This is a genomic window from Subtercola boreus (assembly GCF_003399625.1).
Lineage (GTDB): Bacteria > Actinomycetota > Actinomycetes > Actinomycetales > Microbacteriaceae > Subtercola > Subtercola boreus_C.
Genome location: NZ_NBXA01000020.1, coordinates 1 through 55,360, shown reverse-complemented (window position 1 = coordinate 55,360; position 55,360 = coordinate 1). Strand labels below are relative to the sequence as shown.

Genomic DNA, 55,360 nt, shown 5'->3' with positions numbered 1-55,360 from the left:
GCCGGGTCTCCGGCATCGTCGCTCTGGTGCTCTTCACGCTGACTGTCATGCTCGGCATCGTGACCCGGTCGGGACGCCCCCTCCCGGGCCTGCCGCGGTTCTCGATCGTGCTCGTGCACCGGAACATCACTCTGATCGGTTGCGTCTTCCTGGTGCTGCACATCGGATCTCTGCTTCTGGACTCCTACGCGCACCTGAATGTGGTCGACGTTCTGGTTCCATTCCTCGGGTCGTTCAAGCCGTTCTGGCAGGGTCTGGGCACCGTCGCCGTCGACCTCCTCGTCGCGATTGTGGCCACGAGCCTGTTGCGCCGGCGTGTCGGCGTGCGGGTGTTCCGGTTCGTGCACTGGTTCGCGTACGCCATGTGGCCGATTGCGCTCGCCCATTCGATCGGCAATGGGACCGACGGTCTGAGCGGCTGGTTCCTGCTTGTCGCCGGGGTGTCGGTGGTGCTCGTCGGCGCCTGTCTCCTCTGGCGTCTCTCCGCGCGCTTCATCGAATCCACCCGGCTCCGACAGGGACGACTGACATGACCCTCGCCGAACCCACACCGAATCTCGCTTCCGTGATCGTGCCCCCGGCCGGTGTGAACCGACTGTTCGTAGCCGGCACCCATGCCGGGTACCGCCAGCATGCGGCGACATTCGGCCCACTGCCCCTCGCCCGAATCGGCACACCTTTCATCACGACCCTCGAGGCCTCCGGTCTCACCGGGCGCGGCGGTGCCGGGTTTCCCGCGTGGCGGAAGCTCGCTGCCACCGAGGCCGCACGGGCGGCGAGCCCGTGGCGCGGCTCCGCCGTCGTCATCGCGAACGGAGCAGAGGGTGAACCCCGCAGCCTGAAGGACGAGACCCTGCTGCAGAACGCCCCGCACCTCGTCATCGACGGCCTGCTGGTGATGGCTGCGGTGGTCTCCGCGTCGAAGGTCTACCTCTACACGACGGCGGGCTCACTCCCGTTCGTGAGGGCGGCTCTCGATGAGCGAGCGGATGCCCGGCACATCCTGCTGCGCGAGGCCCCCGAGACGTTCATCTCCGGCGAGGCGAGCGCGGTGGCGAACGCGATCGAGAACGGGGTGGCGCTGCCCACAGACCGGATCGTGCGCCTGAGCGAATCCGGCGTGAAGAAGCGGCCCACGCTCGTGCAGAACGTCGAGACGCTGGCCCACGTTGCGCTGATCGCGCGTTTCGGAGCCCGCTGGTTCGGCGGAGTGGGTTCCGACCGCGACCCGGGCACTCGGCTCGTCACCGTCTCAGGAGATGTGCAGAACGAACAGGTTCTGGAGGTGGCGGGCGACACAAGCGTCCGGGAGATCCTCGCCGCCTGCGGAACCGTCCCTGCCGACGTGTCAGCAGTTCTCGTGAGCGGTTACCACGGTGCATGGGTTCCTGCCGAGCAGCTCGATTTGAGACTTTCGGATGCCGGACTCTCAGGGCTCGGCGCGCAACCCGGGGCGGGCATCCTGTTCGTTCTCGGCTCGAAGCGGTGCGGAATCGTGGCGACGGCCGAGATCGTCGAGTACCTCGCCTCGCAGTCCGCCGGGCAGTGCGGGCCGTGCATGTTCGGGCTCCCCGCCATCGCCGACCTGTTCGTGCAGGTCGCCCGGGGCCGCGCCTCTCGTCGCGCCGTCACCGAGCTGCAGCGGTTGACCAAATCGGTCGTCGGGCGCGGGTCGTGCCACCACCCAGACGGCACGTCCCGGCTCGTGCTCAGCGCTCTGTCGGTGTTCTCGGCGGACCTGCAGCGGCATCAGTCCGGGCAGTGTATTGCCGGTCGAACGACGAATCGAGCATCATGAGCGAAACCGACACCCGACCACGCCTGCACATCGACTGGACCCGGTGCGACGGGCGGGGCCTCTGCACAGAGCTTCTCTCCGGCGTGCTCTCCCGAGACGACTGGGGGTACCCGATCGCGACAGGCACGGCACCCCGGTCCCGCAGCAACGTGCCGATCGCCCCTCACGACGAAGAGGCGGCACTCGACGCTGTCGCCCTCTGCCCAACCCTGGCGCTCCGCCTTCTGAGCCCGCCCGTGCCGTGAGCAGTTTCACGCAGAACCTCCACGATGCCACCAACCCAGATCGAAAGGCACCACCGTGCAGCAACGAACCATCGGTACTCACTCCGTCAGCGCGATCGGACTCGGCGGGATGCCGATGTCGATCGAGGGCCGGCCCGACCACGCCCTGAGCAGATCCTTGAAATGACTCCGTCGCGGGGACTTTCGACTCTACGTCACGATCCACAGGAAGGGCACAGTGAAGGCATGGACATCACCGAAAGCACTCACCCTCTCATCGTCGTCGGTATCGACGGCTCGCGACCTTCTGTCTCTGCACTCGCATTCGCGAAGGAGTACGCAGAAAGACGGCAGGGGCGCCTTCGAGCAGTGTCGGTATGGAGCTACCCCATCTCCTACAACCCACTGCCCGTGACCTGGTCCCCGGAGAAGGACGCAGAGTTCCAGCTCCGGATGGCCTCCAAGGAGGTCTTCGGGCACACCCTTCCCGAATGGTACGAGCAGACCGTGAGGGAAGGCTCAGCCGCCCGGAACCTCCTCGACGAGAGTCGCACAGCGGATGTTCTCATCGTCGGCAGTCGGGGCCACGGCGGTTTCACGGGCCTGCTTCTGGGCTCTGTGAGCGCGCAGTGCGCCGCCCACTCGCGCTGCCCGGCAATCGTCATACACGCCGACCACGACGCTTCAGGCGCAAGGGATGCCGCCGATCAGACGGAGCGCTCACTCTCTGCACGGGGCCGCGCGCTGGTTGTCGGTTACGACGGTTCCGCGAACGCCTACGACGCTCTGGCGTGGGCGCTGGCCGCGGCGGAGGACCTCGGCGCCCCCGTCACGGTCATCCGCACGTGGAGCATCGACCGCATCCCCCGAGAGTCCACCGACGAATTCGGTCATGCCCACTCCTTCGATGACGTGACAGCGCACGTGCGCCGCGATCTCGTCTCCGAAACGCAGACCCTCATCGAGAAGCATCCGCGGGTCGCTGTCACTCTGCAGGCAGTCCTGGCACAGCCTGCGGAGGAGTTGATCAAGAGATCGAAGCACGCCCTGATGGTGGTCGTCGGGTCACGCGGCCGTGGGGGATTCGTCGGGCTTCTCCTTGGTTCGGTCAGCGCCGAGTGCGCCTCTCATGGGATGTGCCCCGTTGTCGTCGTGCCCGCTGGTTCACGCACGGGGAGTCGGGCGCCGCTGGACGTGACCGCCGTACATGGATGACGCGCCAGGGCCACCGCGCCCTCTGGTTCTCCGCTACCCGATTGTGGCGCTGACCGTCGTTGTCGGCGTTCTGGGCGCCGGTGCATGGGTGGCCGGTTTCGGTGTCGCGGTGCAGTGGGGCTTCGCGGTGTTCGCCCTCGTGATCGCTGGAATCCAGGCTGTTCGGATGATCGGGGAGCTGCGCCGGAGACGGTTCGGTATCGACATCCTCGCCATCATCGCGATCGTCGCGACAGTCGCGGTTGGTGAGGTCATCGCGAGCATGATCATCGTTCTGATGGTCTCCGGAGGCAAAGCTCTCGAAGACTTCGCTCAGGGACGCGCCCAGCAGGAATTGACAGCTCTCCTCGACCGGGAGCCCCGCACCGCGCATCGCCTCGATGCTGGCTCGATCGACGCGGGCTCGATCGATGCCGTGGATATTCCCGCCGGCGATGTGGTGGTCGGGGACAGGATTCTGGTTCGCTCAGGCGAAGCAGTGCCGGTCGACGGCATCCTGACGACGGCGACGGCCGCGTTCGACGAGTCGTCCCTCACCGGCGAGAGCCTGCCTCGCACCCGGGTGCAGGGCGAGCAGGTTCTGAGCGGCTCGGTCAACGGCAACACGTCGGCGACCATCCGGGCGACGGCACGAGCCGAAGACAGCCAGTACCAGGCGATCGTCGCCCTGGTGAAGCAGGCGTCGTCGAACCGCGCACCCGTCGTGCGGCTGGCGGACCGGTACGCGGTGCCGTTCACGGCCGTGTCGCTTCTCCTTGCCGGTGTGGCGTGGTGGCTCTCGGGCGATCCGGTGCGGTTCGCTGAGGTGCTCGTCTTGGCAACACCGTGCCCGCTGGTGCTGGCAGCTCCCGTCGCGTTGATGGGAGGCATGAGCCGCGCCGCCCGCAACGGCATCATCGTGAAGGGCGGGGGAGTGCTCGAGCTTCTCGCGGGGGTGCGCACCGCCGTCTTCGACAAGACCGGTACCCTCACGCGCGGCACGCCGGAGATCGTGCACATCGACGTGCTTCCGCCGTGGGACGAGACCACTCTGCTCACTCTTGTGGCATCAGCGGAACAGTCGTCTTCACATGTGCTCGCCGCGTCGATCGTGGAATCCGCCCGAGCCCGAGGGCTCACCCCCCGCCGCGTGCTGCGGTCGACGGAGGTTGCCGCGCAGGGCGTCACGGCCACCCTCGACGACCACCTCGTTTCTGTCGGCACGCTCCAATTCGCCCAGACGATCGCCCCGGGAACCGTTGCCGCACCGCTCATCGGAGGGGAGATGGCGATCTACGTCGTCATCGATGGATGCGCTGCCGGCACGATCATCGCAACCGACGCTGTGAGACAGAACGCGTCAGCGACCATCGCGGGACTGCGGAACGCGGGAGTGGAGCGCATCCTGATGCTGACCGGTGACGCGCAGGCGACTGCCGATCATGTCGCGCACGAAGTCGGTATCACTGAAGTGCAGGCAGACTGCCTCCCCATCGACAAGGTGCACGCCCTTCACAGCATCACCTCGCGGCCCGTGCTGATGATCGGCGACGGAGTCAACGACTCACCCGTCCTCGCCTCCGCTGACATCGGAATAGCGATGGGCGCACGCGGCGCAACAGCCGCGAGCGAGGCCGCATCGGCCGTGATCCTCCTCGACGACATCTCTGTCGTGCTCCGAGCCGTGCAGATCGGCCACGACACCGTGCGGATCGCAATGCAGAGCATCTGGCTCGGGATCGCCCTCAGCCTTGCTCTGATGCTCATCGCAGCTTTCGGTCTGATCCCAGCGACGCTCGGTGCCGGCATCCAGGAGATCGTCGACCTCGCAACCATCCTCAACGCCCTCCGAGCCCTCCGCGACAGAACACAGACCGCTCCACCGACGACACCCGCCATCGAACCGAAAGCTCCGGCCCTCCTGACCCAGCACTGATCATCCACATCCCCAGCAGACCCCCTCTTCCGATTCTCACTCACCCTCAGGGAGCTTTCATGTTCGACACCTTCTTCGGTCTTCCCCTTCACCCGTTCATCGTGCACGCCACAGAGGTGACGGTTCCGCTGTCCGCTGTTCTGGTTCTGCTCACCGCGGCCTGGCCGCGATTCCGGCGCTGGTCCGGATACCTCACCCTCGCCGTTTCGCTGGTCGCGCTCGTGCTCGTGCCCATCTCGACCCAGTCCGGTGAGAAGCTGCAGGCCAGGGTCGGTGAGAGCGACCTGATCGAGACACACGCCGAACTCGCAGACGGGCTGCTGCCCTGGGTCATCGGGCTCGTGGTCGTCGCGGCGGCACTGCTGTGGTGGAACATCCGGGAACGTCGCGCTCGGCGTGCAGTGTCCACGGACGACGCCTCCTCGCCGGCGAAACCAGCGGGAAGAAGCCTGCGCTGGGTGCCGATCACCCTGCTCGCGCTGGCCCTCGTCGCCTCGAGTGGAACGACCGTGCAGGCCATCCTCGTGGGGCACAGCGGCGCGACAGCCGTCTGGTCCGAGGACATGGGAACATCTGCACCGTCCGGTGACTCGAAGTGATCGGACCGAGCTGATGACAAACCCGCTTCGCTGTCTGCCGTGGGCGCGGAGCGGCGGATGAGGCCAGGCGGCTGGGGGAGAGTCGCGTGACAGCGCCGGAGGTTCAGGCGGGGTCTTCGTCGTGCATGACGAGGACGGGGCAGTGGGCGTGCTCGGCGCACGCGGTGCTCACGGAGCCGAGGAGGAGGCCGGCGAATCCGCCATGACCGCGGCTGCCGACGACGAGCATCTCCGCGCCCCGGCTCTGCTCGATGAGCAGCTCGGCGGGGTTGCCCTGGCGGACCAGGGGGGTGAACCAGTCCGGAGGTGGGCCGTCGAACGCTTCCTCCATCGTGTCGTCCATGATCCGCAGAGCGTCGGCCTGGGGGGACCAGTCGGTGAAGTTGTAGCCGCCGTACACGTTGGGGTTCTGCCATGCGACAACTCCCTGTACGGCCGCGTGCGACCCGGTCGCGAGGGCGATCGCCTTCCGAAGGGCGGTGATGGATGCCTTCGAGCCGTCGAGCCCGACGACGATCCGGGTGGTGCGGGGGCGGAGGGGGAGTCTGGCGTCTTCGTCGAACGTGAGAGCAGTGTTGTATTCGTCGGTCGCTATCCCGGTGCCATCGACACCGAACCGGGAGACACGCCCGTCGCATGTCTCCTCACCGATCGGGGGGACGGTGCGGTCGTTCACTTCAGATGCCATTGGGAAGGTCATGGTGCCAGATTCGCAGTATCCGTGCCGCTGGCACAGGGTCTTTGGTCACAACTCAGGGGACCTGTTCGGCGACGGGGGCTGTGGGACCAACGGCCCTGTTCACGGCCCGGTCCGGCGCGGGATAGTCGTTCAGTCGGGGCAGCTGCCCTGTTCGAGAACGAGGAGACCCTGATGGACCGCGTAGCTGGAAAAGTCGCCCTGACCGCCGGGATCCCGCACTCCTGATGAGGAATTCCTTCGTCGTCATCGCCGATCGACTCGTCACCGTCAGCCCCCAGACGACCACTGACCTGGACCGCATCGCCGACTGCACGCGCATCGCGGAGCAGTTCTACCGCGCTGCGGAGTGCCAGCAGCACACCCGGCCGGCGTTCTTCACCAGGTCGGGTGCGGAGGTGGTGATCCGCGGAATGAGTCCGTTGGGCAGCACAATGATCGTATGCGCTCCCACCTGCAGTACGGCGGTCGTCGCGAAACACGTCGCGGCGTGTCTCGCTGCCGGAAACACCGTGGAGCTTGCCCTGTTCGAGCCTCCCTGCGCGTTACTGCTTGTTCTCCTGATGATCCTGGAAGACGTGCTGCCTGAGACCCGGTTCCGGGTCGTCTCCGAACGCACAGGGTGGCAGATCAGCGCCGCCAACCCGACGGTCGTTGTGCTCACCGAAACGGACGCGTTCCTGAACGACGAACCCCGCGTCAGGTTTCGCGGCCCGACGTGCAATTCGACCACCGCAGACTTGGTGGACTTCTACTCTCATTCTGGTTGATGATACCAACACCGTGGGCGCTGATAATGCACATTATGTCAAGTAACGTAATGGCGCTGCGCTTCATGGCATAATCTGCGTATAGATGCAGATAACCAGCTTTGCGGGCGGAACCCGGAGAGCCCCTACGTCGAACTCGCCGTGGAGATCTTCAGCATGCTCGCCGACGCCACCCGGGTGCGCATCATCCTCGCGCTTCGAGACGGCGAACTCTCGGTCAACACTCTCGCCGACAGCGTCGACAAGACTCCCGCCGCCGTCTCACAGCACCTCGCGAAGCTCCGGCTCGCCCGGGTCGTCAAGGCCCGGCAGGATGGCACCCGGGTGTTCTACCGGCTGGCCAACGAGCACGCCGGTCGTCTGGTGACCGACGCGATCTTCCAAGCCGAACACGCTGTGACGAACGCGCCGAGTCACCACCAGGTCACCGACGCGCGGGCATCCGACTGATGCTCCGGGCACTTCGGAACACGGGCGTCAGGGCCGCCCTCCTCTCGGCGATCCTCTTCGGCGCCAGCACTCCCCTGGCGAAGATCCTCCTCGACGACGACGTCAGCCCGTGGCTGCTCGCCGGACTCCTCTACTGCGGATCGGGTCTCGGCCTCGGCCTCTATCGGCTCATCCGCCGGGCGCCGCGCGTGCGCCTCGCCAGGGGTGAGATCCTCCCCCTCGTCGGGGCGATCTTCTTCGGCGGCATCGCCGGCCCGGTACTCCTCCTGCTCGGATTGTCGAACGTGCCCGCATCCGGAGCATCCCTCCTGCTGAACGCCGAGGGCGTCTTCACCGCAGCGCTGGCCTGGTTCGTTTTCAAGGAGAACTTCGATCGCCGTATCGCCCTCGGCATGCTTGCGATCGTCGCCGGCGCAATCATCCTGAGCATCCCGTCGGGTGCGAACTTCGGCAACCCCTGGCCCTCCCTCGCCATTCTCGGAGCCTGCCTCAGCTGGGGCCTCGACAACAACCTCACCCGCAAGATCGCCCTCACCGACGCAACCTGGCTCGCCGCCGTCAAAGGCGCGGTCGCAGGTCCTGTGAACCTCGCTCTCGCCTTCGCGCTCGGGGCCCAGCTCCCCGGCATCCTCACCGTCACTTCCGCGATGGCCATCGGACTCGTCGCTTACGGCATCAGCCTCGTGCTCTTCATCGTGGCGATGCGCCACGTGGGCACCGCGCGGGCCGGCGCCTACTACTCCATCGCCCCGTTCTTCGGGGCTGTCCTCGCGATCTCGCTCGGCGACCCCCTCACGTGGCCCGTCGTCGTCGCCGGTCTCCTCATGGCCGTCGGCGTCTGGCTACACCTCACCGAGCGCCACGAACACGAGCACACCCACGAACCGATCACCCACGACCACTGGCACACCCACGACGAGCACCACCAGCACGACCATGCACCGGGCCAGGATGTCGGACCGACCGGTTGGCACAAGCACGAACACACCCATACTGCACTGACGCACACGCACGAGCACTACCCGGACAGCCACCACCGCCACAGCCACGACAGCCACGACAGCCACAGCCACAGCCACGAACACAGCCACTGACCTCGCGACACCCGTCCGGGCTCAGCGGCTCGCGCCCTGCCCCACTCTCAGCGAACGCGTTGCAGGAACCGGTCGATGACCTGCCAGGTCGCCTCCGGCGCCTCGAGGTGCGGGAGGTGCCCGGCTGCGGGAACCTCAGCGAACAGCGCGCCGGGGATCGCCTCAGCCACGGAGCGGCCATAGGCCGGGGTGACGATACGATCGCTTGCACCGAAGACCACCAGGGTCGGGGCGGTCACAGCGCCGAGCCGGCCGAGAAGGGTGGCATCGCTCATCCCGCGGCCTGCGATGGCAGCCATGGTCTGCCCATTGGACTGCTGGATGGCGCGCTGCTCGCCCGTGAAGCCGGCAGGGTCGAGGTACCCACGCTCAGGATCGTGCCACGCGGCCTCGGCCAGCCCGCGCGCGTCGAGAGCGAAGAAGTCCGCGATCGGCTCCCCCTCGACGACAGCACCGACTCCGTCGATGTCGATCACTGCCCCGATGAGGCCGGCATACCGCGCGTCGGCCGCCGACTGGATCGCCATCTCGAGCGCGACCCACCCACCGATCGAGGAGCCGATCACGACGACGTCGCTCTCGCCACTGTCGAGGAGCCGTTCGAGGTAGGCAGAGGCGAGATCGGCGACGGAGGCGATCCCCTCAGGCCGGAGGGTTCCGTTCCACCCCGGATGGGTCGGCGCGATGACGCGCATGGTCTCGGCGAGGTGACCGACGATCGATGCGACAGTCTGCGGTCCACCCCCACCATGCAGCACCAGCGCAGGGCGCATGCTCGGGTCCCCGGCGTGCACGATGGGAAGGTCAGGGGGAAGGGAGGGAATCATCAGGCACCTATCTAAGTATGTTTATTTACTGATGTTGATAAGCTAGCACGATGATGACGGAACTGGAGACCCTGGGGCAGGCGATCAAGAGCGCGCAATACCGCAACCACCGCACGATGGATGCTGCGCTTCACGAGATCGGCGTGAGCCTGGTGCAGTGGGACGCCCTGCGGGCTGTCGACCGGATGCCCGGCGCCTCCGGTCACGATCTGGCGGTCGCCACGTTCCAGAGCGACCAGGCATTCGGTACGCTCGCGAATCGTCTCCTCGATCGCGGATTGATTCTCCGCGCCTCAGGGCACGGTCGCCGGCTCGAGCACACCCTCACCCCCGCGGGGCGGGCGGCACTCGACGAGGGCCACCGCATCGCCGCCGGCGTGCTCGAGGACCTCTTCGCCCCGCTCAAACGGGAGCAGCGCACCGCGCTCGCAGAGATGCTTGCCCTCCTCCACCACTGAGGACCGTGCACTGAGCACCGCGTCGGAGCACCGCGTCGGAGAGCCGCAGTGCCGCTCAGCGCGACCGCCGGACAACAGAAAGGGAGGGTGCGTGCAACTGTCTGCACGCACCCTCCCACCGGTCACTCCGAGCGCTCAGACGCTGATCGTCCTCTGCTCGTCATTGTGCTCAGCGGAGCCGATCCGGATCTTCCGCGGCTTGGCCTTCTCGCTGACAGGCATCAGCACGGAGAGCACGCCGTTGTCGTAGCTCGCCGAGATCTTCTCTGAATCGACGCCCTCACCGAGACTGAACTGGCGAAGGTACGTACCGTGCGGTCGCTCTTCGGCGAGCCATTTCACGCCGTCCTGGGCTGCCGCGGTGCGCTGGGCGCGGATGGTGAGCAGCTGACCGTCGACGTCGACATCGACCGAACCGGGATCGACTCCCGGGAGGTCGGCGTTCAACACATACTGGTCGCCGTCGCGGTAGAGGTCCACCGGCATGAACCGGGGGCCCGGGCGGAACTGGAGAAGGTTGCCGGTGAGGCGGTCCAGCTCACTGAAAGGATCGAAAGACATTGCCATAATGAGGATTCCCCTTCCTTGTGTCGAGTCCCTGTGACTCGATTCATGCAGAAGACTTTAGCACCGGATACGGGCTTCCGCAAAGAGCTGGGCGCGCTCAGCGAGCGAAGGTGACGTGGATGACGCCGCTCTCCGCGACCTCGGATGTGAGGGTGTAGTCGCGGTCGAAGTGCCGCAGGTCATCCCACAGCCGGAGTCCACGGCCGAGCACGACCGGGCTGATCGCAACGTGCAGGCGATCCACCAGCTCGGCGGCGAGGAAGTCCCGGGCGACACCCGCTCCCCCGCCGATCCGAATGTCCCCACCCTCCGCCAGCTCCTCGGCCCGCGCGAGGGCCACCTCGGGCATTGCGGAGACGAACTCGAAGCGGGTGCCGTTGGCGAAGTCGATCGGCGCGCGTTCCCGGTGCGTCAGCACGATCACCGGCGAGTGGAACGGCGGCTCGTCACCCCACCACCCCAGCCAGGCTGCGTCGTCGGGAAACGAGTGGAATCCGAACATCCCGGCCCCCATGATCTCTGCGCCGATGCCCCCGAAGTATGCCGCAGCGTACCGGTCGTCGACGCCCGTGGTCCCCTCCCCCGTCGTCTCGTGCATCACGCGTTCGCGGAACGTCTTCGTGGCGGCGTAGTGCTCGACGATCCGCCCCCAGTCCTCCCCCATCGGGTTCTCGGGGGTCGGATCCGACGGCATCACGATACCGTCGAGTGAGAGGTTGAGGTCGACGCGAACAGTCATGGCCTCACTCTAGAACCCGGCCCGCCCTGAAAACGAGGCGGGACGCGCGCACGGAGCTCACCCGTGCGCCGCGAGGATCGCCTCGGCCGCGGCGACCAGCAGCTGCCCCTGGTCGGGAGAGAAACCGTCGCCGGAGCCGAGCTGCAACCACGAGTCATCCGTCAGCACGTTCAGCCAGCACTGTTCAACACCTTCGGCGCTCTGGCATTCGAGCCCGGCATCCTGGGCGCCGTCCACCGCGAGGGGTTCGATGCCCGCTCCGGATGTCGCGGGGTAGGCCCACCGGGCACCGGGAGCCAGCTGCACGGTCAGTGCAGAGACCTCGCCGTCAGCCGGTGTCTCGCCGTCGGGTACCGACCATCGGCAGGCGTAGGAATCGGGTTGTGTCCGCTGGATGCCGTTCTTCGAACCGGGGTTGAGCGGAGCCGGGCCGACGACCAGCGGTGACTGCAGGATCGTCGCCATCGGAACCGAGGTCTCGAGCGCACTGCACTCGGTGACGGGCGACCAGGTCGTCGGCGGCATCGTCCAGGGCTGCAACGGAATCGGCTGCTCGCCCAGCGCATCGATCAGTGACCGGCCGGTACCCTGCAGCAGGGCGGGAGCGGTCTCCGAGGCTACGTTCGCACCCTGGTAGTGGATGTTCATCCAGTACGATCCCGAGACGATCGAGGCCGAGCATCCTGCCGAGAGCTGCTCGCAGCTGACCATCGAGGCATCTCCGACGTCGAGCGGCGTCGCACCGTTCGCCAGACCGTCTGCCACATCGGCGAGGCCGGCGGAAGGATCGGTCGCGACGTCGAGCTGGAGCAGCGAGAATTCGGCGCTGCTCCACCAGCAGCTCTCCACACCGGCCTGCCGGAGTGCGGCATCCTCCGGCGTGAACAGGGTCGGGGATCCTTCGACGGGGTCTGACATGAGCGCCGTCAGATCGATGGCCGCACCGAGCTCCGCGCAGCTGAGAGGTACCGTCGGGGTCGGCGCACTGAAGACCGGCGCGGCCGTCGTCGGCGTGGGCGGGGTGGCTGTCGGCGAGACCGTCGGAGCCGGAACGCTCGGCGTCGGAGTCGGGCTCGGCGAGAGAGTCGGCACCGGATCCGCACGGAACGGACTCGGAACGATACCGAGCGCGAACGCCCCTCCCGTGCCGATTCCGAGCAGCGCGATGACCGTGACGACGGCGACGAGCGCGCGGTGTCGCCTGCGAGGAGGCGTGCTCGCGCGGGTCTCGCGAAGCACCGATTCCTTCATCCTGACCATCATGCGGGCGAGGTCATCACCTGCGGGGGGCTCATTTCTCATTCTCGGTCACCGCCTTCCGTAGTCGGGCCCGGGCGCGGGCCACCCGTTGTCGCACAGCGCCGACGCTCACGCCGAGGTGCTCCGCGGCATCCGCGTACGACCAGCCTTCGATCAGGCACAGCTCGCAGACCCGCCGGTCGAGGGGCTGCAGCCGGTCGATCTCGTCCCGCACCCAGGCCAGACGATCCCTGGCCTCTTCAGGGGAGTCGACCGCCGCCAGTTCAGCCGGGAGCTCATCCGCACTGTTCCGAAAGTGTCGTCGCCGCGCGTTCAACGCGTGGTTGCGAGCGGTCACGAGCAGCCAGGGCAGGAGCGAGGCATCCGGGAGCTCGATCACGGCCGCCTTCTGCCAGACCGTCACGAACGTATCCTGCACGATCTCCTCGGCGTCGGACGGGGTCGCCGCGAGCGCCCACGCATACCGGGTCACCGATGCGGCGTACCGGTCGAAGACCATTCCCATTGCAGCCTCGTCCCTCCGGGCGAGCCGCGCCAGGAGGTCACGGTCCGTCATGTCTCGATCGAGCATCCCCCACACCCCTCACCTCACTACAGAAGTGTCGCTGTAGTGCCGATCGTCACACATCCGGAGAAGAAGTTCTCACCGACCCGTCGGAACGGAGGATGAGCGTGCCGGGAGCGACGCTGTCGTCACTTCCCTCGAGGCTCAGGTCACGGTCGAAGACACGGCGGACGGAGTTGCCCGCCAGGTCTTCCAGGCGGGTGTCGACCGACAGGCTTGAAGCCAACAGGGCCGGAGCCGACAGAGCAGGAGCCGACAGAGCTGGAGCCCAGACTCCGGAGGCCGGCCTGAACGTCCAGGAGGTGGCGGCAGCATCGAGGTCCGCCTCCCCCGGAACCGGATGCCCGCCCTCATCCACCACGATGAGACACCGTCGCACGAGCGCACGGTCGAGCGGCCTGTCGAAGCGCACGACGAGCGCGTCGCCCGCGGAGGCAGGCCAGCGCACCTCCCAGAGCGCAGGATCGACCCGCGACCGCACCGGCGCGCCGACGCGATAGGTGCGACGGACGCCTGCCAGAAGCTTCGCCCCCGACACGTCGCGGAGCCGCGCGTCCACCGCCAGTGTCACGGTGTCACCCTCCTCGAGCGGCGGTCCGGCCTGCACGTTCGGCTGCAGGCCCCGTTTGATGCGGCCGGGCTCGAGCAGCACCGTCAGACGGCGGCGCTCCCTGTCCCAGAGCTCAGGCGGCATGCCCAGCAGAGCGCCCGGCAGCTCCACTCCCTCGGCGTCGAGGAGTGACAGGTGACCCGCCGCCGATCCCTCCTCCATGGCATCGGAGAAGGTGACCGAGAACCGCAGGAGGTTGGCGGGCACTTCACTGCCGCCGGGGTCGATCCGGTCGACGACGGTGCGCCGCTCGAGGCGAACGGAGGGTCTGTCGAGACGGGCCAGCTCGATCCACGGCTGCCGGGCATCCACCCGCCCGACGACCGCGTAACCCGAGCCGGCGACCACAGGGAACCGCGGCGTGAAGAGCGCGGCTCCCCCGTGCCGCACCCAGCGTCCGGCCATCGGCTGGAGCCCTCCACCGAGGGCCAACGCACTGACGGGAACCACGGCGAGCACCTCGGGAAGCGCGTGCCCCGAGACCCGGATGCCGCCACCCTCCCACACCGCCAGCGGGTCGTTCACCCGAGAACCGTCGGCGACGGGCAACTCAGTGACCACCCCTCAGCGCCCACCCCCTCAGTGCCCACCCGCTCAGCGCCCACCCGCTCAGAGCTCGGCCGCCCCGAGCGTCCGCAGGTGGATGTCGCCGGCCTCCTCCTGCACAACGACGACGTTCGAGCGGTCGAGGCTCGCCATCCACGTCACCCCCGGGTGGTCGAGGTTCTCCCGCGGAATGCCCATCGACGAACCCTCCTCCGACAGCGGAAGATCGAGCGCAGCCTGCCCGGCGATCGACGATGCCGGAATCTTCAGGAGCGGATGCCGCGTGTTCGACACGAGCAGGAACTCCTCTCCGTCACGGTCGTACGAGACGATGCTGAAGGGCTGGTTCATCGGGCCGAGCTCGGCCACCGTTCGGCCACGAACGAGGCCTTCGCCCTTCAGCTGCGACACGTCGAACTGCACGACAGGGGTGCAGGTGTAGGTGGCGAGGATGCTCGCTCCCCCATCGAACGGCGTGAGCGCCCTGATCGGCGACTGCGTCTCGTACTTTCCGTGGTCGACGTGGAAGATCTCCACAGAGGTCTCGGTGGCACTCCCGTCGAAGGGGTACGGGAGCTGCCGGAGCCGTGAACTGAACTCCTCGTTGCTGAGGCCGGCGACGAACAGGCTGCCCTCGATCCACGCGAGGTCGGTGATGCTCGACCGGTACGACGGAACCTGGGCGATGTCGAGCGTGACCCCCTGGATCTCGCGGGGCGCCGAGCCGGTGTCTGTTCCGTCGAGCCAGAAGTCCTGGCGCTCGTCGTCGGGCGCGGGAGCATCGTCGAGGTCGAACGATGTGGCGGGCAGCGCGTCGACATCGACGACGTCGAGTTCGCCGTCGGCGCCCGCCCGAACCACTGCCGGGCCGGCATCCGCACCGCGACCCCGCGCGATCGAGAGGTACACCGCATGCGTGACCGGATGCACGGCGAGGCCACGGATCACGACGTCGTCCGGCGTCACCCCGAGCAGGGAGGCCAGCTTCGCACCGAGCTGGTCGACACGCACGGCGGCGGCCGCGGCATCCGGCGTCCCGGAGTCAGGCGTCCCGGAGTCCGCCGCAACGACATCACCCGTCTCAGCCGGCAACTCGAAGGCGACCACACGCGCCCTTGTGACATCTGCGGCGAACAGCACCGCACCTCCGCCGGGCGCGGGATCGGAGGCGAAGAGCAGCGGTCCGGCCGACTGCAGCGTGGAGGTGAGAGTGGATGACACGGGCGAACTCCTGACCGGCGGTGACAGTCACTGCCATCACCAACACTACGCTCGGGATGGGCCCCGAACCTCCCCGATTAGTCCGTCGACTCCCGGCCGACGTTCTGAAGCAGTCGCGGCAGCACCTGCCGTACGCCCTCGCGGAGGGAGTCGACGGCTGCGTCGTTGCCCGCGTGGATGCCGAGCAGCGCCTGTTGGAAGAGCCCGTCGAACACCGCATAGACGGCGCTCCGCGTGAGCACGACCTCGGCCCCGGCGAATGCGGCGTACGCGGTGACGATCCGCCAGATCATCCGCTCGAGACTGTCATCCACTTCGGCCACGTCGGCCTGGAAGTCGGTGTCGAAGAGACTCTGGTTGCGAAGGTCGTACCAGAGCCGGTGCATCGGGGTGTCATCGCGCGCCGAGGAGGCCAGTGCCTCAGCGAAGCTCGAACGCACCTGCTCGGCGGATGTCGCATTCGAGGCGATCTCGTCGTAGTGCGCGACGCAGGCCGCCTTGTATTCGCGAACGCAGTAGGTGATCAGGTCGACTTTGTCGCGGAAGTAGTAGTGGAAGACCCCGTGCGAGAACCCCGACTTCTGGGCGATCTCCCGGAGGCTGGTGCGGGCGTAGCCGAACTCCGACAGGGTGGCGAGGGCCGCGGCGGCGAGTTCGGTGCGGCGGAGGGCGAACTTGTCGACCTGGCGGAGCTCGATGCGCCTCGCCGCTGCCGTCTCCGGTGTGCTTGCAACCATGGTCACCCCTCTCCTCGGGCAACTATAACCCGGTGTGCAAGCCGGAGAGGGGGATTGCGGAAAACTATCCGACCACCTGTCCAATTTTCCTCTGACAGTTGTCTGGAGAAGTCTGGACAGCTGACCAGAGGCGGTCCTATGGTGAGCGGAAGCACCGAAACCCGGCACCGCACAGACGCTCTGGCCGGTTCGGTCATCCAACTCAAGGAGGAGTTCGGAATGAGTCAATTCGACCTGCACGGCCGCAAGGCACTGGTCACCGGAGGCGCACAGAACCTCGGCGCAACGATCGCGAAGGCGCTGACAGAAGCCGGAGCCGCAGTGGTTCTCGGCGATCTCAATGCCGAAGTCGGCGAAGCGACAGCCGCAGAGCTCAGGCAGGGCGGCGCGAACGCGACGTTCGTGCATCTCGATGTGACCGACGAGGAGAGCTGGGATGCGGCCATGCCGAAGGTGATCGAGGCGCTCGGCGGTCTCGACATCGTGGTGAACAATGCGGGCATCGAGGTGACGAGCCTTCTGGTCGACCTCGACCCGGCTGCGCTCCGGAGAATGCTCGACGTGAATGTCATCGGCACCTCGCTCGGCATCAAGAACGCCTTCAGGGCGATGAAACCCGGGGGCTCAGCCGGCGCGGGCGGAGCGGTCGTGAACATCGCCTCGGTCGCGGCGCTCATCGCGTTCCCGGCACTCTCGGGCTATTCGGGCAGCAAGTCGGCCGTCGACCGGATCACCCGCGTCGCCGCCGCCGAGTCGGGTGCGCTCGGCTACGGGGTGCGGGTGAACTGCGTCTACCCGGGCCTGATCGGCAACCCGATGGGCATGAAGCTCGCCACCGACGTGGTGGAGATCGGCCTCTTCCCCGACGTGGAGACGGCTGTGGGTGGCGTGATCGGACTCACCCCGCTCGGCCATCTCGGCGAGCAGACCGACATGGCGAACGCTGTGGTCTTCCTCAGCTCCGATGCAGCCGGGTTCATCACCGGAACCGGCTTGGCCGTCGATGGCGGAATGGGATCCTGATCATGAGCGACACGAAGACAACCAGCACGAAGACAACCAGCACGAAGACAACCAGCAAGAAGCCCGTCGTCGTCTACGGCGTCTCGGGTTACACCGGCCGCCTCATCGTGGAGTACCTCCGGGAGTACAACATCCCATTCATCGCGGCCGGGCGGGATGCCGATCGGGTGCGGGAAGTCGTCGAGAGGGTTCCGGGTATCGACACCGTCGACTACGAGGTGGTCGAGGTCGAGCACACGGTCGAGGCACTGAGCGAACTCTTCGAGGGCGCGAAGGTGGTCTGCAACACGGCCGGCCCGTTCATCAAGTTCGGCAGCGAGGTGGTCGAAGCGGCCCTCGCTGCCGGCGCTCACTACATGGACACCACCGGCGAGCAGGACTGGGTGATGCACTGTGCCGAGACCTGGGGCGACGCGTACGCCGAGAAGGGCCTGCTGCTCTCCCCCGGCATCGCCCAGATGTACACCACGGGCGAGATCGCGGCGAACATCGCACTCGAGGAGCCGGGACTCGACACTCTCGACATCCTCGTGCTCTGGCGTGGATTCCCCACCTACGCCTCGACGCAGACGATCTTCACCATTCTGAAGGCGAACCACTACTACCTTCAGCAGAACGAATATGTGCAGTGGCCGCTGACCACCACGTTCGAAGTGAACGTGCCCGGCCAGCACCAGACAGCGCTCGCCGTGCCGTGGGGAGGCACGTCGCATCCGGTCTGGTTCAAGCAGGATCCGCGGGTCGCGAATGTGAAGGTCGCCGGCGGCGTGATGGAACGCGCCGTGATGGAGGGCGTGATCGCCACGACGAAGATGTTCGAGGAGCAGATCCGGCCGTTGGATCCGGCCGCCCAGGAGGCTGCGCTCGCCGAGATCGCCGGTTCGGTGCAGGCCGGGATGCCGCCGCGGGAGAATCCGCGCATCAACAACTCGGTCGACTCGGTGATGGCGTCAGGTCCCCTCGGCCGGGCTCACGTGGTCCTCCACGGCAACTCGAACTACAAGCAGACCGGGCTGTTGCAGGCGTACTCCGCGTACTCGCTGTTGCAGCAGGCGCCGCTCCGGGTCGGATTCGCCTCGGCCTGCCAGGCGTTCGGTCACCGGGCACTCCTCGGCCAGTTGCGGAGCTTCGGGCTGGTGCTGAAGCCCCAGGTCACCCGGATCGACTGACGTGCGACTCAGCGACTACCTGGACAAGGGGGCGTCCCTCGGTGGGGACGCCCCCTGCTTCACCACCGACGGTGAAACGCTGAGCTACCGCGAGGTGCAGGCCTTGAGCATCCGGATCGCCGGGGCCCTCCGCGCCAGCGGTGTGCAACCCGGCGACACCGTGGCGATCCTCTCGTCGAACGACCCCATCGCCTTCGCGACCGTATTCGGCATCTCCCGTGCCGGGGCGGTCTGGAGCCCCATCAACCCACGGAGCGAGGCCTCCGAAGACCGCGAACTGCTCGACCGCTTCGACTGCAGCGTGCTGGTCTACCAGTCGGCCTACACCGATCTCGTGGCTGCCATCCTGCCCGACCTGCCGAAGATCCACACCGTGGTCTGCATCGACGGACCGTCGGCGGACGACGTCTCGCCCGGCGTCTCATTCGACGAATGGATGACCGGACCCGGTGTCGTCTCGGCAGAGTCTGTGCGCGGCGACCCCGTCGGCGACCTCGCCATGATCGTCGGCACGGGCGGCACCACCGGGCGACCCAAAGGGGTCATGCTCACCACCCGCAACCTCGAGACCATGACCTCGATCGTGCTGATGAGCTACCCCTTCGAAGGACGCCCCGTCTACCTCGCCCTGGCGCCGCTCACCCACGCAGCCGGGGTGCTCTGTTTTCCCATCCTCGCGCGCGGCGGCGAGATCGTGATCATGCGCCGTCCCGACACTCACGAATTCCCGGCCCTCGTCGAGAAGCATGAAGTCACCCACGCCTTCCTGCCACCGACGCTCCTCTACATGCTGCTGGCCGAGCCGACGCTCGACACCCGGGATCTCACCTCGCTGCAGTGCTTCTGGTACGGCGCCGCCCCCATGTCGACCGCGCGCCTCGCAGAGGCACTTGCACGGATCGGGCCGGTCATGGCGCAGCTCTTCGGCCAGACCGAGGCGCCCATGATGATCTCCACGATGTCGCCGTCCGAGCACTTCCGGCCCGACGGATCCCTCGCGACCGAACGGCTGTCCTCCGCCGGCCGCGCCGCACCGCTGGTCACCGTGGCGGTGATGGACGACGACGGAGCCCTCCTCGCGCCCGGCGATCGCGGCGAGATCGTCATCCGGAGCTCGCTGGTGATGGCCGGCTACTACGGTGACGCGGCCGCAACGGCAGACGCCGGGAGGCACGGCTGGCACCACACCGGTGACCTCGGGTACGTCGATGCCGACGGCTTCGTGTTCATCGTCGATCGGGCGAAGGACATAATCATCACGGGCGGCTTCAACGTGTACTCCGCCGAGGTCGAACAGGCGATCATGAAGTTCCCGGGCATCCGGGACTGCGCGGTGATCGGCCTGCCCGACGAGAAGTGGGGCGAGGCCGTCAACGCGGTGGTGCAGGTGGATGCCGCGGCCGCCGTCGACCTCGACGCCCTGCGGATCTTCGTGCGGGGCGATCTCGGCGGCGTGAAGGCGCCGAAACACTTCGAGGTCTGGGCGGACCTGCCGCGGTCGAAGGTCGGCAAAGTGCTGAAGGCCGAGATCAAGGCGACCCTGCTGGCGCGCTGAGGGCCGCCCTCGCTGCCGCTCCTACCGCACGGGCGATCGGCGGGTGGGGCGGATCGAGAGCGTCTCGATGGTGCCGCCCGGGGGCAGGTCGACGACGGTGCGCACGGCGGCGGCGACAGACTCGGGAGCGAGGTACAGGCGGGTGTCGTAGTCGTCGCCCTCGCGCTCGACCTTCCGGCGCTGCATGGCGGTGTCGGTGCGGCCCGGATGCACGCTGGAGACGCGCACGCCGTTCGGGCGTTCCTCCTCGCGGAGCGCATCCGTCAGCGCACGGAGCGCGAACTTCGAGGCGGCGTAGACTCCGCCTCCCGGAGCAGCGGCGAGACCGGCACCGCTGTTGATCGTGATGACCAGGCCCTCGGCCGCCCGGAGCGCCGGCAGGGCCAGGCGGGTGAGGTCGGCGACGGCGAAGACGTTCGCGGCGAACACCGCCTCCCAGGTGGCACGGTCGGTGTGCTCGATCGTCGAACCGTCTTCGACGCCCGCAGAGTGCACGAGCACGTCGAGCGTCGCGGGGAGCGGCGGCAGCGGTCCCGTCACGAGATCGGCCACGAACGACTCGGCCGACGGAAGCGCCACCACGAGCTCATCCAGCCGGTCGCGGTCGCGACCCCCCACGAGAACGTGGTGGGTGCGACCCAGTTCCAGGGCGACGGCGCGGCCGATGCCGCTCGTGGCTCCGGTGACGAGGGCGATCGGCCTGGCAGCATCCATGACGTCCACGGTAGCCCTGCTCAGAGGCGGGGGCCGAACCGGCCGGCGAGCAGGGCGTGCAGGAGCGGGAGCACCGACACGATCATCAGCACGGTGCCGAAGCCTGCGTCGCTGGCATGCAGCACGGCACCCGCGATGAGCAGGGCGCCGAACAGCACCGCTGAGAGCACCCGACGAGCCGTGCGCTCGAGACGGATGATCCGCCGCTCGATCGCGGGGCTGGTCACGGCCAGGGTGCCGTTCTCGAAACGGGTCGTCAGGTTGTCGAGGCGTTTCGGCAGTCGCGCGGTGATGACCGCTGTCTCGAGAGCCTGCTTCGCGACATCCGACACCACATTGCCGCGTTCATCGCGGATGAGCTGCTGCGCATACGGCTCCACCGAGTCCCAGAGGTTGAAGCTCGGGTCGAGGGCGCTGCAGACACCCGAGGTGAGCGACATGGCGCGGATGATCAGCAGGAAGTTCTCGGGCAGCTGGAACGGCAGGGTGCGAACCACTTCGCTGAACTGGTTGCCGAAGTCGCGGAACTCGCGCGGGTCGACGTCCTTCAGCTCAGCGAAGCCCATGCCCCCGAAGCGGGCGAAGAGCTGCGTCATCGCCTTCTCCAGCTCGGAGGTCTCGGCCGACGGCAACAGCACGCCGACATCGCGCACGGCATCGACGAGGCCCTTGCCGTCGCGGGAGGCGGCGGCGATCAGCATCTTGCGGAGGCCGCTCCGGGTGTTCGCCGGAACGTGGCCCATCATGCCGAAGTCGATGAACGTCAGCTTCCACGGGCGGGCGTCTGAACCGTCGGGAACGGCGACCGGGGTCACGAAGATGTTGCCGGGATGCGGATCGGCGTGGAAGAAGCCGTTGGTGAACAGCTGGTCGAACATGACCGCCGCGAAGACCGGGGCCACCTCGGCCGGATCGATGCCCGCCGCGCGGAGGGCCACATCGTCGGTGATCTTGATCGCCGTCACGTCTTCGAGGGTGAGCACGCGCCGCGTGGTGCGCTCCCAGACGACGGCCGGCACGCTCACGCGGTCGTCGCCCGCGAAATCGGCCGCAAAACGTTCGGAACTGCGCGCCTCGTGCAGATAGTCGATCTCTTCGAGGCTGGTCGCCGCGAACTCTTCGACGAGAGCGGGCATGTCGACGCGGTCGGAGACGAGGTGCACGTGGCTGAGCCAGCCGCCGACACGACGGAGCGCGGCAAGGTCGACGTCGATGATCTCGTCGATACCCGGTCGCTGAACCTTCAACACGACAGCGTCGAGCCCGGTGTCCTCGGCCGCGAGCGGGGCGAGTCGGGCACGATGCGCCTGGCCGAGGGATGCTGCGGCCACCGGATGCTCATCGACCGTCTCGAACACCTGCCCGAGCGAGACCCCCAGCTCTGCCTCTGCGAGCCGGCGGATCGCCGGGTACGGCACCGGCGGCACTTCGTCCTGCAGGCCCTCGAGCTCCTTGGTGATCTCGGGCGGCAGCACGTCGAGGCGTGACGACATGAACTGGCCGACCTTGATCATGAGCCCGCCGAGATCGACGGCGAGAACGTGGAACTTTCGCGCGAAGCGCTGCATCCGTCTCGAACGGGTCCGGTCGGCGATGCGGCGCAAGCCGATTTTCGGCAGGAAGATCTCGTACCACCAGGTGACGGCGAGGTTCCAGCCGGCGAAGCGCAGAATGCGGCGGTACCGGGCGCGGGTCTCCCCCGCAACCGGCACCGCCTCTTTCAGGCCTGTGCGTTCAGGCGGTGACGCTGTCAATCCTGGGCGAGGATCGAGTAGATCCGGCGACGCGCCTCTTCGAGCACGGTCACCGCTTCCTTCACCTGCTCGGGCGTTCCGGAACGACCGACCTGCGCGGCCGCCTGGGCCAGCTCGAGGCCGGCCTTCGGCAGGGCGCCGAACTTTCCGTGGTCGCTCTTCGCGTTGTCGTACTTCACGTCGTCGCCGGAAGCCTGCGTGCTCCACGGGTTCGACGGGTTGGCCGCAACACTCACGTGGCCTGCCTCGGTGAGCGAGTAGGTCTTCCGACCATTCGACTCCTCGGAGCTGATGAGGCCCTCGTCGGCAAGCAGCTGCAGGGTGGGGTAGACGGAGCCCGCGCTCGGCTTCCAGGTGCCGCCGCTGCGCTCCTCGATCTCGCGGATGATCTGGTAACCGTGCATCGGCTGCTCAGCGAGCAGGGCGAGCACGGCGACACGCACGTCACCTTTACCGACACGGGTGCCTTCGCGCTTCTCGAAGCCGCCCCGGTCGGAACCCTTCTCGAAGCGCGCACGCAGCTGGTCGACGGCCTGCCAGATGCCCTCGCCGTTCGCACCCATGCTGCCGAGATTCAGATTGCCGAGGTTGCCGAGACCCAGGTTGTTGAGATTGAATCCGCCTGAACCGGATCCGCTGCCGAATCCACCGCCGCCGAACCCGCCTGTAGGGAATGAACCGCTCATGATGACCTCCTGTAGGAAACGCTAACGATACTCAACGATATACAGCGACACACGTGAACGACACCTTCGGGCATCCATGCTCAGCAGATCGTCAGCACTCGGTCAGGCGGGCTGCTCCTCGCGGTGCGGGAGCTTCCAACCCGGGCGCACGTAGTGGCAGGTGTATCCGGCCGGGTACTTCTCGAGGTAGTCCTGGTGCTCGTCCTCTGCCTCCCAGAACGCGCCCGCGGGCTCGACCTCTGTGACGACCTTGCCCGGCCAGAGACCGGAGGCATCCACATCGGCGATGGTGTCGAGGGCGACACGCTTCTGCTCGTCGGTCGTGTAGTAGATGGCCGAACGGTAGCTGCGGCCCATGTCGTTGCCCTGGCGGTCCTTCGTCGACGGGTCGTGGATCTGGAAGAAGAACTCCAGCAGGTCGCGGTACGAGATGATCGACGGGTCGAAGACGATCTCGACAGCCTCGGCGTGGTCTCCGTGGTTGCGATAGGTCGCGTTCGGGGTGTCGCCACCCGAGTACCCCACGCGCGTCGAGATGACGCCCGGGCGGCGGCGGATCAGCTGCTGCGCCCCCCAGAAACATCCTCCGGCGAGGTTTGCGGTCTCAGTCGTTGCCATGTCAGGCCTCCTTCGTGTCGAACAGGCTGCGGTAGTCACCGTAACCTGCGGCCTCGAGCTCGTCCAGAGGGATGAACTTGAGGGCCGCGGAATTGATGCAGTAGCGAAGACCACCCTCTGCGACGGGGCCGTCATCGAACAGGTGACCCAGGTGGCTGTCGCCGTTCGCCGAACGGACTTCGGTGCGAACCATCCCGTAGGTCTTGTCGTCGTGGCGCACAACGTTGGCCGCGTCGATCGGCCGGGTGAAGCTCGGCCAGCCCGAACGCGAGTCGTACTTGTCGGTGGAGGCGAACAGCGGCTCACCCGAGACGATGTCGACGTAGATGCCGTCGTCGTGGGTATCCCAGAACTCTCCCGAGAACGCGCGCTCGGTGGCGTTCTGCTGGGTCACAGCGAACTGCTCGGGCGTGAGCTTGGAAAGGGTGCTCGGGTCTTTGCGGTACTCGGTGGTCATGGATGTCGCTCCTTGCGTCGTGCGTCGGAACCGCTGGCTGCGGCTCTCAGTGATGTCAACAACGGGCCCTGCCCAGAAGTTCCCGCACGTCGTCAGAACTTTGCCGGCTCAGGCGGTGAGGGCGCGGCCGAGGGCGTCGCCCGACGCCCAGGCCGTCGAGACGGCGGAGTGCGCGCCCCAGGCGTCGCCGCAGACCGCGATACGGCCGCGGAGGAGGAACGGTTCGGAGTGCTGTTCGGCGGGGTTCGAGAACGTCCAGCGGTGCGCGTACGTCGACGAGGGCCGTTCGCGGATGCCGAGCAGGCCGTTCACCTCATCGATGACCGCGTCGATGCCGGTCTCCGGATGCTCGAGGTGCGCCCGCGCGAACTCCGCGGTGGTGTGCACGACCAGTACGGGAGCGCCGTCGCCCCGCCGGTCACCATCATCGGCGATGAACGCGACCACCGGCGAGCCGTTGACGAAGGCTCCGTGCAGGTCGGCGGGCCAGCGGCGCTCGGGCCAGGCCAGGACGACGCTGAGCGTCGGCTGCCACCGTTCGGCGCCGAACAGTTCTTCTGCGACCGGAGACGCCGGTTCGAGCATCCGCGCCGCCTGTGGGTCCGGCATCGCCAGCACGATCGTGTCATATCGGATGCCCGCCACGACGCCGCTCTCCGGCACGGCTTCGATCTCGCTGTCCTGCTCGACGGGCACGCCGTCTGTGCGGAGGCTTTCGGCCAGGTTGGTTGCGAGCGAGCGAAGACCCGCGGGCGCGGCGTAGCGAACGGGCCCGGACTTCCGTTCGCTCGGTGCACCCACTGTGAGACTCTCGAATGTGTCGGTCCAGGGGCGCACGAGTCCGCGATCGAGCCAGTCGGCCACAGGATCGGAGAACCCCGGGCCGTCCGAGAACTCCGGGCCCTCCGGCACGGTGAAGTACCGGGCACCGATGTCGACGGGGCGATCATCCAGTCGCTTCGTCGCCAGGCGTCCGCCGACGACTCGCCCCCGATCGACGACTCTGACCGTGGCACCACCGTCGTGTAGGGCGCGGGCGCAGGCGAGACCGGAGATGCCTGACCCGATGACGAGAACGGAAGGGGAAGGTGCGGTGGAGTCCATGGATCCATCCTGCCGCCTGAAGACGTTCGCAGTCTGCGGCTTGCGCTCCCCGATTCTCGTCTGGGATTTGTTTCTGAGAGTTTCGGGTTTCGGCCTGCGGGGACCCTGATTTGCTGAGGGAATGTCAGTGGTTGGTGTTTGACTGTTGGTATGAACCAGCCAGCCGCCTCCTCCTTTGACATCGCTTCGGTGATGCATGGTTTGGTGGATGCGCTGCAGGGGTTGGGCGTGCTGCCTGGGTCTGGGGTTGGGGCTGCCGCGCCCTGCGGGCTTGCCGACGAGGACGTGATGGCCGCGACTGCGGAGGTCGAGTCGTTTGGCCGGATCGTGGATGGCCTGCGTGTGCGGATGGCTGGTCAGGTGGCGGCTCTGTCTGCTGCCGAGTACGGCGACGAGGGGTTGTCGAAGTCTCAGGGGTTCCGGTCTGTTCAGTTGTTTCTCGAAACGGTGACGCAGGCGTCGAAGAAGGCGGTTCAGGATCGCCTTCGGCTCGCTACCCGAACCCATACGACGATGTCTCTGGTCGGGTTGCCGAACCCGCCGCAGTTCCCCCGCGTCGCGGAGGCTCTCGCGCGAGGCGATATCGGTGTGGACGTTGCGGCGGTCATCACCCGCCGCCTCACCGATGTGGCGACCCGTACCGGGTTCACCGAACAACTCGAGGAGGCTGAGGGTGGCTTGGTGTCGTATGCGCAGGATCGGGTTGGGGGGTTTGGGTATTCGGTTCGTGAGGTCGATGATCTTGCGATCAGGTACCGGGAGCACCTCGACCCTGACGGTGCCGAGCCCCGGGACGCTGACCTGTTCGAGCGCCGCTTCCTGACGTTGACGCCGCATTGTTCGGGGATGACGCGTGTCACGGGGATGCTGACCGGATCGATGGCCGGGATCATCGGCGCAGCCCTGGAACCCTTCACGTCACCCCGGATTGTCTCGTTCCAGCCCGACCCGGCCACCAGCAACGACGGCGACGGCGAAGGCGAAGGCGGTGACGATGGCGGCGGTGTGCTGGGTGATGCTGTAACCGCGGATACCCGGAGTGCAGGTCAGAAGCGTGCCGACGGCCTGGTGCAGCTGATTGAGCTGGGGGCGAAGGACCCAGCCGTGCCGAGGTTGAATGGTGCGGCGCCGACCGTGAACCTGCACGCCACCCTCGAGGATGTGACCTCGGGGCGGGGTGTGGGGTGGATCGATGGGCTCACCGAACCCGTCCCGTACAGCACCGTCGAGACGCTCCTGTGTCACGGGGATGTCATCACGACCTTGTTCGGTGAGCACGGGCAGGTGATCCAGCACGGCAAGACCCGGCGCCTGTTCACCACCGCCCAGAACCGTGCCCTCGCCGCACGCGACGGCGGGTGCGTCTGGCCAGGCTGCAACGCACCACCCTCCTGGTGCGAATCCCACCACGTCGACGGGTGGGTATCCCCGACCCACCCCGGCGGGCTGACGGACCTCGACAATGGGGCTCTGCTCTGCCACTTCCACCACTCAAACGTGCACAAAGCCCGCTGGAAACTCACCATCCGTAACGGCACCCCCCACGTCACCCCACCCGCAAAACTCGACTGGAACCAAACACCCAGACCCTGCCAACAAAACCGGGCCAGGCAGTTACCGCCCGGCCACCACCCACCAGGCCATGAAGTCGACGACCAATTGCGAGACGACCATTCCAGCGACACCGGGTAAAACGACGCCCACACCCGCGCCCTCCACCGGCCCCTCTACCGACGCCCTCCCCCGGGCGCTCCGCCGGCGACCTCGACCGACGTCGTCACACGACGCCCTGAACCCGGCCATCACAGCCGACCACCCATATTTCGTATCCTCGCCGAACGTCGCGCACCACCGATCCAGCCACGCGCATCCAGAACCCATCCATCCGACGGCAAGCCCGAAGGGCGCGGCAGCAGCAACGTGCACGCCAGCGTCACGCAGCCTGCGCAGCGCGCTGCACGGCGATGACCGCAGCGGCGACTCCCCCACTCCACGGAGCCCCATGCCCGGGCAGCACCCACTTCGCCCCCGTGGGAAGCAACGCATCGAGCGAGGCGAGAGCCTCGGCTGGCTCATCCGTGAAGGGTGCCGGCTGCGGGCCGATGCGTCCGGTGAGAACGCTGCGCGTGGTGAGAGCGTCACCCACGAAGACGGCATCGACTGCCGGAATGCTGACCGCGACGCTTCCCGGCGAATGTCCGGGCATGCCGATGATCAACGGGGCACTCGGCAGATCGAGCGTCTGCCCGGAGACGATCTCCTCGACCTCCACGAGGTGCGTCGTGCGGAGGCCGCCTTTGCGGATCATGTGCCCGAAGAATCCCAGCGTCGCACCCAGCCGCATCTTCTGGGAGGCGTTCTTGGGCTTCGGCCCACCCTTGGCGCGGGCTGCATCCGCCTCGTGCACGAAGACGGGCACGCCGTGGTCACGGCGCAGGCGCTCGGCGAAACCGATGTGGTCCGAGTCGCCGTGGGTGAGGATGACGCCCTTCACGTCTGCGAGGGGGCGGCCCATCGCGCGAAGCTCGGCGAGAAGATCCCTCCATTGGCCGGGGATCCCGGCGTCGATGATCGTGATCCCCTCGGGAGTGCCGACGAGGTACAGGGCGACGAGGTCGTCGCCGACGCGGTGGAGTGAGAACGAGGTGAGGAGGAGAGGATCATGATGGCTACGCTACATAGCCATCATGGCTACTGTCAATAGCTATACTGGCTATATGCCGACGCCTGACAGAACTTCACTCGACGCCATTGTGGTCGCCGCACGCGAGCTGCTCGAACGAGACGGGCTGCCCGGCCTCACGATGCAGGCCGTGGCCGAGCGCGTGGGGGTTCGGGCGCCATCGCTCTACAAGCGGGTACGCAACCGCGACGATCTCATCCGGCTGGTGGCCGAGTCCACGCTGACAGAGCTGGCCGCCGAGCTCGACGCTGCGCCTGATGCCCGGCACCTGCTGGGCAGGTTCCGCAGCTTCGGACTCGCCCGGCCGGCGGCCTTCCGCCTGGTCATGACGCCGGGCGACGCCACTGCGGCCGCCGCGGTGAGTAGGGCCCTTGCCGCAACAGTGAGTGCGGGCATCCTGCGTGCCGCTCAGCAACTCGCGGGGGAAGACAATGCCCTGGTGGCAGCGCGCACGCTCACGGCCTGGGCGGCAGGCTTCGTCAGCATGGAGCTGAACGGCGGCTTCAATCTGGGCGGTGACCCCGCGGAGGCGTGGGAGTTCGGACTCGACCGGATCATCGCGGCCATCAGCATCGAACCCGACGGACAGTCGGCAGACAGGCCGCTACACAGCTAGTTTCGGGGTCAGCTAGTCTCGGGCTCAGTCTCCCGACGACTCCCGCACGACCAGCTCGGGCTGGAAGACCACCTGCCGGGGCCGAAAACCCGGGGCGCCCTCGGTCTCATCGATCAGCAGGCCGACCGCCGTGCGACCGATGGCCTCGCTGGGCTGCCGCACAGAGGTCAGCGGAACGACGGCCGCCGACGCGAACGCGATGTCGTCGTAGCCGATCAGCGCGATGTCGTTCGGAACGTGCGACGTGCCCGACATGTTCATGGCCTGGAGCACACCCACCGCGAGCAGATCGTTCGCAGCGAAGATGGCGTGCGGCCAGGAGCCGGCCGGTCGGGCACGGATCGCGAGACCGGCTGCGCGCCCCTCCGCCACGGAGAGGGCCGAGGTGCCGATCACCTCGAGCCGGGCATCCGGATGTGCGGACACCGCTCGCTTCGCACCGAGCAGCCGGTCGCTCACCTGCCGGAGGCCGACGGGGCCGCCGACGAATGCGATGCGCCGGAATCCCCTCTCCAGCAGGTGCGTCACCGCCGCGAGCCCGCCCGCCACGTCGTCGACAGAGACGGAGGAGAAGCTCGGGTCGTCGAGTTGGCGGTCGACGATCACCGCAGGAATGCCCCGCGAACGCAGTGCCGCCAGGCGGGTGCTGTCGCTCGAGAGCGGCGAGATCAGCACTCCGCGGGTGCGTTGGGATTCGAAGAGATCGAGGTAGGTCGCTTCACGTTCGAGGTTCTCAGAGCTGTTCGCCAGCAGCATCGCGTAGCCGTGCTCGGCGGCCTCGTCCTCTGCTCCCCTGGCCAGGTCGGTGAAGAACGGATTCGCAGCATCGAGAACGATGAGCCCGAAGGAGGTGCTGTGTCCCACCCGGAGCCGGCGTGCGGCGTCGTTCCGCACGAATCCGAGCTCGGCGATCGCGGCGTGCACCCGTTCGGCGGCCCCGGACGACACCTTGCCCGGCCGGTTCAGCACGTTCGACACGGTGCCCACCGACACGCCCGCACGGTGCGCCACGTCGCGGATGCTGACGGTTTCGGGCGCTGCCCGGTCCGTCATCGCACCAGCTCCGTCATCGCACCAGCTCAGTCATCGCACCAGTATGGCACCGGGCATGCCCTGACCCTCCCCCCGGCTACCCGGACACCGACGCGCGGAGCGACTTCTGCAGGAACTCCTCGACCACCGACGAGAACTCGTCGGGTTGTTCGATCTGCGGCATGTGGCCCGTGTGCCCGAACACGTGCGTCTCGGCGTTGGGAAGCGCCCTGCGCGCGGCCGCGAGGTGACTGAACGGCAGGATGTGATCGTGGTCTCCCCACAGCACGAGGGTGGGGATGTCGAGGTCACGGATGCGCGCCAGCAGCTTCTCCCGCCACTCCGGCCGGACTCCGCGGAATGTTCCGAGGTCGCGCGCCACCTCGAGCATCGTGCGCGAGTGACTCGCGCGCTGGGAGAGAACGTAGGAGTGCCGGATCCGGGCATCCGTCGCCAGCTCCCGGTTGTAGAACACCGCCTGCACCGTCCGCTGGGAGTTCCGCGGGTCGGGCCGCATCAGCGCCGCGCCGAGGGGGCGGATGGCGAGCAGACGGAGCACGAGCGTGACCTCGCTGCCGAACCCGGCGCTGTCGGCCAGCACCAGCGCCGAGACCCGGGCAGGATGCGCGGCCGCGAAGGTCATCGCGACGGCGCCTCCGAGGGAGTTGCCGATCACGGGCACCGCCCCGGTCACGCCGACCGCGTCGAGATAGGCAGGCAGGATGCTCGCCAGCCGCTCGAGGGTGGCGGTGCCGGAGACGCGGCCCGAGTAGGCGAAACCGGGCAGGTCCAGACTGAGCACGCGGTGCCGGGCCGAGAGACGGTCGTGCTGCTCCGTCCAGTCCTCGAGGCTCTGGCCGATTCCGTGCAGGAGGAGCACGGGGTCGCCCGATCCGGTGTCCCGATGGCGGAGCCGCACTCCGTCGACGGTCAGGAAGGCGGTGCCGGGCAGTTCGAGGGGCTGTTCGGCACGAGAGTCGGCACCGCCCCGGGCCCGACCGAATCGCACGTCTTCGCGGAGACTGCCCGCACGGAACAGCCGAAAGTCGCGCAGGTAGTTCTGGTGCAGGCGCCACGGTGAACGCTCTCCCTGCTTCGGCAGCGCGTCGACGCTCCGGAGCACATACCCGGCCTGCAGGTCGATGAGGGGAACGAGCCTTCCCCGGGCGACGTCGGCGGGGGCATCCGGGGTCACCGTCTGATAGCCGTGTCGCTTCATGTACTTCAGCAGCCTCACGACGTAGGAGGCCACCAGGTCGGCCTTGAGCGTCCAGGATGCGTTGGTGTACCCGATGGTCAGGGAGAAGTTCGGCACACCCGCGAGCATCATCCCCTTGTAACTGAGCGCCTTCGGCACGTCGACAGGTCGGTCATCGACAGTGAGGGTCATGCCGCCGATCACGAGCAGGTTGAGCCCGGTCGCCGTGACGATGATGTCGGCGTCGAGCGTCTGCCCCGAGGCGAGCCGGATGCCCGTGGGGGTGATCTCGGCGATCCGGTCGGTCACGATGTCGGCGTTGCCGCGGCTGATCGCCCGGTACAGGTCACCGTCAGGGATGGCGCAGAGACGCTGGTCCCACGGTTCGTACGTGGGTGCGAGATGGGTGTCGACGGCGAATCCGGCCGGCAGTTTTGCCACCGCCGACGAGCGGAGGAGCTGCTTCATCTTCTCCGGCCGACGCCTGCTCAGCTGGTAGGTGAACATCGAGAAGCCGATGTTCTTCACCCGCACGACGTTGTAGGCCAGCTGGGCCGGCAGCTTCCCGCGGAGGCGATCGGCGAGATGGTCGCGGGAGGGCACCGGCGAGATGTAGGTCGGCGAGCGTTGCAGCATCGTCACGTGTTCCGCGGTCTTCGCCAGCGACGGCACCAGGGTGACCGCAGTTGCACCGCTGCCGACGACCACGACCCGCTTGCCGGCGTAGTCGAGGTCGGCAGGCCAGTGCTGCGGATGCACGATCCGTCCCTCGAACAAGTCCGCGCCCGGGATCGCCGGCGTGAACCCCTCGTCGTAGCGGTAGTAGCCCGAGCACACCGAGAGGAACGAGCAGGTGAAGGTGACCGTCTCTGCTGTATCTTCGGCAGGCGCTGAGTCTTTGGCAGGCGCTGTGTCTTCGGCTGAAGCTGTCCCTCCGGCAGGCGCTGTGTACTCGGCTGACGATGTGCGGACGGCCGTGACCGTCCAGAGGGCGGTGGTGCTCGAGAACGATGCGTTGATCACCCGGTGGTTCAGACGGATGGAGCTCTCGAGGCCCTCGTCGGCGATGGTCGCATGGATGTAGTCGCGGATCGAACTGCCGTCGGCGATCGCCTTGGCATCGGTCCACGGGCGAAAGTCGTAGCCGAGGGTGTACATGTCCGAATCGGAGCGGATTCCGGGGTAACGGAAGAGATCCCAGGTGCCGCCGACGGTACTCCGGGACTCCAGGATCGCGAAGCTCGTAGCGGGGAGCGCCCGCTTGAGGTGGCTTGCAGCGCCGATTCCACTCAGGCCCGCTCCGACGATCAGCACGTCGATGTGTTCTGTCATGGCTTCACTATAGGCACGCTCACTGACACGGTGTCGAATTCTTCAACACCGTGTTGACTCGGGTTCCCCGATCATTAGAGTGGGGGTCATGCCCCAACGCTCCCGCAGAACAGCACGGCTGAGCGGTGACGAGCGCCAGGAGGCGATTCTGCTCACCGCGGAGACGCTGCTCGCGACTCGCAGCCTCGACGAGATCTCGATCGAGGACCTCGCGTCGGGTGCCGGCATCTCCCGGCCGGGCTTCTACTTCTACTTCTCCTCGAAGGACGACGTTCTGCTCGCCCTGCTCGACCGCGTGATCGGCGAAGTGCAGCAGCGCGTCGTGACGCTGCCGCGCGACTTCGACGCTGACCCCGAGGCGGCCTGGCGACGGGTGATCGGCGTGTTCGTGGAGGTGTTCGCGGCCCACCGCGCCGTGTCAGCCGCCGCGATCGGGGCCCGCCTCCGAAACCCCGAGGTCGAGGCGCTCTGGTCGGGGGCAATGCAGACCTGGGTCGGCTATGCGACCGACGTCATCGTGGCAGAACGCGCGCGCGGCGCGGCTCCCGCCGGAACGGATGCCCGGGCCCTCGCCATCGCGCTCAATCTCCTGAACGAGCGGGTGCTTTCCTCCGCTTTCAACGGGGAGACTCCCGCCATCCTGCCCGCCGACGCACTCGACGTGCTGACGGGGATCTGGGTGCGGAGCATCTACAGCTGAAGAAACCGGAAAGAAGAAAGGCACCACCATGCAGAAGATCACCACCGTCACCGTGCTCGGCACCGGCGTCCTGGGTTCGCAGATCGCGTTCCAGGCCGCCTGGTTCGGGTTCGACGTCACGGCCTACGACCTCACAGACGAGCTCGTCGGCGAGGCCCGCACCCGCTTCGAGAAGCTTGCGGGCGTCTACACGGCCGACAACGTCGGCGGCGATGCAGACCACCCGGTCGAGGGTCGGGCCGAGAAGGTGCTGGCGGGCATCCGGGTGACCAGTGATCTGGCCGAGGCCGTCTCCGACGCCGATCTCGTGATCGAGGCCGTGCCGGAGAACCTCGAGGTGAAGCGGGAGACCTACACCAGACTCGCAGCGCTCGCACCGCAGAAGACGATCTTCGCGACGAACTCCTCCACCCTGCTGCCGAGTGACCTGAAGGACTTCACGGGTCGGCCCGACCGCTTCCTCGCTCTGCACTACGCCAACAACGTCTGGCGGCAGAACACCGCCGAGGTGATGGGAACGGTCGACACCGATCCGGCCGTCTTCGCTGCCGTGGTGGAGTTCGCGACGGGCAGCGGGCTGGTGCCGATCGAGCTCAAGAAGGAGAAGGCGGGCTACGTGCTGAACTCGCTGCTCGTGCCGCTGCTGAACGCGGCCGCCGGGCTGCTGGTGGGCGGATTCGCCGACGTCGAGACGATCGACAAGACCTGGCGGATCGCGACCGGCGCGCCGTTCGGCCCGTTCCAGATCTACGACGTGATCGGGCTCACCACCCCCTACAACATCGCGGTGGCGAACCCCGACCCCGGCTCGCAGGCCTTCGCGGCACTGCTCAAGGAGCAGTACATCGACAAGGGCAGGCTCGGGGTCGCCACGGGTGAGGGGTTCTACCGGTACTGAAGGCTTCCCTGTCAGCTGGCCGGGCCGAGGAGGATCGCGAGCAGCGCAGCGGCACCACCGACGATGAACAGCATCGTGCCGAGCTGCATAGTGAGGGTCTTGTTGCGGTCGGCCGTCGGAACGTCGACTTCGAGGATCGGGCAGCCCGACCATCCGATCAGCCCGACGCTCAGCGCAACCAGGAAGGATGCCGCCCAGAACAGCACTGCGAGACCCCCGGTCAGGAGTGCGGGGCGCCAGCCCGACGCCGCCAGCACGCTCACGACGAGGGCAACCGAACCGGCGGCTGCGACGAACCAGACCTTGCCGGTGTCCATGATCCGGGTGACATTCTGCTCAGGGCTCATCAGCGGATGCACGGGCGGCGGGGTCTGCTCGGCAAGGCTGCGGGCAAATGAGGAGGCGAAATCAGGAGTCGTGTCGGTCACGGATCGTCCTTTCAGGAGTGCGGATCTGCCTGAGGCAGAAGGTACCACCGGCGGTACCGAATCTGTAACCTCCCTGCGGGTCCGCTGATTCCCGTTGACAGGAAAAAAGTTTCACACTAAGCAAACTTCCTTGTGCGCAACCTTTCCCCGGATGGCTACCCCACGTTCACGACGTAGTGCGTGTTCCGGCTGATCGGCATCGGCGAGCCCTGCGGGGACGACACGATGTACGGCTTCAGCGGGGTGCCGTCTGGCAGAGTCACCACCACGTCGCTGAGCTTCTGCTGGTTCGTGCGGCCGTTGACCAGCGTCGGGATGGCGAGCGTCAGGCACCCCATGTTGTTCCGGTACCCGCCGGTGATCGACGCGGGGTCGATGGTGATCCTGATCTCGGCCGACGACAACCAGCTGCCGAACCACATGTGCGACGCCGTCCATTCCGTCCAGTCGATGGCGATCGTCGGCAGGTAGTGCTTGATCGTGCCGAGAACGTGTTCGTGGTTGATGCCCGTGAACCGGTATCCCCTCTCCATCTTCGTGTTCGCGTTGTGTTCGATGCGGATGCGACGGGTGGTCGGAGACGATGTGGCGTTCGCGACCGACGGCGTGTTACCGGCGGTCGAGAACGTCAGCGACGACACGAGGGAATGGTGCAGGTAGGAATCCTCGATCACGGGGCGCGTGGAATTGTTGAACCCCATCGGCGAACCGCCCACCCGGGTTCCGTCGGGGGTGCGTCCGTCGACCTCCACGTTCTTGATGTATGTATCGGTGTCTTTGTAGCCCATGATCGCGAAGGTCTCGCCGGGCGGCGAGTTGGCGTCGCCCCAGGATGCCGCGATGAAGGTCGAGTTCGCGATGATGTTGTTGCGGCCCCAGTACACCGTCAGGCCGTGGTAGTTGTGCCCGGTCTTACCAGGGTTGGCGGCGGAGGGGGGCTGTGCGGTTCCGGTGAGCAGGAGGCCGTCCACAACGACCTGCTGTCCCGACGTGGAGTTGTTCGGCCCGAGCCGCATCAGCGAGAAGGGGTTCGTCACTCCCCCACTGACCTGCACCGGAACGGCGGAGGCCTTGGTGGACGAGTTCGGGGCGATCGTGTACGCCACGTTCTTCAGGGATGTGATGGTCGGTTCGTACCAGCAGTAGTTCGACTGGGCGAAGTCGCGGCCGGTGACGACCTTCAGGCTCGAGCGGGCCGCGGCCTTGACCCCATAGGAGGGGAGAGTGGATGCAGCGGCGGCGGCCGGGGCCACAGCCGGGACTGCTGCGGTGGTCGATGCCATGGCCGCAGGAGTCAACGCCGTGATGGCAACGGCGGGCACGGCGAGACCGAGCATGGAGAGGAGCGCCCGGCGCGTGAGATGCGTGCTGCTGCCGGTGGGTGAAAGTCTGTTGGTGCCTGATTCGTTGCTCATGGGACTACCCCCGAATAGGTGTCAATGGGGTCACAGCATAGGGTCAGAATCCCCGGACCTGTTAATCCATCACCCGAACGGGCAATCACGAGTGTCCCGGAGCGACTACCGTTTGACTATGACCACCGATACGAACGCCGACATCGAGGCAGCGCCCGCCGCCTCTGCCGCCCCCGCCAAGACCTCTGAGACCTCCGAGACCGCCATCACCTTCTCCGACCTCGGGCTCAGCGACGCGGTGCTGAAGGCCGTGCGTGAGATCGGCTACGAGACGCCCTCTGCGATCCAGGCCGCGACCATCCCGCCGCTGCTCCAGGGTCGCGACGTGGTGGGCCTCGCCCAGACCGGAACCGGCAAGACGGCCGCCTTCGCGCTGCCCATCCTGAGCCGGCTCGACGTGTCGCAGAAGAAGCCGCAGGCCCTCGTGCTCTCCCCCACGCGCGAACTCGCCCTGCAGGTCTGCGAGGCCTTCGAGCAGTACGCCTCGCAGATGAGAGGTGTGCACGTACTTCCCGTCTATGGCGGGCAGGCCTACGGCGTGCAGCTCTCGGCGCTCCGCCGAGGCGTGCACGTGATCGTCGGCACCCCGGGCCGCATCATGGACCACCTCGCCAAGGGCACCCTCGACCTCTCCGAGCTGAAGTACCTGGTGCTCGACGAGGCCGACGAGATGCTGAAGATGGGCTTCGCCGAAGACGTCGAGACGATCCTCGCCGACACCCCCGACGACAAGCAGGTCGCCCTCTTCTCTGCCACGATGCCGCCGGCCATCCGCCGCATCGCGAAGCAGTACCTGAACGACGCCGAAGAGATCACGGTCAAGAACAAGACCACAACCTCAGCGAACACCACGCAGCGCTACCTCATGGTGTCGTACCCGCAGAAGGTGGATGCCCTCACACGCATCCTCGAAGTCGAGAACTTCGAGGGCATGATCGTGTTCGTCCGCACCAAGAGCGAGACCGAGGCCCTGGCCGAGAAGCTGCGGGCCCGCGGATACTCGGCTGCGGCCATCTCGGGCGATGTCGTGCAGGCGCAGCGCGAGCGCACGGTGAACCAGCTGAAGTCGGGCAAGCTCGACATCCTGGTGGCGACGGATGTCGCGGCCCGCGGCCTTGACGTCGACCGGATCAGCCACGTCGTGAACTACGACATCCCCATCGACACCGAGTCGTACGTGCACCGCATCGGCCGCACCGGTCGCGCGGGCCGCAGCGGCGCAGCGATCAGCTTCGTCACCCCCCGGGAGCGCCGACTGCTCGGAGCGATCGAGAAGGCGACCCGCCAGCCGCTGACCGAGATGAAGCTGCCGACCGCCGACGACGTGAACGTAACCCGTCTCGCCCGCTTCGACGACGCGATCACCGCGGCGCTCGAGCAGCAGGAGCGGATCGCCGCCTTCCGCGACATCGTGGGCCACTACGTAGCCCACCACGACGTACTCGAAGCCGACGTGTCGGCGGCCCTCGCCGTCGTGGCGCAGGGCGACACGCCTCTGCTGCTGGAGGAGGACACCCGCGGGGCACGTTTCTCACGCGACGACCGGCCCGGCCGCGACGAGCGGAGCGGCTACGGCAACGGCTCGGGTGGCGGGTCCGGCCGCCCCGAGCGCGAGGGCCGCATCACGAACGACGGTCGCGGCGGTTCAGATGACCGGGGCGAGCGCTCCGAGCGTCGCCCCCGCAGCACCAAGCCCATGAAGGCCTACCGCATCGAGGTGGGCAAGCGCCACAAGGTCGAGCCCCGCCAGATCGTGGGCGCGCTCGCCAACGAGGGCGGCCTCAGCCGTGACGACTTCGGGCACATCGACATCCGCCCGGACTTCTCGCTCGTCGAGCTGCCGGTCGACATGGCCTCCGACGTGCTCGACAGGCTCCGCGATACGCGCATCAGCGGCAAGCTGATCGAGATCGCGCCCGACAAGCGCGGTGGCGCCGTGCGCTCGGAGGGCTTCCGCCGCGACGCCCCGCCCCGCGGTGACTCCCGCACGAGCTACGGCGAGCGCGCCGAACGCCCGGAACGCGCCGAGCGGAAGCCCCGCCACAAGTAACCCGGCTCAACCTCCGACGAGGGTGGCGGCCACGAGTCTCCGCACCGCTGTGTAGTCCGGGTTCTTCGGATCGACCGCCGGCGGGGTGAGTTCCGCCGTGGAGACCGGCGTGCTGCGCGCGGCGGAGGCCAGCGCCAGCAGCTGGGCGAACGCGCCCTCGGTGAGGTCGGTGCGCACGAGGCTCGGATCGCGGTCGATCACCCGCGCGAACGCCAGCCCGAGTTCGGCCGGGTTCTGCCCGGCCAGCAGCACCTGTTCGAGCTGGCGCTGGCGGGACATCCGGTCGTAGTCCGAGGTGCTCTGGCGCGACCGCGCGTACCAGAGAGCGGTGGTGCCGTCGAGGTGCTGCCTTCCGGGCTCGATGTACCCCGACACTCCGACACCGTTCTCGTCACCATCGATCGGCAGTCGCTCGGCAACGGTCAGGTCGACCCCGCCGAGTTCGTCGATCAGGGCCGAGAAGCCGAGCATGTCGACCTGCAGGTAGTACGGGATCGAGAGCCCGAGTGCGCCCTCGACCGCGTCCCGAACTGCTTCGACTCCGGGACTGCTGTGCCGGCTCGACGAATCCGGATAGAGCTCGGGTGAGAACTCTTCCACGCGCTGGTAGAGAAAGCCGAGCTGGCAGTCGTTGCCGCAGTCGTACACTCCAGACGGCGACTCGGCCAGCAGGGGCGAACCCGGCGGCAGAGGAACCTGTTCCAACTCACGCGGAACACCCACGAGCGCCACCCTGCCCGTCACTACGTCGATGCTGGCCACAGAGATACTGTCGGTGCGGCGACCCGCCCTGTCGGGGCCGGCGTCGGTTCCGAGCAGCAGGATGTTCAGCCGGCCGTTCGCGAGCACCACGTCGGGCGACGGCACGAAGAGCTCGGCCTCGGTACGCTCGGCGGCGCTGAGAACCGAGGCGGCGGCGAGCGGGAGGCCCGCGGAGAGGAGGGCCGCGATGAGAGCGGGGACCAGCGCCGCGATCAGGGCCGCCGAACCGCTGAAACTCCGCCGAGCCGGGCGCCGCACGATGATCAGGGCCGTGTGCAGGCCGACTGCCAGCCAGAACACTCCCAGGCAGATCGCCACGGTGCGCGCCACGGCCAGCGTGGACGAGCTCGCGATCAGAGCGAAGCCGGTGGTGGGAGCCAGTGAGGTGCCCACCACGACGACCCCCACCAGGATCCAGAGCGCCGCCCAGACAACCACGGCCACACCGCCGACGAGACGCTGCCCGGCCCGCAGCTGGGCGCTGCCCGGCACCGCGAAAGCGAGGATCAGCCATCCCGCTCGGCGCAGCTGATTGGATTCCACGACTCTTCCTCACCGGGCGATGCAGATTCTGGTAGCTTACTGGCGAGGTCGTCCACCGCGGGGCGGTCCGACGGCGCCGCCCGGGGGGTGAGCCGCGACTGTGGGGGACGCAATGAGTGCACCTGTCTTTCGACGCGCAGAACGGCGATTCGTTCTGGCCGTTCTCGCTGTACTGGGCCTGCTGGCGCTGGCGCTGGTGGCTCCGCAGGCTGCTCAGGCGGCACAAGCCGGGATCGGCGGTGTACAGGTTCTGGATGCGGCAAGCAAGCCGGTCACCGGGGCCCGCGTCTCCCTGACGAGCACCACCCAGTCGTACAGCTACGACTTCGCCACAGACGCGAAAGGTGTGGCCACGTTCACCAGCCAGCCTGCCTTCTCGACGATGGCGTTCACCGTCTACATCGCGCCAAAGGCCGGCTCGGGACTGCGGCCCGGCTACTGGGACGGCAAGCCGAGCGCCCAGACAGTTGCCCAGACCATCACGCCGGGTGCGGCGAACCTGACGTACGTGGCCGCCTCGGGCGCGGCGGCCTCCATCGCCGGCTCGGTGAGCGGATCGGGTAGTCCGGCGGTCGCCCTTTCAGGCGTGAAGGTGACTGCGCTGAGGGCTTCCGGATCCGAAGCCGGGTCTGCGGTCACGGGCGCGAGCGGCTCCTACGCCATCCCCGGGCTCTCGGCCGATTCGTACACCCTTCGCTTCGACAACCCGAACACCGCCTACGTTGCGACGACCTGGTGGAAGAACAAGCCGTCCCAGCAGGCGGCGGATCTGTTCGCGGTCCAGGCCTCGCAGGCCCTCACCGGCCAGAACATCGTTCTCGACACCGTGACAGCGATCACGGGCACCGTGAAGGGTGCGGGGACGACGCCTGTCGCTCTGGCGAACGTGAACGTGCTCGCCGTCACCGCCGCAGACTCGAAGTTCGTGGCGTCGACGTCGACCGATGCCAGCGGCGCCTATGTTCTGATTCTGCCGGCCGGGGCCAGCGTGAAGATCAACTACGGAATCTCCAACAACCCCGCCTTCGTGTTCTCGACGTGGTGGAAGAACAAGTCGACCCAGGAGACTGCCAACACCATCACGGTGGCGACCGGCCGGACGGCGGCGGGCAAGGACATCGTGATCGACAGGGTCGCGTCGATCTCGGGTCGGATCTCGGGTGTGGGTTACCCTGCAGTGCCGCTCGGGGGTGCATCCGTGACCGCCTATTCCTCGACCGGCGCGTACGCGGGGTTCGCCTACGCCGACCAGACCGGCAAGTACACGGTCTCCGGACTGGCCGCCGGGTCGTACACGCTGTCCTTCAGCAACTCCGGCAATTCCTCGTTCGTGCAGCATGCCTGGTGGAACAACAAGGCATCGCGCGCCGAGGCAGACTCCATCAACGTACTGGCCGGGCAGGCCGTCACCGGCAAGAACATCGTGCTGCCGCACGGCAACTCGATCTCCGGCACGGTCAGGGGCGCGGGCACACCCGCCGCGGCACTGTCGGGCGTGACCGTGGTCGCGTACTCAGGAGACGACACGAACTACGCAGCGACGGCCACGACCGACACGAACGGCGCCTACACGCTCACCGGCCTGATCGCCGGCTCCTACCGGCTGCAGTTCTACAGCAACGCGAGCCCCACGTATGTGGCGAACATCTGGTGGAACACGAAGGCCTCGCGTGCGGCGGCCACGGTCATCCCGCTCACCGCCGGCACACCGGTGACAGGCAAGGACATCATCCTGCCGAAGGGTGCGTCGATCGCCGGCACCGTGCGGGGCGCTGGCCCGCCCGTGGTGCCGCTCGCCAACGTCTTCATCACCGCGCACGCGGCCGACGGGAGTGTGTGGAACAGTGTGGTGAGCGACAGCATGGGCCACTACTCGATCACCGGGCTCCCTGCGGGCTCGTACACACTGGAGTTCGACAGCAGCTTCGGCGAGGCCGCCTATCAGCTCAGGACGTGGTGGAGGAACAAGTCTTCCCAGGCCACCGCCAACCCCATCTCGCTCGCTGCGGGCACCGCACTGACGGGAGAGGATGTGACTCTGGGGAAAAGGCCGTAGCCTCTCCCCCGGCCAGCCGTGCCGATCAGCTCACTCGTCGGCGCTCGGGCGCAGCCGGATGAGGCGCTGGGGGCCCTCTTCGCTGAGCTCGGCCACGTCGTCGCGCGACGCGAGGAAGTCGGTGAACGAACGGTAGCCGAGGGGCTTCTCGTTGAACGACGGATCCATCCGGCGCATCTGGTTCTTGACCGTGCCCGTGTTCAGCCACTCCTCGGCGTCGCCCTTGGCGTGCCCGATCTGTAGGGCGCGGAGCAGCAGATCCGTTGCGAAGGTCTGCGGATCCACGTCGTCGGCCTGGTCGGCCTCGTCGAACGCACTGTCATCGACGTGCGAGAACATCGGGACCGTCGAGACCCGGCGCGGGGCGCCCGCGGCGGCGACGGGCTCGGATTCTGCCGCGGCGACCTCTGCCGCGGCATCCGGAGTCCCCGACCGGCGACGGCGCGATGAGCGCGACCCGCCGGATGACGTGCCACCGGACTGCTCGTCGGACGACGGTACGACGGTGACCTTCTCGATACCCGGGAGGGAGTCGTAGTCCTCGAACTCGTCACAGGCCGCGGCCAGGGAGGTGCTCGTCGACCCGGCGACGCCGATCCCGACCACGAAGCGACCGAGGCGTTTCGATTTCTGTGCGAGCGCGATGTAGTCGGAGTCACCGGCCACGATGATCACGTGGGTCAGGTCGGGCAGCCGGAAGAGGTCTTCGACCACGTCGACGGCGAGCCGGATGTCTGCACCGTTCTTGGTGCCGCGGGTGGTCGTGGTGAAGAGCTGCGTCAGGTCGACGGCCCGGGACATCAGCTGGCGCTGGTAGCTGGCGTTCACCGGGACCGACCAGTCGGCGTATGCCCGGTTCACGACCATGGTGCCGAACGAGGCGGCGAAGTCGATGATGGCGTCGAAGTCGACGGTGGCCGCGGCGAGGCGGGCGGCGACATCCGGATCGGCGTCGCGTTTCGAACGGTCGAAGTCGCGGATCCCGTCGCGCTGGAAGGCCTGCCGCCCGTGCAACTGCTGGTAGCGCGAGATGACGATGTTGTCGAAGTCGATGTACAGGCCGACGCGTGAATCACTCGGTTCGGTCATGGTGAGCTCCTCAGCCGCGGTCGCGCGGCCCGGATCGGCCGCCCCTCCAGTCTGGCCTACTTGCCTGCGGAGCGCTGGCAAGTAGGCACCGGCGTGGTCAGCGTTCGGGGCGTGGTTCGGGCGGCGCCTCGAGCACGAAGACCTCCGGCGACTGCACTGCAGCGGGTGCACTCGACGGGGCGGGCGCGCTGATCGGGGAGGAAATGGCTCGCGCCGTTCCCCCGGCGATCCCCCAGCGGGTGAGCGGCAGGAAGCCGTCGATCTCCTCGTCTTCGAGTTCCTCGTCGGTGAAGGGCTTCTTCGCCCGCTTGCGGAGGCGGTCGGCCGCGCGTTCCCGCTCCTCCGGGTCGTCGGAGTTGAGCCGGCGGAATTCCGAGCGCATGCCGAGGCCGAGGGCGACGAAGCCGAGCAGCCCGAAGAACATCCACTGGATCGCGTAGGAGTAGTGGGTTCCGATATCCTCGACCGGCATGGTGGTCTGGATCGGCGCGAGCCCTGCGCCCGCCGCCGGCGACTGGGCCGTGAGCACGCCGTACGCACCGGTGTAGAAGGCGCCCGCGAGGTCGCCGCCGATCTCCTGCTGCACCCGCGACAGGGTGATCGAGGTGATCTGGTTGCCCGCCGCCGTCGCGCTGCCCTGCGGAGCCTCACTCGGCCTCAGCTGCACAGCGACCTCCACCGTTCCCGTCGGGGCTGGCGGAATGGAGCCGGGAGCCAGCGGGTCGTTCGCCGACGGCGCCACCCATCCCCTGTCGACCAGGAAGACGGAGCCGTTGGCGAGCTGGAGCGGTGTGAGCACCTCGAAGCCGTTCTCTCCCCCGTTGGAGCGGTTGCGAGCGACGAGCTCGTCGTCGGACCGGTATTCGCCCGCGATGCTCACCCGTTGCCAGCTCTGGCTGGGGTCGTACGATCCGAGCGTCGGCAGCGCCTGCTCGATCGGAAGGGGAGTCGCTGCGAAGTTGGTGGCGACGATGCTGTTGTCGGCCGACGCCTGCTGGCCGCGGTCGAACTGCCAGTTGGCGAGGAAGCCGCAGGCGACCGCGAAGATGAATGCCGAGGCGATCAAAGCGAACCAGCGCCTCGTGCGGAGGAACTGCCTACCGGTCATCCCCTCGGTCACGGTGTCGTACACCGCGACCGGCCCGGCACGCCGCAGGCTGGGCCGCACGAGCTCAGCGGACCGCCGCGGTTCGACCTCGGCTCGGGATGGTGTGTTCATCGTCGCTACAGTTTACGACCCGGCGGAGCTCACGACCCGGCGGAGCCCGATCCGGGGGCCGGTAGGGTGAATCCGAAACGGCAGCACCACGCGCACGGCCCGAAGGAGAACACCATGCCCAGCACAGTGACCGGCGTCATCGCACGTTCGAAGGGCGCGCCCGTCGAACTCGTCACCATTGTGGTACCGGATCCGGGTCCGGGCGAAGCCGTCGTCGACATCGAGACCTGCGGCGTGTGCCACACCGACTACCACTACCGGGAGGGCGGGATCAGCGACGACTTCCCCTTCCTGCTCGGCCACGAGGCCGCGGGGCGGGTCAGCGCGATCGGCGAGGGCGTCACGAACGTGGCCGTGGGCGATTTCGTCGTGCTCAACTGGCGGGCCGTCTGTGGCGAGTGCCGGGCGTGTGTGCGCGCCGAGCCGTGGTACTGCTTCAACACCTTCAACGCGACCCAGAAGATGACCCTCGAGGATGGCACCGAGCTGAGCCCGGCGCTCGGCATCGGCGCGTTCGCCGACAAGACCCTGGTGCACGCGAAACAGTGCACAAAGGTGAACCCGGAGGCCGACCCTGCCGCGGTGGGCCTCCTCGGCTGCGGCATCATGGCGGGCCTCGGCGCCGCGATGAACACCGGCAACGTCGGCCGGGGGGACTCGGTGGCGGTGATCGGCTGCGGCGGCGTCGGCACGGCAGCCGTCGTCGGGGCGGCCCTGGCCGGCGCGACCACCATCATCGCGATCGACCGCGACCCGAAGAAGCTCGTCGCTGCCGAGAAGCTCGGTGCCACCCACGTGATCGACTCGAGCGGTCTCGACGAGGCCGGCGTGGTCGCCGCCGTGCAGGCGCTCACGAACACGTTCGGCGCCGACGTCGTGATCGACGCGGTCGGCCGCCCCGAGACCTGGCGCCAGGCGTTCTACGCCCGCGATCTCGCCGGCACCGTGGTGCTCGTGGGCGTTCCGACGCCCGACATGGTGCTCGAGATCCCGCTGCTCGACGTCTTCGGCCGCGGCGGATCGCTGAAGTCGAGCTGGTACGGCGACTGCCTGCCAGAACGCGACTTCCCGATGCTCACCGACCTCTTCCTGCAGGGCCGCCTGCCCCTGGCTGAATTCGTGAGCGAACGGATCGGAATCGACGCTATCGAGCAGGCCTTCGCCAGCATGGCGAGCGGCGATGTGCTCCGCTCGGTGGTGGTGCTCTGATGGCTGCCCGCATCGAGAACATCGTGACGAGCGGCTCCTTCAGCCTCGACGGTGAGTCGTGGGATGTCGACAACAACGTCTGGATCGTGGGCGACGACACCGAGTGCGTCGTGATCGACGGCGCCCACGACGCGGGGGCGATCCTTTCGGCCATCGGTGACCGCACGCTGAAGGCGATCCTGCTGACCCACGCCCACGACGACCACATCGACGCCGTTGCCGAGCTGCGGGCCGCAACCGGTGCTCCGGTCTACCTGAACGACGGCGACCGGATGCTCTGGGACCGGGTCTATCCCGATGCTGCCCCGAGCGCCGCCCTGGTCGACGGCCAGATCATCCCCGTCGCCGGTATCGACCTCGAAGTGCGGCACACCCCCGGGCACTCCCCCGGCGCCGTGTGCTTCGTCGCCTCGGCCCTCGGCACCGTCTTCACCGGCGACACCCTCTTCAACGGCGGTCCGGGGGCGACCGGCCGCTCGTTCAGCGACTTCCCCACGATCATCGAGTCGATCAGCACCAGGCTGCTCACGCTGCCCGCAGACACCGTCGTTCGCACCGGGCACGGCGACTCGACGACGATCGGCCGGGAGGTGCCCCAGCTCGCGGACTGGATCGCGCGCGGCCATTAGCACACGCCTGCTACCAGAAATCGGAAGGGGTGCAAGGCCCCCGGCCGGGACGCCCTCCCGTTCTACTGTGGATTCATGACGACGAACGATCAGTACACCTTCGGAGACCCGGTCAAGCGGTACAGCCGCGTCGAACCGCCGGTGCAGCACCAGCCGATGCCCGGCGTGCAGGCGAAGATGACTCCGGTGCCCGACCTCGGAGAGCAGACCTACCGGGGAACGGGCCGTCTCACCGGCCGCAGGGCACTGATCACCGGCGGCGACTCGGGGATCGGCGGAGCTGTCGCCATCGCCTTCGCCCGCGAGGGAGCCGACGTCGTGATCGTGCACCTGCCCGGTGAACAGGAGGACGCCGACCACATCCTCGGCCTGATCGAAGCAGCCGGAACGAAAGGCCACTCGATCGCTGCGGACATCACCGACCCGGCCCGCTGCCGAGAGCTCGTGGCGGAGGCCGTGCGCGAACTCGGTGGGCTCGACATCCTGGTGAACAATGCCGGCAAGCAGGTGGCCGTCGACCGCATCGAGGATCTCTCCGACGAACAGTTCGAACTCACCTTCCGCACGAACGTCTTCGCGAACTTCTGGATCACCAAAGCTGCGCTCGCTCACCTGCCGGCAGGCGCCAGCATCATCAACACCGCGTCGCTCGAGGCCTACAAGCCGGCCCCCGACCGTCTCGACTACGCGGCGACGAAGGCCGCCGTCAACAACTTCTCGAAGGGCCTCGCTCAGCAGCTGGTGCCCCGCGGCATCCGCGTGAATGTGGTCGCGCCCGGCCCCGTCTGGACGGCGCTCCAGGTGTCGGGCGGCGTCTCCGACGAGCAGATGGAGGCCTTTGACGATGAGAGCACCTACCAGCGCTCCGGGCAGCCGGCCGAGCTGGCTCCCGCCTACGTCTTCCTCGCTTCAGCGGAGTCGAGCTACGTCTCGGGAGCCACGCTGAACGTCAACGGGGGCATGGTCACCCCGTGACCGCCGTCGACGGCACCATCTTCTTCCTCCCGGGCCTCGGTTTCGGCGCAGCCGCGGCAGAGCCGATCGCCGACGCACTCGGCGACCGGTTCCGTGTCGTCGGCATCGACCTGCCGGGGCAGGGGCAGGCCCCGGATGCCCCTGACGCCACCGTCGGGGCGATGGTGGATGCCGCACTCACCCGCATCGAGACCGAGTCGGATGGCGGCCCGTGGCTGCTCGTCGCCCACAGCATGGGCGGCAAGGTCGGCGCCCTGCTGGCAGCGCGGGTTCTCAGCGGCCGGGCGAACGTCTCCGGGCTGGCCGGCGCGGTGCTCCTCGCCCCGTCGCCGCCCACCCCCGAACCGATGGACGACGACAAGCGTTCTGAGATGCTCGGCTGGGCACAGCACGGCTCACTCTCGGAGACGGATGCGCGCACTTTCCTCGACCAGAACGTCGCCTCACCGCTCGGCGACACCCGCGAGCAGGATGCTCTCGCCCAGGTGCAGAGCACATCGCCACTCTCATGGCGGCGTTGGCTCGAAACCGGGAGCCGTGAAGACGTGTCGGCCACTGTCGGCGTGCTCGACCTCCCCGTGGTCGTGCTGGCGGGCGAGGACGACGCCGACCTCGGCGCGGCGGCCCAGCCGCAGCTCCTCTCTGCTGTGTACCCGCGGGCCCGCTTCGTCCCGTTCCCCGGCACCGGGCACCTGCTGCCCTACGAACGGCCGGACGAGGTCGCAGCCGAGATCGTCCGGCTCTGGAATGAGACGGTGCTTGTCTCGCCCGGGCTCTCGCCCGAGTGGGGGCGCCTGATCGCCTCCGACCGCACCCCGGTCGAGACGCGCGGGCTGCTGGCCTGGCGGGCGCTCGCCGACCACCCGGATTACCAGTCGACAGCTCTCTCGCTGGCGCAACTCGAGATGCTCCGTGCACTGGCCGACCTGCTGGTGCCGCAGACCGACGGCCGCCGGATCGACCTCGCCGCCCGCATCGATGCCGACCTGGCGTCGGGCAGCGGCGACGGCTGGCGGCCCGCGGGGCTTCCCGACGACGTCTCCGCCTACCGGCGGGGGCTCGACGCGATCGCGCGGGCCTGGCCGGATTCCGCAGCCGACCGGGAGCACCTCATCCGCCGCATCCTGGAGGGCGAACCGATCGGCGGTGGCGGCGGTGCAGACACAGGCACAGGCACAGGCGCCGGCACAGACTCAGACCAGATGAAGCGCTGGTTCGAGGATCTCCGCACCGACCTGGCCAGAACGTGGGTGGCGCATCCGGCCACGATGGCCCGGCTGGGTTTCGACGGTTTCGCCACGAGTGGCGCCGTTGCTGAACCCGGGTATGTGAATCTCGGAGCCGGTGTGCGCGACCCGTGGGAACCGGCCGGACTCGGCCGCCTGGAGACGGAAGATGCATTCGCAGCAGAGGAATCAGTCGCAGCAGACCAAGCAGTCGCAGCAGACCGAGCAGTCGCAGCAGAGGAATCAGAGGAGTCGGCATGAAGCTCGACGGCATGCGCACGTACGACCACGACGAGATCGTCGACGTGGTCGTCGTCGGCACCGGCGCGGGCGGCGCTCCCCTGCTGGCCCGACTGGCCCAGCGGGGCCTCCGCGTGGTCGCCCTCGAGGCCGGCCCGAACCTCGACCCGGACGACTTCACGAACGACGAAGTCGAGGCACCCCGCATCAACTGGATGTCCGAGCGGTTGAGCGGCGGCGAGACTCCGACGGCCTTCGGCCCCAACAACAGTGGTTTCGGCGTCGGCGGCGGCACCCTGCACTGGGGCGCCTTCACGCCCCGCCCCGACATCCGGGACCTGAGCCTGCACACGGGGTCGGGCACAGGGCCGCACGCCGCTGCCACGTCAGACACCGCTGCCGACTGGCCGATCGAGCACGCCGACCTCACCCGCTACATCGTCGACGTGGAGCGCACCATCGGCGTCTCGGGCCCGACGCCGTACCCCTGGGACGCGGAGCGCACCTACCTCGAACCGCCCGTCGACCGGAACGCTCCGGCAGACCTGATGGCTCTCGGATGCGCGCGCCTGGGCATCCGGGCCACAGACGCACCGGCGGCCATCCTGAGCCGCGACCGCGAGCAGCCCCACCACGGACCCCGTCGCGGCAGCCAGAACCTCGGCTCCATCCACCAGGGTGAGCGGTTCGGCACCAAGGCCACTACGGCGAACACGTACCTTCCGGCAGCGGTCGCGGCCGGCGCCGAGATCCGGCCGGACTCGATGGTGCACGGCATCGAGCGTGACGCGCTCGGCCGGGTCACCGCCGTCGTCTACCGCCGGGGCGGCGAGGAGTTCCGCCAGCGGTCTGCCGCGCTCGTTCTCGCCGGCGGCGGCATCGAGACGCCGCGCCTGCTGCTGAACACCGGTCTTGCGAATTCGAGCGGGATGGTCGGGCGGAACTTCCTCGCCCACGGGGCCGTGCAGGTCTGGGGCCGGTTCGACGAGCAGATCCGCGGCTACCGCGGCTACCCCTCTGCGCTGATCAGCGAGGACTTCGTGCGCCCCGCCGATGCCTCGTTCGTCGGCGGTTACCTGCTGCAGAGCCTCGGCGTGATGCCGCTGACCTTCGCGACCTCCCTCGTGCGGGGTGCCGGCCTCTGGGGCGATGAGCTGGTCGAGGCCCTGGATGCCTGGCGGTACTCGGCCGGCATCGGGATCAACGGCGAATGCCTGCCCCACGAGAACAACCGGCTCGTGCTCTCCGACGAGCGGGACGAATGGGGAGTGCCGCGTGCGGTGGTCACCTTCACGCAGGGCCCGAACGAGAAGGCGATCGACGATCACGCCGTGGGCACGATGACCTCGATCCTCGAGGCCGCAGGTGCCCGCGAGACACGCGTGCTCCCCCGCACCGCCCACACCCTCGGAACCTGCCGGATGAGCGCCGACCCCGGCGAGGGCGTTGTCGACGGCGACGGACGGAGCCACGACATCCCGAACCTCTGGATCTCGGACAACTCCACCTTCCCGAGCTCGCTGAGCGCGAACCCCGGGCTGGCCCAGATGGCGCTGGCGCTCCGCACGGCCGACCGGATGCTCGCCTGAGGCGATTCCAACACGTTTGTTCGGCGCGCCAAGCTCCGAAATACGTCTCGACGTATCCATGCAGATGTATGAGAACAGGCGTTCTGGTGTGTCAGGCTTGTCTGGTCGACGGGGACACCATCCCACTCAGCACAGGCGTTCGGCCTTGACGAAAGGCCCTCTCCGCCATGACATTCGGTGCCCTCCTCCTCATCGCCGTGGGCGTCTCGGCTGATGCCTTCGCCGTCGCCCTCACCAAGGGCGTGCACATGCGCCGGTTCAACCCGCGGCATGCGCTCATCATCGCGCTCACCTTCGGTGCGTTCCAGGCCGTCATGCCCCTCATCGGCTGGCTGCTGGCCAGCCAGTTCGCCCGGTACATCATCGGTGTCGACCACTGGATCGCCTTCGGCCTGCTGTTCCTGATCGGCTCGAAGATGATCTGGGAGGCGATCACCGGCGGCGGCGGCAACGCGCCGGACTCCGACCAGCTCCAGGTTCGCGCGCTGCTCCTCCTGGCTCTGGCGACGAGTATCGACGCCCTCGCCGTCGGCATCACGTTCGCCTTCATCGACGTCTCGATCCTGCCCGCCGTCGCCCTGATCGGGCTCACCACGGCCGTCTTCGCGTTCGCCGGGGTCGTGGTGGGGCGGCGAGTCGGCGCCCGCCTCGGCCGCCCCGCCGAGATCGTCGGTGGCCTCGTGCTCATCGGCATCGGCACCCGCATCCTGCTCGACCACCTCGGCGTCTGGTAGCAACGCCCCCGGTGCCGCGGTCACGCACTCGCGGCCACGGCGCGGCGGGAGGCGACAGCGGCGGCGATCTCCTCCATCAGCAGGTCGGCGTTCACGGCAGCGCCGGCCATCATGCCGGAGGCCGCGGCGGTCATCACCTGCGCCATCGGGTTCGAGACGTTGCCCGCGACCCAGACGCCATCGGCGGCGCGGCCGAAGTCGTCCGCCACGGCGAACGTTCCTGCGCCGCTCGGATGCTCGGCCACCGCCGCGCCGAGGGGCGAGAGCAGCGTGTCGCTCACCACGATTCGCGTCGCGACGGCGATCGCTCGGAGAGGCACAAACCGCCCGCCTTCGAGTTCGGCGCCCGTCAGGGATCCGGAGCCTTCGTCGCCTGCGACGCGCACCACCCGGCCCGTCACGACCTCGATGCCCCGGGCGGCGAGCTGCTCCCATTCCTCGTCGGTCGGATCGGGGGCGTCGTGCAGCAGAAGGGTGATGCGCTCGCTCCACTGCCGGAAGAGCAACGCCTGGAACACCGCGCGCGGCCCGGTGCCGAGCACGCCGATCGGTTGGTCGCGCACCTCCCAGCCGTGGCAGTAGGGGCAGTGGATGATCCCCCTCCCCCACTGCTCGCGGAGCCCGGGCACGTCGGGCAGTTCGTCGACCGCGCCTGTGGTGACCACGAGCCGGCGGGCGAGAACCTCTGAACCGTCGAGCAGGGTGAGGGCGAACCGGGCAGGACTCTCAGCCACAGTGGTGCCGGATTCGAGCCGCCGCACCGCCACCACGGTGCCGGGCCGCACCTCGCCACCGTACCTCTGCACATCGAGGCGGCCGAGCCGCGTCACCTCGGCGGGCGGGGTGCCGTCGCGCGTGAGGAAGACGTGCACGCCCTCGGCCGGGGCGTTCCTCGGCTGTGCAGCGTCGATCACGAGCACGGTGCGCCGTGCGCGCCCGAGCGAGAGCCCAGCGCTCAGACCGGCGGCCCCGCCGCCCACCACGACCGCGTCCCACACTGTGCCGCCTGCCGTTTCATACCGTCCGGCATCGTTCCGGGCATCCATCGCAGCTGTTCTGTTCGTCATCATGACCTCCGCGAACATCCTCGAATGAAGGTGGCCGAAACAACAAGCTCTGTTGCCGGTGTGGCAAGCTTGCGGGATGGTCTCCCACGCGACATCCAGAGCACCCGCAGCCACGACCGAGGGGGTGCTCGCGGGTGTCGGTGCCCGGCTGCGCGCCCTCCGCACCGCACGCGGCATCACTCTGGCCGCCCTCTCGGCCGAGACCGGCATCTCGGTGAGCACGCTCTCGCGCCTCGAGTCCGGGCAGCGCCGACCTGCGCTCGAGCTACTGCTCCCCCTCGCCCGGGCGTACGGGGTGCCGCTCGACGACCTCGTCGGCGCCCCACCGACGGGCGATCCGCGCATCCATCTGAAACCGATCCGGCACGGCGGCCAGACGATCATCCCGCTCTCCCGCGGTGCGACCGGGCTGCAGGCGTTCAAGCACCTCATCGCCGGCGGTGCGGCAGCAGGGAGCGCGGAACCCGAGCCGAGGACCCACGAGGGCTTCGAGTGGATCTACGTTCTTCGCGGAAACCTCCGCCTCGTACTCGGCGAGCACGACTTCGTGCTGGCGGCAGGCGAAGCTGCCGAGTTCGACACCCACACTCCGCACTGGTTCGGGCGGGCAGACACGGGCGCTGTCGAGTTTCTCAGCCTGTTCGGCCGCCAGGGCGAACGGATGCACGTGAGGGCCACCCCCGCGGCGCCGCCGAGGCGCTGATGCGGTCGCTAGGCGGGGAGTGTGCCAGCCAGGCGGGGAGTGTGCCAGCCGGGCGGGGAATGTGCCAGTCTGAGGGGATGAGCAACGAGCACACTCCCGACCTGTCCGACTCCCTCGAAGGGCGCCTCGACGAAGCGGTCGCGCGCGAGGGCGCTGCGACGGTCGCCCGTCGCGCGACGTCGCTGCTCGCCGGAGGCTACGAGGGCGAGGAGTTCCTGCTCGTTGTCGGCGGTTCGCACGCCGAAGGCATCGTGGGAGGCGCACCCGCGCTGTACTGGCCGGAGGTGTGGGGAGCGCGCACCCTCCTCTATGTGTGGGACGACGCGGCAGCACCGACGGTGATCGCAGCTCTCACGAACCAGTCCTGGCGGGTGCGCGAGATGGCCGCCCGGGTGTGCGCGGCCCGCGGCGTCGGCACGGCCAGGGACCTGGTGAAGCTGACCACCGACGAGAACCCCCGGGTGCGCTCTGCCGCCGCGCGGGCGATCGCTGCCGTGGGCGAGGCTCCGAGCATCCAGAGCCTCGAAGCCATGCTGCGCGACCGCGACAAAGACGTGCGACGGGCCGGCCAGCAGTCCATCGAGGTACTGCGGGCCCGGCTCGACGTTTAGTTGTGTTCCGTCAAACAGTTCTCCAGGATTCGCATAGAATCAGGGATATGAGCCGCACCGATCTTCTCGTCAGTCCCTCCCGGCAGGCTGCTGAGCTGTCTGCCCGGCAGGCTGCGCCGGCGAAGGGATGTCGGTTCGCGTCGAACTGCTCGTGCGTGTTCGCTCCCGCCGAGCCAGCGGAGCCTCGGGAGCGCACGCTGACCGGAAAGACGGCAGAATCGGCGGGCTCGTCGAACTTTTCGCGCGACACCGTGACGGAGATCGAGGCGGAGGTCGCCGTGCTGCTGCAGCGCGGTTGGAAGGTTGCCTCGGCCGACGAGCACACGGTCGTTCTGACCCGCCAGCGCACTATGCCGTTCTGTGTGAACGTCGCACTGCTGCTTGTCACCGGTTTCCTCTGGTCGATCTACATGATCGCCCGGGCGCGGCACCCGAAGATCGAGACGACGACGCTCAACTACTGATTTCTGCCCTCCAGCACCATTCACAGCGGGGCCGAACTGCGTGCCTCAGGATGCCGCGAAGCGGGCGTGCACGCGGGCCGTCACCGTGATGTCCTGCGGTTTGAGGTCGAGTCCGCCGTCGTTCGCCGCCCCTCCCGCCACCCGCGACATCATCGCCATGTCGTGTGACACACCGCCGAGCGAGTCGTCACCGAGCAGCCCCGGATCGGCGAGGGCGAGTGGATGCACGGACGCGAGCCCGAGGCTTGCCGCATAGGCCCTCGCTCTCGCCACGGCATCCTGAACCGCTCCGTCCTGCGCTTCGGCTGTGATCCGGGCACTCGTCACGTCGGTCAGGGCCCAGTCGATGCCCGAGACGCTCACACCCTCCTCTGCCGCGACGGACTCCATCCAGTGCGCCAGGGCGGCCAGATCGGCGAACTTCACCTCGAGTTCGACCTTCGCGTGATGCACGAGCGGCAGGATCGCACCGTCCTGGCTCCACGGCCGGTCGCTCCACACCCGCATCCGATCGGCCGACCACCAGGTCACTGCGCCGTCGGCCAGGAGGCGCCCGGCCTGCTTCGCGAGCATGCCGTGCACCTCGGTGGTGCGCGACAGCACCGGCGCCTTCTCGGGGCCCTCGAAACCCGTGCTCAACCGGGCGGTTCCGCGCTCGGCGGGGTGGTGGTAGTCGAAGTGACCCTCGACGGTGATTATCGTGTCGACCATGCCCTGCACCCTACCCGCCCCCGCGGTGCGCAGACGCCGACTCAGCGCGGAACGGCTCGCGGTCTCGTTCATCCATCCCGCACCGTCTTCCCACCGCCGGTTCCGCGATGCGATTCGATCGGATGCGGCAGAATCGGGAACATGGATGCAGCAGCGGTGACGCGATTCGACACGGTGGGACTCTGGGCGGCGCGCGTCGTCGCCACGTTGGGGGCACTGGCGTGCGTGTGGGCGGCGGTGCTGACCGGTGCGATGCTCGTGCACGGGCATCCGGCCTACCTCGTGCTCCTTGTGGGGTCGTTCGTGACCTGCGCTGTCGTCGCGGTTCGGGCCTGGCTGACCCGCACGGTGCGGCGGCGGCGCTTCAAGGTGGGGCGCGGCATCCTTCTCGTCGTCGGGATCGGTCTGCTCTCCGGCGTGGTCTGGCTGGTGCCGTCCTCGGCTGTCGAACCGGCGCTCCTGGCGATGGACTCAGACACGGCCGTCACCGTGAGCGAGACGCCGACAGAGATCGTCTTCACACCGACAGGCACCATCAGCACGACCGGTGTGTTCTTCCAGCCGGGTGCGCGAGTGGATGCCCGGGCCTACGCCGCCCTACTGAAACCGCTCGCCGAGGCGGGCCACCTCGTCGTGATCCCCAAGCAGCCCCTCGGCATCGCCTTCCTCGCGACGGGAGCATTCGCAGCCGACCGCGACGCATTCGCACCCGTCACCCAGTGGATCGTCGGCGGTCACTCCCTCGGCGGCACCGTGGCCGCTCTGGATGCCGCGGCTCACGACACCGATACCTCGGAGCCCGTCGCCGCCCTGCTGCTCTACGCCTCCTACCCGGCCGGCGACAGTTCCGACCTCGCCGCACAGGTGCTCTCGGTGTCGGGTTCGCTCGACGGACTCGCCACGCCCGACAGCATCCGGGCATCCAGAGCCGACCTTCCGGCCGACACCACGTTCGTCGAGATCGCGGGCGGCGTGCACGCGTTCTTCGGGGACTACGGCCCGCAGGCCGGCGACGGGCAGCCCACGATCTCGCACGACGACGCCCGCTCCCAGATCGTGGCTGCGACGCTGGCCTTTGTCACGGCGGTGTCGGCGAGCGGCGTGGCGCGCTGAGACGCAGGCTCAGCCACCTGTCGTGCGTGACCTGTTCTACAGGCGACGGGCGAGATCTTCGACGCGTGCCCTGATGTCGTCGCGCACCAGGCGCATCCGTTCCATCCCCTGGATACCGCGCTCGGACGGTTCGTCGGTGATCCATCGCTCGAAGCGGGTACCCGGAACCTCCTCGACCACCGCCTCTGCGCCGAGGACGACCACGATGTCCGCCCCGTCGATCATGGCTGCTGTCAGGGCTTTCGGATACTCATCCCCGACGGAGACCCCGACCTCGGCCAGGGACTCCACCGACTGCGCGTTCAGGGCCGGCCCCGGGTTGGTGCCGGCAGAGACGACCTCGACCGTCTCGCCGGCCCGGTCGCGGAGCAGCGCGGCGGCCATCTGCGACTTGCCGGCGTTCCGCTGGCAGACGAAGACGACACGCGGAACGGCATCGGACGACATCGAATGGACCTCTCCTGCGGATTCACCGCTGTATTCACAGAGCCCAAAGCTAGCAGGGTGGCGCCGGCGTTGCCCTGCATCAGAAGGGTGGGTGTGCGGTGGGCTCGTTGTCGAATTTGACTGTGGGTGGTGCGATGGGGGTGGGGTGGGTGGTGTATTCGTGTCCGGCGGGTGAGGTCCAGGTGATGGTGCCGTGGGGGGTTTGTTGGAGGGTCCATTCGGTGTGGTGTTTGACTTTGTGGTGGCTGG

55 protein-coding genes and 1 pseudogene (1 of these 56 cut by a window edge) are annotated in these 55,360 nt (G+C 68.0%); 30 read left to right on the top strand and 26 right to left on the bottom strand.

What is annotated here, in order from left to right:
* The 7 genes and pseudogenes from B7R21_RS08970 to B7R21_RS08945 form a co-directional block, all read left to right on the top strand.
* Positions 1-533, top strand: the 3' portion of a protein-coding gene (locus B7R21_RS08970) for a ferric reductase-like transmembrane domain-containing protein (RefSeq protein WP_253259723.1). The gene continues 25 nt to the left of window position 1, outside the view; only the last 533 of its 558 coding nucleotides appear in the window; its start codon lies beyond the left edge, outside the window; it ends in the stop codon at positions 531-533.
* Positions 530-1,798: an NADH-ubiquinone oxidoreductase-F iron-sulfur binding region domain-containing protein gene (locus B7R21_RS08965; protein ID WP_116282909.1), complete on the top strand. Its 1,269-nt coding sequence runs from the start codon at positions 530-532 to the stop codon at positions 1,796-1,798. The genes B7R21_RS08970 and B7R21_RS08965 overlap by 4 nt, the downstream gene beginning before the upstream one ends.
* Positions 1,795-2,043 carry a ferredoxin gene (locus B7R21_RS08960; protein WP_116282908.1) on the top strand — a complete coding sequence of 83 codons (249 nt, stop codon included), beginning with the start codon at positions 1,795-1,797 and terminating at the stop codon, positions 2,041-2,043. The genes B7R21_RS08965 and B7R21_RS08960 overlap by 4 nt, the downstream gene beginning before the upstream one ends.
* Before the next feature lie 55 nt (positions 2,044-2,098).
* Positions 2,099-2,194, top strand: a pseudogene (locus B7R21_RS21115) (aldo/keto reductase); the annotation flags it as partial.
* A 74-nt stretch (positions 2,195-2,268) separates the two neighbouring features.
* Positions 2,269-3,237 carry a universal stress protein gene (locus B7R21_RS08955; protein WP_172592107.1) on the top strand — a complete coding sequence of 323 codons (969 nt, stop codon included), beginning with the start codon at positions 2,269-2,271 and terminating at the stop codon, positions 3,235-3,237.
* A complete protein-coding gene (locus B7R21_RS08950; RefSeq protein WP_116282906.1) occupies positions 3,230-5,152 on the top strand; it encodes a heavy metal translocating P-type ATPase in 1,923 nt (640 codons plus the stop codon). Before B7R21_RS08955 ends, B7R21_RS08950 begins: the two co-directional genes overlap by 8 nt.
* Positions 5,153-5,211: 59 nt before the next feature.
* Positions 5,212-5,751 carry a DUF2231 domain-containing protein gene (locus tag B7R21_RS08945; protein ID WP_116282905.1) on the top strand — a complete coding sequence of 180 codons (540 nt, stop codon included), beginning with the start codon at positions 5,212-5,214 and terminating at the stop codon, positions 5,749-5,751.
* 103 nt (positions 5,752-5,854) lie between these two features.
* Here the strand turns inward: B7R21_RS08945 and B7R21_RS08940 are convergent, their stop codons facing one another.
* Positions 5,855-6,439: a universal stress protein gene (locus B7R21_RS08940; protein WP_116282904.1), complete on the bottom strand. Its 585-nt coding sequence runs from the start codon at positions 6,437-6,439 to the stop codon at positions 5,855-5,857.
* 236 nt (positions 6,440-6,675) lie between these two features.
* Between B7R21_RS08940 and B7R21_RS08935 the strand changes: the two genes are divergently transcribed.
* The 3 genes from B7R21_RS08935 to B7R21_RS08925 all read left to right on the top strand — a co-directional run bounded on the left by B7R21_RS08935 (position 6,676) and on the right by B7R21_RS08925 (position 8,762).
* A complete protein-coding gene (locus tag B7R21_RS08935; RefSeq protein ID WP_116282903.1) occupies positions 6,676-7,218 on the top strand; it encodes a hypothetical protein in 543 nt (180 codons plus the stop codon).
* An 81-nt stretch (positions 7,219-7,299) separates the two neighbouring features.
* Entirely contained in the window at positions 7,300-7,668 is a 369-nt protein-coding gene (locus B7R21_RS08930; RefSeq protein ID WP_301182561.1) for an ArsR/SmtB family transcription factor, read from the top strand.
* On the top strand, positions 7,668-8,762 hold the full coding sequence (locus tag B7R21_RS08925; RefSeq protein ID WP_116282902.1) for a DMT family transporter: 1,095 nt from the start codon (positions 7,668-7,670) through the stop codon (positions 8,760-8,762). Before B7R21_RS08930 ends, B7R21_RS08925 begins: the two co-directional genes overlap by 1 nt.
* Before the next feature lie 47 nt (positions 8,763-8,809).
* Here the strand turns inward: B7R21_RS08925 and B7R21_RS08920 are convergent, their stop codons facing one another.
* Positions 8,810-9,535 (bottom strand): alpha/beta fold hydrolase, encoded by a 726-nt coding sequence (locus B7R21_RS08920; protein WP_253259722.1) that lies wholly within the window; start codon positions 9,533-9,535, stop codon positions 8,810-8,812.
* 104 nt (positions 9,536-9,639) lie between these two features.
* Between B7R21_RS08920 and B7R21_RS08915 the strand changes: the two genes are divergently transcribed.
* Positions 9,640-10,047, top strand: a complete 408-nt coding sequence (locus B7R21_RS08915) for a MarR family winged helix-turn-helix transcriptional regulator (protein WP_116282900.1) — start codon at positions 9,640-9,642, stop codon at positions 10,045-10,047.
* Positions 10,048-10,182: 135 nt separating this feature from the next.
* Here the strand turns inward: B7R21_RS08915 and B7R21_RS08910 are convergent, their stop codons facing one another.
* The 7 genes from B7R21_RS08910 to B7R21_RS08880 form a co-directional block, all read right to left on the bottom strand.
* Complete coding sequence (locus B7R21_RS08910) at positions 10,183-10,614, bottom strand: Hsp20/alpha crystallin family protein (protein ID WP_116282899.1); 432 nt, start codon at positions 10,612-10,614, stop codon at positions 10,183-10,185.
* A 97-nt stretch (positions 10,615-10,711) separates the two neighbouring features.
* Positions 10,712-11,353, bottom strand: a complete 642-nt coding sequence (locus tag B7R21_RS08905) for a dihydrofolate reductase family protein (RefSeq protein ID WP_116282898.1) — start codon at positions 11,351-11,353, stop codon at positions 10,712-10,714.
* Between the two features lie 57 nt (positions 11,354-11,410).
* On the bottom strand, positions 11,411-12,655 hold the full coding sequence (locus B7R21_RS08900) for a hypothetical protein (RefSeq protein WP_147305851.1): 1,245 nt from the start codon (positions 12,653-12,655) through the stop codon (positions 11,411-11,413).
* On the bottom strand, positions 12,645-13,184 hold the full coding sequence (locus B7R21_RS08895; protein ID WP_116282896.1) for an RNA polymerase sigma factor: 540 nt from the start codon (positions 13,182-13,184) through the stop codon (positions 12,645-12,647). Before B7R21_RS08895 ends, B7R21_RS08900 begins: the two co-directional genes overlap by 11 nt.
* A 49-nt stretch (positions 13,185-13,233) precedes the next feature.
* The gene (locus B7R21_RS08890; protein WP_116282895.1) at positions 13,234-14,349 is read right to left on the bottom strand and encodes a hypothetical protein; all 1,116 of its coding nucleotides are present in this window, start codon (positions 14,347-14,349) and stop codon (positions 13,234-13,236) included.
* A 48-nt stretch (positions 14,350-14,397) separates the two neighbouring features.
* Positions 14,398-15,555, bottom strand: a complete 1,158-nt coding sequence (locus tag B7R21_RS08885; RefSeq protein WP_116282894.1) for a hypothetical protein — start codon at positions 15,553-15,555, stop codon at positions 14,398-14,400.
* 77 nt (positions 15,556-15,632) lie between these two features.
* Positions 15,633-16,292, bottom strand: coding sequence for a TetR/AcrR family transcriptional regulator (locus B7R21_RS08880; protein ID WP_116282893.1), 660 nt, complete (start codon positions 16,290-16,292; stop codon positions 15,633-15,635).
* A 141-nt stretch (positions 16,293-16,433) separates the two neighbouring features.
* On the opposite strand from B7R21_RS08880, the gene B7R21_RS08875 reads away from it, so the two are divergent.
* Genes B7R21_RS08875 through B7R21_RS08865 form a run of 3 tightly spaced genes read left to right on the top strand, consistent with a single transcriptional unit; the run spans position 16,434 to position 20,039 of the window.
* Positions 16,434-17,315 carry an SDR family NAD(P)-dependent oxidoreductase gene (locus tag B7R21_RS08875; RefSeq protein ID WP_253259721.1) on the top strand — a complete coding sequence of 294 codons (882 nt, stop codon included), beginning with the start codon at positions 16,434-16,436 and terminating at the stop codon, positions 17,313-17,315.
* A 2-nt stretch (positions 17,316-17,317) separates the two neighbouring features.
* Positions 17,318-18,484 (top strand): DUF5938 domain-containing protein, encoded by a 1,167-nt coding sequence (locus B7R21_RS08870; protein WP_116282892.1) that lies wholly within the window; start codon positions 17,318-17,320, stop codon positions 18,482-18,484.
* 1 nt (position 18,485) lies between these two features.
* Complete coding sequence (locus tag B7R21_RS08865; RefSeq protein ID WP_116282891.1) at positions 18,486-20,039, top strand: AMP-binding protein; 1,554 nt, start codon at positions 18,486-18,488, stop codon at positions 20,037-20,039.
* Between the two features lie 21 nt (positions 20,040-20,060).
* On the opposite strand, the gene B7R21_RS08860 is transcribed toward B7R21_RS08865, so the two are convergent.
* The 6 genes from B7R21_RS08860 to B7R21_RS08835 all read right to left on the bottom strand — a co-directional run bounded on the left by B7R21_RS08860 (position 20,061) and on the right by B7R21_RS08835 (position 25,372).
* Positions 20,061-20,753, bottom strand: coding sequence for an SDR family oxidoreductase (locus tag B7R21_RS08860; protein ID WP_116282890.1), 693 nt, complete (start codon positions 20,751-20,753; stop codon positions 20,061-20,063).
* A gap of 20 nt (positions 20,754-20,773) precedes the next feature.
* Positions 20,774-22,465, bottom strand: a complete 1,692-nt coding sequence (locus B7R21_RS08855) for an ABC1 kinase family protein (protein WP_253259720.1) — start codon at positions 22,463-22,465, stop codon at positions 20,774-20,776.
* 38 nt (positions 22,466-22,503) lie between these two features.
* Entirely contained in the window at positions 22,504-23,193 is a 690-nt protein-coding gene (locus B7R21_RS08850) for a PadR family transcriptional regulator (protein ID WP_116282889.1), read from the bottom strand.
* Positions 23,194-23,295: 102 nt separating this feature from the next.
* On the bottom strand, positions 23,296-23,811 hold the full coding sequence (gene msrA / locus B7R21_RS08845; RefSeq protein WP_116282888.1) for a peptide-methionine (S)-S-oxide reductase MsrA: 516 nt from the start codon (positions 23,809-23,811) through the stop codon (positions 23,296-23,298).
* Position 23,812: 1 nt separating this feature from the next.
* Positions 23,813-24,268 (bottom strand): peptide-methionine (R)-S-oxide reductase MsrB, encoded by a 456-nt coding sequence (gene msrB / locus B7R21_RS08840; RefSeq protein ID WP_116282887.1) that lies wholly within the window; start codon positions 24,266-24,268, stop codon positions 23,813-23,815.
* Positions 24,269-24,376: 108 nt separating this feature from the next.
* Positions 24,377-25,372, bottom strand: coding sequence for an NAD(P)/FAD-dependent oxidoreductase (locus tag B7R21_RS08835; protein ID WP_116282886.1), 996 nt, complete (start codon positions 25,370-25,372; stop codon positions 24,377-24,379).
* A 150-nt stretch (positions 25,373-25,522) separates the two neighbouring features.
* Here B7R21_RS08835 and B7R21_RS08830 point away from each other — a divergent pair, with 150 nt between their 5' ends.
* Complete coding sequence (locus B7R21_RS08830; protein ID WP_116282885.1) at positions 25,523-27,064, top strand: HNH endonuclease signature motif containing protein; 1,542 nt, start codon at positions 25,523-25,525, stop codon at positions 27,062-27,064.
* 241 nt (positions 27,065-27,305) lie between these two features.
* On the opposite strand, the gene B7R21_RS08825 is transcribed toward B7R21_RS08830, so the two are convergent.
* Positions 27,306-27,977: an MBL fold metallo-hydrolase gene (locus tag B7R21_RS08825; protein WP_116282884.1), complete on the bottom strand. Its 672-nt coding sequence runs from the start codon at positions 27,975-27,977 to the stop codon at positions 27,306-27,308.
* Positions 27,978-28,089: 112 nt separating this feature from the next.
* Here B7R21_RS08825 and B7R21_RS08820 point away from each other — a divergent pair, with 112 nt between their 5' ends.
* A complete protein-coding gene (locus B7R21_RS08820) occupies positions 28,090-28,671 on the top strand; it encodes a TetR/AcrR family transcriptional regulator (RefSeq protein ID WP_116282883.1) in 582 nt (193 codons plus the stop codon).
* Positions 28,672-28,695: 24 nt separating this feature from the next.
* Here B7R21_RS08820 and B7R21_RS08815 read toward each other — a convergent pair whose 3' ends face one another.
* Together B7R21_RS08815 and B7R21_RS20660 are read right to left on the bottom strand one after the other, a co-directional pair.
* A complete protein-coding gene (locus tag B7R21_RS08815) occupies positions 28,696-29,724 on the bottom strand; it encodes a LacI family DNA-binding transcriptional regulator (protein WP_116282882.1) in 1,029 nt (342 codons plus the stop codon).
* A gap of 76 nt (positions 29,725-29,800) precedes the next feature.
* Positions 29,801-32,233: an alpha/beta fold hydrolase gene (locus B7R21_RS20660; protein WP_253259719.1), complete on the bottom strand. Its 2,433-nt coding sequence runs from the start codon at positions 32,231-32,233 to the stop codon at positions 29,801-29,803.
* 88 nt (positions 32,234-32,321) lie between these two features.
* Between B7R21_RS20660 and B7R21_RS08805 the strand changes: the two genes are divergently transcribed.
* Positions 32,322-32,933: a TetR/AcrR family transcriptional regulator gene (locus B7R21_RS08805; RefSeq protein WP_116282881.1), complete on the top strand. Its 612-nt coding sequence runs from the start codon at positions 32,322-32,324 to the stop codon at positions 32,931-32,933.
* 28 nt (positions 32,934-32,961) lie between these two features.
* Positions 32,962-33,831, top strand: a complete 870-nt coding sequence (locus B7R21_RS08800) for a 3-hydroxyacyl-CoA dehydrogenase (protein ID WP_116282880.1) — start codon at positions 32,962-32,964, stop codon at positions 33,829-33,831.
* Between the two features lie 11 nt (positions 33,832-33,842).
* Here the strand turns inward: B7R21_RS08800 and B7R21_RS08795 are convergent, their stop codons facing one another.
* Both B7R21_RS08795 and B7R21_RS08790 read right to left on the bottom strand, forming a co-directional pair.
* Positions 33,843-34,259, bottom strand: coding sequence for a hypothetical protein (locus B7R21_RS08795; RefSeq protein WP_116282879.1), 417 nt, complete (start codon positions 34,257-34,259; stop codon positions 33,843-33,845).
* Between the two features lie 155 nt (positions 34,260-34,414).
* A complete protein-coding gene (locus tag B7R21_RS08790; protein WP_116282878.1) occupies positions 34,415-35,674 on the bottom strand; it encodes a hypothetical protein in 1,260 nt (419 codons plus the stop codon).
* A 118-nt stretch (positions 35,675-35,792) separates the two neighbouring features.
* Here B7R21_RS08790 and B7R21_RS08785 point away from each other — a divergent pair, with 118 nt between their 5' ends.
* The gene (locus B7R21_RS08785; protein WP_116282877.1) at positions 35,793-37,724 is read left to right on the top strand and encodes a DEAD/DEAH box helicase; all 1,932 of its coding nucleotides are present in this window, start codon (positions 35,793-35,795) and stop codon (positions 37,722-37,724) included.
* 6 nt (positions 37,725-37,730) lie between these two features.
* Here B7R21_RS08785 and B7R21_RS08780 read toward each other — a convergent pair whose 3' ends face one another.
* A complete protein-coding gene (locus B7R21_RS08780; protein ID WP_116282876.1) occupies positions 37,731-39,029 on the bottom strand; it encodes an LCP family protein in 1,299 nt (432 codons plus the stop codon).
* A 112-nt stretch (positions 39,030-39,141) separates the two neighbouring features.
* On the opposite strand from B7R21_RS08780, the gene B7R21_RS08775 reads away from it, so the two are divergent.
* Positions 39,142-41,085: a carboxypeptidase regulatory-like domain-containing protein gene (locus tag B7R21_RS08775; protein ID WP_116282875.1), complete on the top strand. Its 1,944-nt coding sequence runs from the start codon at positions 39,142-39,144 to the stop codon at positions 41,083-41,085.
* A 30-nt stretch (positions 41,086-41,115) separates the two neighbouring features.
* Here the strand turns inward: B7R21_RS08775 and B7R21_RS08770 are convergent, their stop codons facing one another.
* Complete coding sequence (locus B7R21_RS08770; protein WP_116282874.1) at positions 41,116-42,174, bottom strand: NYN domain-containing protein; 1,059 nt, start codon at positions 42,172-42,174, stop codon at positions 41,116-41,118.
* Between the two features lie 97 nt (positions 42,175-42,271).
* Complete coding sequence (locus tag B7R21_RS08765; RefSeq protein WP_116282873.1) at positions 42,272-43,393, bottom strand: SURF1 family cytochrome oxidase biogenesis protein; 1,122 nt, start codon at positions 43,391-43,393, stop codon at positions 42,272-42,274.
* Positions 43,394-43,507: 114 nt separating this feature from the next.
* Between B7R21_RS08765 and B7R21_RS08760 the strand changes: the two genes are divergently transcribed.
* The 6 genes from B7R21_RS08760 to B7R21_RS08735 all read left to right on the top strand — a co-directional run bounded on the left by B7R21_RS08760 (position 43,508) and on the right by B7R21_RS08735 (position 49,995).
* On the top strand, positions 43,508-44,602 hold the full coding sequence (locus tag B7R21_RS08760; protein ID WP_116283010.1) for an S-(hydroxymethyl)mycothiol dehydrogenase: 1,095 nt from the start codon (positions 43,508-43,510) through the stop codon (positions 44,600-44,602).
* A complete protein-coding gene (locus B7R21_RS08755) occupies positions 44,602-45,231 on the top strand; it encodes an MBL fold metallo-hydrolase (RefSeq protein ID WP_116282872.1) in 630 nt (209 codons plus the stop codon). The genes B7R21_RS08760 and B7R21_RS08755 overlap by 1 nt, the downstream gene beginning before the upstream one ends.
* A 75-nt stretch (positions 45,232-45,306) precedes the next feature.
* Positions 45,307-46,206 (top strand): SDR family oxidoreductase, encoded by a 900-nt coding sequence (locus B7R21_RS08750; protein ID WP_116282871.1) that lies wholly within the window; start codon positions 45,307-45,309, stop codon positions 46,204-46,206.
* A complete protein-coding gene (locus tag B7R21_RS08745; RefSeq protein WP_116282870.1) occupies positions 46,203-47,693 on the top strand; it encodes an alpha/beta fold hydrolase in 1,491 nt (496 codons plus the stop codon). The genes B7R21_RS08750 and B7R21_RS08745 overlap by 4 nt, the downstream gene beginning before the upstream one ends.
* Positions 47,690-49,261, top strand: a complete 1,572-nt coding sequence (locus tag B7R21_RS08740; protein WP_116282869.1) for a GMC oxidoreductase — start codon at positions 47,690-47,692, stop codon at positions 49,259-49,261. The genes B7R21_RS08745 and B7R21_RS08740 overlap by 4 nt, the downstream gene beginning before the upstream one ends.
* Positions 49,262-49,428: 167 nt before the next feature.
* A complete protein-coding gene (locus tag B7R21_RS08735; protein WP_116282868.1) occupies positions 49,429-49,995 on the top strand; it encodes a manganese efflux pump MntP in 567 nt (188 codons plus the stop codon).
* Between the two features lie 20 nt (positions 49,996-50,015).
* Here B7R21_RS08735 and B7R21_RS08730 read toward each other — a convergent pair whose 3' ends face one another.
* A complete protein-coding gene (locus tag B7R21_RS08730; RefSeq protein ID WP_253259718.1) occupies positions 50,016-51,062 on the bottom strand; it encodes an NAD(P)/FAD-dependent oxidoreductase in 1,047 nt (348 codons plus the stop codon).
* A gap of 76 nt (positions 51,063-51,138) precedes the next feature.
* On the opposite strand from B7R21_RS08730, the gene B7R21_RS08725 reads away from it, so the two are divergent.
* From B7R21_RS08725 to B7R21_RS08715, 3 genes are all read left to right on the top strand, one after another.
* Positions 51,139-51,765, top strand: a complete 627-nt coding sequence (locus tag B7R21_RS08725) for a helix-turn-helix domain-containing protein (protein WP_116282867.1) — start codon at positions 51,139-51,141, stop codon at positions 51,763-51,765.
* Between the two features lie 77 nt (positions 51,766-51,842).
* On the top strand, positions 51,843-52,376 hold the full coding sequence (locus B7R21_RS08720) for a HEAT repeat domain-containing protein (protein ID WP_116282866.1): 534 nt from the start codon (positions 51,843-51,845) through the stop codon (positions 52,374-52,376).
* 47 nt (positions 52,377-52,423) lie between these two features.
* Complete coding sequence (locus tag B7R21_RS08715) at positions 52,424-52,840, top strand: hypothetical protein (RefSeq protein ID WP_116282865.1); 417 nt, start codon at positions 52,424-52,426, stop codon at positions 52,838-52,840.
* A 45-nt stretch (positions 52,841-52,885) separates the two neighbouring features.
* Here B7R21_RS08715 and B7R21_RS08710 read toward each other — a convergent pair whose 3' ends face one another.
* Positions 52,886-53,551, bottom strand: coding sequence for an SIMPL domain-containing protein (locus B7R21_RS08710; protein WP_116283008.1), 666 nt, complete (start codon positions 53,549-53,551; stop codon positions 52,886-52,888).
* A gap of 141 nt (positions 53,552-53,692) precedes the next feature.
* Here B7R21_RS08710 and B7R21_RS08705 point away from each other — a divergent pair, with 141 nt between their 5' ends.
* Positions 53,693-54,664: an alpha/beta hydrolase gene (locus tag B7R21_RS08705; protein ID WP_116282864.1), complete on the top strand. Its 972-nt coding sequence runs from the start codon at positions 53,693-53,695 to the stop codon at positions 54,662-54,664.
* 36 nt (positions 54,665-54,700) lie between these two features.
* On the opposite strand, the gene B7R21_RS08700 is transcribed toward B7R21_RS08705, so the two are convergent.
* On the bottom strand, positions 54,701-55,111 hold the full coding sequence (locus tag B7R21_RS08700) for a low molecular weight phosphatase family protein (protein WP_116282863.1): 411 nt from the start codon (positions 55,109-55,111) through the stop codon (positions 54,701-54,703).
* Positions 55,112-55,360 lie beyond the last annotated feature (249 nt).

What these genes read in the sequence shown, in the direction of transcription:
- B7R21_RS08815 (WP_116282882.1), bottom strand. Translation starts at nt 29,724, where the DNA reads ATGACGGACCGGGCAGCGCCCGAAACCGTCAGCATCCGCGACGTGGCG.
- B7R21_RS08765 (WP_116282873.1), bottom strand. Translation starts at nt 43,393, where the DNA reads ATGAACACACCATCCCGAGCCGAGGTCGAACCGCGGCGGTCCGCTGAG.
- B7R21_RS08790 (WP_116282878.1), bottom strand. Translation starts at nt 35,674, where the DNA reads ATGAGCAACGAATCAGGCACCAACAGACTTTCACCCACCGGCAGCAGC.
- B7R21_RS08830 (WP_116282885.1), top strand. Translation starts at nt 25,523, where the DNA reads ATGAACCAGCCAGCCGCCTCCTCCTTTGACATCGCTTCGGTGATGCAT.
- B7R21_RS08965 (WP_116282909.1), top strand. Translation starts at nt 530, where the DNA reads ATGACCCTCGCCGAACCCACACCGAATCTCGCTTCCGTGATCGTGCCC.
- B7R21_RS08935 (WP_116282903.1), top strand. Translation starts at nt 6,676, where the DNA reads ATGAGGAATTCCTTCGTCGTCATCGCCGATCGACTCGTCACCGTCAGC.
- B7R21_RS08775 (WP_116282875.1), top strand. Translation starts at nt 39,142, where the DNA reads ATGAGTGCACCTGTCTTTCGACGCGCAGAACGGCGATTCGTTCTGGCC.
- B7R21_RS08955 (WP_172592107.1), top strand. Translation starts at nt 2,269, where the DNA reads ATGGACATCACCGAAAGCACTCACCCTCTCATCGTCGTCGGTATCGAC.
- B7R21_RS08725 (WP_116282867.1), top strand. Translation starts at nt 51,139, where the DNA reads ATGGTCTCCCACGCGACATCCAGAGCACCCGCAGCCACGACCGAGGGG.
- B7R21_RS08915 (WP_116282900.1), top strand. Translation starts at nt 9,640, where the DNA reads ATGATGACGGAACTGGAGACCCTGGGGCAGGCGATCAAGAGCGCGCAA.
- B7R21_RS08735 (WP_116282868.1), top strand. Translation starts at nt 49,429, where the DNA reads ATGACATTCGGTGCCCTCCTCCTCATCGCCGTGGGCGTCTCGGCTGAT.
- B7R21_RS08820 (WP_116282883.1), top strand. Translation starts at nt 28,090, where the DNA reads ATGCCGACGCCTGACAGAACTTCACTCGACGCCATTGTGGTCGCCGCA.
- B7R21_RS08730 (WP_253259718.1), bottom strand. Translation starts at nt 51,062, where the DNA reads ATGACGAACAGAACAGCTGCGATGGATGCCCGGAACGATGCCGGACGG.
- B7R21_RS08750 (WP_116282871.1), top strand. Translation starts at nt 45,307, where the DNA reads ATGACGACGAACGATCAGTACACCTTCGGAGACCCGGTCAAGCGGTAC.
- B7R21_RS08850 (WP_116282889.1), bottom strand. Translation starts at nt 23,193, where the DNA reads ATGAGCGGTTCATTCCCTACAGGCGGGTTCGGCGGCGGTGGATTCGGC.
- B7R21_RS08960 (WP_116282908.1), top strand. Translation starts at nt 1,795, where the DNA reads ATGAGCGAAACCGACACCCGACCACGCCTGCACATCGACTGGACCCGG.
- B7R21_RS08770 (WP_116282874.1), bottom strand. Translation starts at nt 42,174, where the DNA reads ATGACCGAACCGAGTGATTCACGCGTCGGCCTGTACATCGACTTCGAC.
- B7R21_RS08925 (WP_116282902.1), top strand. Translation starts at nt 7,668, where the DNA reads ATGCTCCGGGCACTTCGGAACACGGGCGTCAGGGCCGCCCTCCTCTCG.
- B7R21_RS08950 (WP_116282906.1), top strand. Translation starts at nt 3,230, where the DNA reads ATGGATGACGCGCCAGGGCCACCGCGCCCTCTGGTTCTCCGCTACCCG.
- B7R21_RS08720 (WP_116282866.1), top strand. Translation starts at nt 51,843, where the DNA reads ATGAGCAACGAGCACACTCCCGACCTGTCCGACTCCCTCGAAGGGCGC.
- B7R21_RS08910 (WP_116282899.1), bottom strand. Translation starts at nt 10,614, where the DNA reads ATGGCAATGTCTTTCGATCCTTTCAGTGAGCTGGACCGCCTCACCGGC.
- B7R21_RS08740 (WP_116282869.1), top strand. Translation starts at nt 47,690, where the DNA reads ATGAAGCTCGACGGCATGCGCACGTACGACCACGACGAGATCGTCGAC.
- B7R21_RS08870 (WP_116282892.1), top strand. Translation starts at nt 17,318, where the DNA reads ATGAGCGACACGAAGACAACCAGCACGAAGACAACCAGCACGAAGACA.
- B7R21_RS08705 (WP_116282864.1), top strand. Translation starts at nt 53,693, where the DNA reads ATGGATGCAGCAGCGGTGACGCGATTCGACACGGTGGGACTCTGGGCG.
- B7R21_RS08715 (WP_116282865.1), top strand. Translation starts at nt 52,424, where the DNA reads ATGAGCCGCACCGATCTTCTCGTCAGTCCCTCCCGGCAGGCTGCTGAG.
- B7R21_RS08905 (WP_116282898.1), bottom strand. Translation starts at nt 11,353, where the DNA reads ATGACTGTTCGCGTCGACCTCAACCTCTCACTCGACGGTATCGTGATG.
- B7R21_RS08755 (WP_116282872.1), top strand. Translation starts at nt 44,602, where the DNA reads ATGGCTGCCCGCATCGAGAACATCGTGACGAGCGGCTCCTTCAGCCTC.
- msrB (WP_116282887.1), bottom strand. Translation starts at nt 24,268, where the DNA reads ATGACCACCGAGTACCGCAAAGACCCGAGCACCCTTTCCAAGCTCACG.
- B7R21_RS08700 (WP_116282863.1), bottom strand. Translation starts at nt 55,111, where the DNA reads ATGTCGTCCGATGCCGTTCCGCGTGTCGTCTTCGTCTGCCAGCGGAAC.
- B7R21_RS08895 (WP_116282896.1), bottom strand. Translation starts at nt 13,184, where the DNA reads ATGCTCGATCGAGACATGACGGACCGTGACCTCCTGGCGCGGCTCGCC.
- B7R21_RS08900 (WP_147305851.1), bottom strand. Translation starts at nt 12,655, where the DNA reads ATGAGAAATGAGCCCCCCGCAGGTGATGACCTCGCCCGCATGATGGTC.
- B7R21_RS08835 (WP_116282886.1), bottom strand. Translation starts at nt 25,372, where the DNA reads ATGGACTCCACCGCACCTTCCCCTTCCGTTCTCGTCATCGGGTCAGGC.
- B7R21_RS08920 (WP_253259722.1), bottom strand. Translation starts at nt 9,535, where the DNA reads ATGCGCCCTGCGCTGGTGCTGCATGGTGGGGGTGGACCGCAGACTGTC.
- B7R21_RS08945 (WP_116282905.1), top strand. Translation starts at nt 5,212, where the DNA reads ATGTTCGACACCTTCTTCGGTCTTCCCCTTCACCCGTTCATCGTGCAC.
- B7R21_RS08800 (WP_116282880.1), top strand. Translation starts at nt 32,962, where the DNA reads ATGCAGAAGATCACCACCGTCACCGTGCTCGGCACCGGCGTCCTGGGT.
- B7R21_RS20660 (WP_253259719.1), bottom strand. Translation starts at nt 32,233, where the DNA reads ATGACAGAACACATCGACGTGCTGATCGTCGGAGCGGGCCTGAGTGGA.
- B7R21_RS08880 (WP_116282893.1), bottom strand. Translation starts at nt 16,292, where the DNA reads ATGGTTGCAAGCACACCGGAGACGGCAGCGGCGAGGCGCATCGAGCTC.
- B7R21_RS08785 (WP_116282877.1), top strand. Translation starts at nt 35,793, where the DNA reads ATGACCACCGATACGAACGCCGACATCGAGGCAGCGCCCGCCGCCTCT.
- B7R21_RS08805 (WP_116282881.1), top strand. Translation starts at nt 32,322, where the DNA reads ATGCCCCAACGCTCCCGCAGAACAGCACGGCTGAGCGGTGACGAGCGC.
- B7R21_RS08860 (WP_116282890.1), bottom strand. Translation starts at nt 20,753, where the DNA reads ATGGATGCTGCCAGGCCGATCGCCCTCGTCACCGGAGCCACGAGCGGC.
- B7R21_RS08760 (WP_116283010.1), top strand. Translation starts at nt 43,508, where the DNA reads ATGCCCAGCACAGTGACCGGCGTCATCGCACGTTCGAAGGGCGCGCCC.
- B7R21_RS08940 (WP_116282904.1), bottom strand. Translation starts at nt 6,439, where the DNA reads ATGGCATCTGAAGTGAACGACCGCACCGTCCCCCCGATCGGTGAGGAG.
- msrA (WP_116282888.1), bottom strand. Translation starts at nt 23,811, where the DNA reads ATGGCAACGACTGAGACCGCAAACCTCGCCGGAGGATGTTTCTGGGGG.
- B7R21_RS08710 (WP_116283008.1), bottom strand. Translation starts at nt 53,551, where the DNA reads ATGGTCGACACGATAATCACCGTCGAGGGTCACTTCGACTACCACCAC.